Genomic DNA, 42,876 nt, shown 5'->3' with positions numbered 1-42,876 from the left:
AGAATTTGAAAAAAAGGTTCGTCTACAATCTGAGGCTATCTCAAAACGAGATAGCCCTTTTCTTATTCATACCAAATTTTTCAATAAAAAATCTAATCAAAAGATTAATTAGAAAAAAACTTTTAAAAATATTCAAAAAAACCTTGCTTTAAATTACCACCATGCTATAATAAGTCTTGTGTTCAGATAACTGGCCCCTTGGTCAAGCGGTTAAGACACCGCCCTTTCACGGCGGTAACACGGGTTCGAGTCCCGTAGGGGTCATTTTTATTTTGTTAATTTATCTGAATTGGTCCCGTGGTGTAGCGGTTAACATGCCTGCCTGTCACGCAGGAGATCGCGGGTTCGATTCCCGTCGGGACCGTAAGTATCCTCTAGTGAAATATCGCTAGAGGATTTTTTATAATATATTAATAAGATGAACATAAGAGTATCCCACAGTTTAATACTGTGGGATTTTTCGTGGTATAATTTATAGTTATAGTATAATAATATGTACATAAATATTTTAGAAATAGAGATATATTATTTTCTCTAGAACGGGGGAAAACAATGCCAGCTAAAATAGTTGTAGTTGATGATGAAAAGCCAATCGCAGAGATTTTAGAATTTAACTTACAAAAAGAAGGTTACGAAGTTTTAATTGCGCACGAAGGTAACGAAGCCCTTGAACTAATTATGGAAGAAGTACCAGATCTTATTTTGCTCGATATTATGTTACCGGGTAAAGATGGTATGGATATTTGTAAAGAAGTACGTAAATATCATGATATGCCGATTATTATGTTAACAGCAAAAGATGACGAAATCGACAAAGTACTCGGTTTAGAACTTGGTGCGGATGATTACGTTACGAAGCCATTTTCAGCACGTGAATTAATTGCACGTGTTAAGGCAAACTTACGCCGTAAAACACCGTCAACTGAAGAGGCTAAAAAAGATGAAAACATCATCACAAATCGTGAGATTACGATTGATCTAGATGCATATCTTGTTAAAAAGAATGATGTTGAAGTCGAACTTACACAACGTGAATTTGAGTTATTAAAATATTTAGCACAGTATCCAGGGCAAGTGATGACACGTGAACATTTACTTGAAACAGTTTGGGGTTATGACTACTTCGGAGATGTACGTACTGTAGACGTAACAATCCGTCGTTTAAGAGAGAAAATTGAAACAGATTCTAGTCATCCAGAGTACATTTTAACACGCCGTGGTGTCGGATACTTTTTAAAAGGTGACGACTAAATGCTGAACTATTGGCGTCGAAACATTCAATCTCTTCAAGTTAAACTCGTCGTTATATACGTTTTATTAATCATTATCGGTATGCAAATTATCGGATTATATTTTACAAACGTATTAGAAAGAGATTTAACAGAAAACTTTAAAAGTAACATCGAGTCACAAATTGACTTAATCGAAACGCGTATCGTCGAGCTCGATAGCGAACATGAAAACAATCGTAATAAATTTCAGCAAGAAGTACAAAAAGTGATCGATGATTATGGTAATCGTTCAGATATTAATGAAATTCGATACGTAAACTCCGATCAAATACTTCTTGCAACGAGCAAGATTTCTAACGAATCGACGTTAAACTCTCGAGTGAACATAAAAGAGTTAAACGAAGCGTTAGAAACCGGCACTCAAAATGATGATATATTCGTAAGTAAAGCGGATGATAACAAACGTATGTGGATTGTGAACTCTCCTGTTATTGCACACGATAAAGTAATTGGAAGTCTATACGTTGCATCAAACATCGAGAACGTATATTCGCAACTCGAAAAAATTAACAATACATTTATTATCGCAACTGCGATATCACTCATTATTACGACAGTGCTCGGTATATTTGTTGCACGTACGATTACAAAACCGATTATTAGTATGAGAAACCAAGCACTTCTCATGTCTGAGGGTAACTATACGTCTCGCGTACAAATATATAGTGATGATGAAATTGGTCAACTTGCTGAATCGTTCAATATCTTGTCTAAACGCGTTCAAGAAGCACAAGCGAATACTGAAAGTGAGAAGAACCGACTAGACTCTGTTATCACACATATGTCAGACGGTATTATTTCATCTGACAGACGCGGTGGAATACGTCTCGCAAACGACACAGCGTTATATATGTTAGATGTTAAGTACGAGGATATTTTAAATAAAAATATGATTACAGAACTCGGACTTGAAGATGAACTCGAGTTATCCGATATACTAGATGATCGTGATACGTCTCATTTAATATTTTTAGAATCTAAAGAAGGTAACCGCATCGTCCGTGTGAACTTTAGTGCTATCGTTAAAGATACTGGATTTGTCAGTGGATTTATCGCTGTAATGCATGACGTTACAGAACAAGAAGAATTCGAAAGAGAGCGTCGAGAATTCGTTGCGAACGTATCTCACGAGCTTCGTACCCCACTCACTTCGATGCATAGTTATATCGAAGCTTTAGAAGACGGTGCATGGCAAGATGACGAAATCGCACCACGATTTTTAAAAGTTACACGTGAAGAAACAGAGCGTATGTCCCGACTCGTTGAAGACTTACTTCAACTTTCACGTATGGACAGTGAAGTCGAAGAAATCAATAAAGAAGTTGTGAACTTTAATATGTTCTTAGAAAATATTATCGAGCGATTCACAGTAACATTTAAAGATGAGGTTGTATTTACTAAAAATATACCGAACAAACCAATCTATTCTGAAATCGCAATAGATAAGATGATGCAAGTGCTTGATAACGTTATAACTAACGCTATAAAATATCAAACACGTACACCTAAAAAGGTTGAATTCCACTTACAAGAGAACACGTTATACAAACGCATGACGTTACGAATTAAAGACCACGGTCTCGGAATACCGGGTAAAAATGTCAATCAAATCTTCGATCGATTTTATAGAATCGATAAATCACGTACACGTCAAATGGGTGGTACCGGACTTGGACTCGCAATTTCTAAGGAGATTGTCGAAGCGCACGACGGTAAAATTTGGGCGACGAGTATTGAAGGTGAAGGCACGACAATTTTCATTAACTTACCTTGTTTAGATATTGAAGAGGATGAGTGGGATGAATAAAGAACACGTCAAAACAGTAGTGCTAACGTTACTCGTCATTATAAGTTGTATACTCACATATAAAAGCTGGAGTTATACTGCAGAATTCGAAACTATTGATACAACACTTTCACCGTCACCGATGGCCTCTCAAGGTGAGGATGTGACGTTTGGAGATGTGATACGAGCGTATCAAGTTGTCTATGCAACAGAACAAGAAGAAATTGGAACAGTCGATAAAGACGTAATTGCTGAAATTGGGAAGTTATTTAACGAAAAAGAGGTTCAATTTTTAAATCATCCAGAAAGCATTAATCAGTTAAAAGCAGATGCACTTATTGAAGGTAGCGAGATGCTTTTAATTGATTATTACTCAGAGATACCTGCACGTACATTTTTTACGATGTTAAAAAGTGAAATCGATGAGAATTTTGTAGATTTTCAGTTTGATCGTGTGTTTTTAGAGTTGCACGACAATTACGTCGTTTTTAACTTTTTTAACAGTGAACGTACGATGTTTATACCGTATAGAATTGATGTTAGTAAAGATGAAGTTATACAGATTATCAATCGAAATAGCGACAAATTTACAGATTATTCGATGGTGATTACAAACGAAGCGACATCAAACAGACTGACAGCGATATACGGTCCAAAGTCGCCAGGTAAAAAGACTGTACACCAATTTATACCATCGACAATCAGTGTTTCTGCAATGAACGAAACACTGTTTACTCAATCAAATATAGAACAAAAGCAAACAAAAGATATTACAGTGTACGAAGCAGATACTGAAATCGCGACGTATACATCGAGTAATTATCAATATACGTTTATGAATTTAAAAGGATCAGACGTTAATGAACTGTCCCCCTATCGTTCGATTGAAAAGTCATTCATCTTTTTAAATGGACATATGGGCTTAACGTCAAGATATACTCTACTTGAGTATGATAGCGACGATAATCTCGTAGTGTATCGACCACTTATAAATAACTATATTGTTTTTAGCGATGAAATTATGAGTGAAATTTACGTGAAAATCGGTAAGACGACAATCACAGAATATAGTCGACCGATGATTCAGTTAAATGCAAACATTCCTTCTGATTTAAGTGTGACGTTAGAAGATATTGAAAAAGTACGTTACCAAATTGTATTACATGAAGATTATGAGCTATCAAAAGTTAGTAAAATAATCATCGCATATGATTTAAAGCACAATACGGATCAAAGTGAATTAAACGTCGTTGAGTATACGCCAAATTGGTATATTTTATATGATGGAGAATGGATAAAATACGATATTGGAGAGGAAGCGTAATGGATTGGAAACTGAGTAAATCTATATATATTACAGTGTTTTTAATCATCAATATCGTATTGTTGATCGTGCTATACAATCAATATAATATACAAGAACGACACGAATCGAGTAGAAGTCAGTCTATTAGTAAAAGTGCAGATTATAAAACAAACGTCGATGCTCTAAAAAATATAAAACTATCTGTATTAAACGGTATGCAACATGAGTTTCAATCTGAAACTGGGGCTGATCAAAGTGGAACAATTAGAAATATTGTTGAAGTAAAAGATTTAGAATTAGATGCGACTATAGTTAAAGCACATATTGATAAAGAAATATATAGAGGCAGTGAGTATACATTTGATTCAGAAAGTAGTACTTCCGACACGATTTACTATAATCAAATGTACGACTCCCTTCCGATATTCAATATTAGCGCAGCGCGTATCAAAGTAGTTAGAGCGAGTGATAACACATTGCGTTTTGAACAGGGGTACATTTCTAATATCGCTGTAAACGAATATTCAAAACAAGTTCAAGTGAATGATCCGATTAAACTTGCTGAAGAACTTGCTCAAGAAAAGGTAATTTCAAATGAAGCGATTATAAAATCGAGTACACTCGGTCATTACGTCGTACTTTTAAACGATGAAGATCAACAAGTATTATTACGACCAAAATGGAAACTGGTCATTGAAGAAGATGATAGAACGCGTATTATATACGTAGATGCAATCAATGCATCTGAAGAAATAATTGAAGGTGAGTGACATCCACAATGAAAATGAGCGTACTTGCGAGCGGCTCGACAGGGAATTGTATATATGTTGAGTCCGAATCAGGTAGTCTTTTAATCGATGTGGGTCTTACATGTAAACGAACAGAACTTGCGTTAAATAAAATCGAGCGATCACTAAACGATATTGACGCGATTTTAATCACACATGAGCATAGCGATCATATAAAAGGATTAAAAGTCATCGCAAAGCGTTATAACATACCGATATTTGCGAACAAAAAGACATGGCAAGCCATTGAATCTAAAAACATTCACGTCAATAGAGAGCAAAAATTTGAATTTAACGCATTAAACTATAAAGAAATTATCGGTTTAGATGTCGAATCATTCAACGTATCACATGATGCGGTAGATCCACAGTTTTACACCCTATCACAAAATGACAAAAAACTATCCGTTATTACAGATACTGGATATGTCTCAGATGAGATGAAGGGCATTATAAAAGACAGTGATGTCTTCGTATTTGAATCTAACCACGACGTCGATATGCTCCGTGCGGGTAGATACCCATGGATGACAAAGCAGCGCATATTAAGTGATGTTGGGCACGTATCAAACGAAGACGCTGCACATGCTATGAAGGACGTTATTACAGATCGTACGAAGCGAATTTATTTATCGCATTTAAGTCAAGACAACAACATCAAAGAACTCGCACGTATGAGTGTAGAACAAGTGTTAAATCATCATGATGTCGATACAGTGTCACATGTGGAATTACACGATACAGATAAAGACGAACCAACGAGAATATACACATTATAAAAGTTATCCACAGAGATATGTGTATAACTACTGAATAATGTGGATAACTTGGGGACCAAGTGTGGAATACTTGGTCCTTTTCTGTGAATAAGTTTAAAAGAAGGTGAAAATATGAAAATAACGATTATCACTGTTGGAAAATTAAAAGAGAAATATTGGCGTGAAGCGGTTAAAGAATATGAAAAGAGACTCAGTAAATATGCGAACGTCTCACTCATTGAAGTAAAAGACGAGCCGGAACCAAATAACGCGAGTGAAAAAGATATAGAAAACATTAAACATAAAGAAGCGGAACGTATTTTATCAAAAATAAAACCAAATCAACACGTCGTCACGTTAGAAATAAACGGAGAAGCACACTCGTCAGAAAGTTTTGCAAAACAATATAATAACTGGAAAACACAAGGCAAAAGTAATGTCGTATTCGTCATTGGAGGAAGTAACGGAATTGGAGAAGACGTGTTAAAACGATCAAACGAAGCAATCAGCTTCGGAAAAATGACCTACCCTCATCAAATGATGAAAGTTATACTACTCGAGCAGTTATTTAGGGTGAATAAGATTTTGAATAATGAGAGTTATCATAAGTGATGCGGTTACTTAATATAAATTATTCATTACTTGGAAGATTCTTTATCATACAATTAGTTTGTTGAATTCAAATAAAGCTTATGAGGAGGATGTAAATGACTCAATATTGGTTAATATCTGCAAATCATAATAAATATGATTATGAATCGGCATTTCAAAAATGGGATTCTATTGACTGGAAACAAGGTAACTATTCTTATCAAGTGAACGATATTGTATATATTTATGCTAGTGCTCCTTTTCAAACTATTAAGTATAAAACACAAGTCGTAGAAATAGATAAGACAATGAATGACATTGTAGATGACTCTCAATTTTGGAAAGACAGAAATAAGTATGAAGAAGCATTACAAGGTCGATTTATGGAATTAAAACTGATTGAAGAGTTTGCTTCTGACGAAAGACATTTGAAAAACTTATTGAATAATGGTTTGAAAAAGGCTCCTCAAGGACCACAACGATTATCAGAATCACTTAGAACTTATCTACTAGAATTAGAAAACTTTTCTGAGCTTTACCCTGAGGTTATACAAAATGACACATTGTATGAGGGAGTCAAAGAAAAAGTCACTATAAACAGATATGAGAGAAATTCTAGAGCACGTCAAGAATGCATAAGTTATTATGGATACAATTGTATGGTGTGCGATTTAAATTTTGAAAAGGAATATGGTGAGATTGGAAAAGATTTTATTCATGTACATCATATTGTTCCCTTATCAGCGATAGGTAAAGAATATAAAATAGATCCAGTTAAAGATTTAAGACCGGTTTGTCCAAATTGTCATGCGATGATACATAGAGGCTTAGAAGTGGACTTTTAAGTGGTAGATTAAAATGTATGAAGTATCTGTGCCAAAATTTACTAAAAAACTGTGCAATAATAATGGAATTACATATAGTATATAAAGCGTTATTTAAAACGATTATCATATCTTTCACAAAAAAGTGAGTGTTTCAATACACTCACTTTTTTAATAAAAATGCTAGTTTAAAATTTTTCACTTTTAAAGAACTAGCTTCAACTTATTACGTAAATCAATAATCCTTTTTTAAGCGTTCATCAATACTTTCTAGTCTTTCGTAGATTTTGAAGAGAAGCAGTATCAATTCCATGTAAATTCTAATAACTATAATCGATATAGGAACGATAATTAAAGCTAAAAATAACACACCAAAGAACATAGCCGTTTCACCGCTAAACAAAGCACCCAACAAACTAAAAAGTGTAATCAGCAGTGTAACTCCTGCTATAATCCAAAAAACTATCTGAACAATAGAAGGCGTAATAAACTTATCAAACATGATAAACTTCTTTAAATAATCCATAAATATTCTCCTTTCTTGCTTAAAAATATAAGTAATAAACTAAAATTACTACTTAAACTTTAAACTTACAATATATAATCTATTATATATATATATATATATAAAAACACATGAATAGGTCAATAAAATTTGTAATATATCAATAAAGTTTAAGTGAAAGATAAAAATTATTTTTGTTTCATTCTCGTTACAAATACACTTGAACAATTTGATGATAAATGAGTATGTTATGAAACTGTGAAGTGTGCAAGAAACAGGTATATGAACACTTGAATAATAAAAATTTGCTGACTCCTGTTCAATCTAATTGTGGTAGTGTATACACACTAAGATTTGATGAATCAGTTTTTAATAAGAAGCCACCCGGTAAAATGAGCTGCACCCCTAAAGTTGGACATGAAAATCCAACTTTAGGGGTGTTTTTGTATGAAGAATAAAAAGCATAGCTTTGAATTTAAGGTAAAAATAGAATGTTACATTGTACCAACCATATTGTTTTGCGATTTCTATAATGAGTGATTTTTGAGTAGCTAAGCTTTGTTGTTTTAATGTACTTTGACGTACATAACCAATGGCTTTGACCATAGTATTCACCTCCACGAAGATAATATATATTTATGAATAAGTTCAAATAAAGGTCCAACGTGTCATCAACACGTTGGACCGCAATAATTAATGATCATGATGTAATTTTTCAATAAAATAATTAGTTAATGATGCAATAAATTTATATTTCAAATATAAAGTATCTAATAAATGTTGTAAAATATCATTAAGTTATTTACGATAAATATAAATTAAAATATTATTTTTATCTTATAGTGGAGAGGTTAATGACAATGAAACACATGCATTTATCCGTTTTAGCTTATAGTACAGGTCTACATCCTGCCTCTTGGAGACTACCACATTCATATGTTGAAGAAGTTGGAGATATTGATTTTCAAATTAAGTTAGCAAAATTAGCTGAAAAAGGTAAACTGGATGCATTCTTCTTAGGTGATGGTCAATATATTTCTGGAGAAGAAACGGGACATATCTCTTATTATTTTGAACCACTAACGGCGCTTGCCACAATTTCACGTGAAACACATTCAATTGGTCTGATAGGTACCATTTCTTCTTCTTTTTATGAACCTTATCTTGCAGCACGTATGCTTTCAAGTTTACATCAAATATCTCATGGACGTATTGGGGCAAATATTGTAACATCTCAATTTGATTTAGAAGCACAAAACTATTCGATGCAAGCTTTACCACATCTTGAAAAACGATATGAACGAGCAGACGAATTTATTAATGTAATGAAAAAATTATGGGAGTCATTTACTGTAGAGGCTATCGTTAATCACAAAGAGTCAGGGATTGGCTTAAATCATCAGTATATTCATCCACTTCATTATCAAGGAAAGTATTTTCAAGTTGCCGGAGCTATTAACATTCCAACACCAAAATATGGTCGACCACGTTTATTTCAAGCAGGAACTTCCATTCCAGGTCGTGATTTAGCAGTACGACACGTGGATGCTATTTTTTCAATTGCATGGAATATACAAGATGGCCAACAGTTCAGACAAGACATTCATCAACGGGCTATGGAAGCAAATCGTCAACCCCCTCTTGTATTACCAGGTCTCACCGTTTATGTTGATGAGAATGAAGAGGATGCTTATAAACTTAAGCAACAATTAGATGATATGATTCCACTTGAAAAACGCAAGAAACAATTATCTAAAGCCATTGGTCTAGATATAAGTGAGTGGACACTAGATGAAGTCGTGCCATCATTACCACCTTATGAGGCATTAGAGAAAAAAGTTGTAAAATCTATGTATAAAGCCATACAACGTGCCGTTAAGACTGAGCAACTTACATTAAGAGATTTATTAGATCGTTTTGGTACTTGGGTAGGGCATAAGACAATAGTAGGAACTCCTGAACAAGTGGCGGATGAAATGATCGAATGGTTTGAAAAAGAAGCGTGCGATGGTTTTATGTTGATGGCCCCGACGTATCCAGAATCATTTGAAAAATTTATTCATTTAGTGATACCAATTCTTCAAGAACGTGGAGTGTTTAGAAGAGATTATGAGAGTCATCTGTTAAAAAATCATTTGGGTATAAAAAACTAAAAATCAATATTTAATTTATTCAATTTTACATATGTAATATAAGAAAAGATATAGAATTATGGTATTATATGGTAAATATTAAGAACTAATTGGTTACTGAATATAAAATGTATTTATGTATTGGTAAAAGAGGATTTAAATAAAGGCGAAGTGCTCCTCAGCACTTCGCCTAAAATTTATTCAAAAGAATCATTTATATTTTAAGTGATTTATCATTTATAGTGCTGTAATACCACCATCTATAACAAATTCTGATCCTGTAGAATAAGAAGCATCGTCAGACGCTAAGAAACATACAAGGTTAGATACTTCTTCTGGCTGCGCCACTCTACGCAGTGGAATTGTTTTTTCGAATTCTTTAACGGCTTCTTTAACATCTTCTTGCTCTAACATTGCTGTTTTTATAACACCTGGGTGTACTGAGTTAACTCTAATATTGTATGGAGACAATTCTTTAGCTGCAGCTTTTGTCATACCTCTGACCGCAAATTTTGTATCTGTATAGCCAATTGCACCACCAACAAGACCATTTATTGAAGAAATATTGATAATTGACCCTTGTTTTTGACTTTTCATAATTTCAGATACAGTTTTGATGCCTAAAAATACAGATACTTGATTAATATTTACAATCTTCATATAATCTTCTAATGATATTTGGTCAATTGTTTTATTGTATGTGATTCCAGCATTATTAACCAATACATCAATTCGATTCCATTTGTTCATTACTTCTTGAATGACATGATTCCAATCTGCTTCTTTAGATACATCATGCTTGATAAATAAAACATCGTCTCCAAGAGAATTAGCTGTTTTTTGGCCTAATTCATCATTAATATCAGTTATCACGACTTTTGCGCCTTCAGCTATCGCTTTTTTGGCATGAAGTTCTCCCATACCTTGTGCGCCACCAGTAATAACGACGACTTTATCTTGTAATTTTCCCATTGTAAAACATCCTTCCTCTAAATTAATATTGTTCATAATATTATTGTATATTTAACTCACTTCAGAAGCTAAAAAAGTCACTTATATTTATATAGGTTTTATAACTTAAACATATGATTCTGTCAGTTCTAAGAATTCTTCAATATCTTTATGCACTGATTCTAATGCTTCTTGCCAGAAGTCTGGTTTACGTAAATCAACGTTTAAATGTTTTTCAGCTAGATCTTCTGTTGTCATACTCGCAGTATCACGTAGAAGTGCGATGTAATCATCTTCAGTTACGTTTTCATCTTCTAAGAAGCGGTTGTATATACCTAAGCTGAAGAAGTATCCAAATGTGTACGGGAAGTTATAGAACGGTACACCCGTAATATGGAAATGTAATTTTGTTGCCCAGAACATCGGATGATAAGATTTCAGCGCATCTTCGTATGCTTCTTCTTGTGCGTCTTTCATCAGTTCTTTTAGTCTATTGCTGTCTAACGTTCCTTTTTGACGTTCATCATATAAATTACGTTCAAAGATATAGCGTGCGTGGATATTCATCATAAATGCCACACTTCTAGAAATTTTTTCATCGATTAAATTGATTTTCTCTGCTTCTGACGCCGCGTTTTCAATCGTTGCGTTTGAAACAACGAGCTCAGCGAATGTAGATGCTGTTTCAGCAACGTTCATAGCATAGCGCTGGTTAAGTAACGGTAAATCACGCATGACATAACTATGAAACGCATGTCCGAGTTCGTGTGCGAGTGTTGAGACGTTACCTGTGCTACCTGCAAACGTCATAAAAATACGTGACTGTTTTGATTCCGGAAGGTTTGAACAGTATCCACCTGGACGTTTTCCTGGACGATCTTCCGCTTCAATCCACTGCTCTTCAAATGCACGACGAGACATCTCTGCCATCTTTGGACTAAATGATTTAAAGTTATCGATAATAAACTCTGCCGCTTCATCGTACGTATATTTTTTGTTCTTATAGTCTCCGACATCTACACTTGCGTGCACGTCGAGCCACCCTAATTGCTCGACACCAAGAAGCTGTGCTTTTCTTTCGAAGTATTTCTTTAAAGGTGATTTATTTTTAGCAATCGTATTCCACATTGTATCGAGTGTTTCTTCTTCCATACGGTTGTAGTCTAACGGTACTTTCATATAATCTTTATAGTCATGAAGTTCATAGTTATTTAAACGGAAGCCTGATAGATGGTTTAACGTTGTAGCAAATAAATCTGCTTTTTTATTCCACTCTTCTTCCCAAATTTTTAACAGTTCTTCACGTTTTTCTGGATTCTCTTCTGATCCCATTTTGTTTTCAAATTGCCCTGCTGAGTAATACTTAGTCTCACCGTCTTCAGTGACTGGGATTTGAATTGATGCAACGAGTTGATTGTACATATTGCCCCAACCGTGTAAGCCATCGAGTGATAAGCTATTGATAATTGTTTCTTCTTCTGTCGATAGTAAATCCGCTTCGTTTTTACGAATTTCTTTTAAAGGAAAACGCATTGCGTTAAAGAAGTCATCTTCTAATAACGTGTTAAATTGATCTTCAGTAAGTGCACTGATTTTTTTATTTAAAATAATAATCTCAGATGAGAAATCTTTACGTAAATTAGCTACAGCATTTGTATTTTTTAATGCTTTTTGATCCGTAATATTTGCAGATGCTAATCCGTTAGAGAAACTTCCCATCTCGCCAAGCGCGTTTGAAATTTTTTCGTATTGCTCTAATAAACTCTTTAGCGGTGTAAAATCATTAGAACTTTCGTCAGAATTCCACTCTCCTAGTTTTTCAGAGAACTCTCTAATACTGTCACTCACTTCTACTAAACGATTTTGGAAAGCAGAAGATTCACTTCCACCAGGAAACACACTTTCCATATCCCAATTATCTTTGTAATTCATCAAATTCCTTCCTTTCAAAGTAAAATGTAGTTACATTTATCATACAGGAAATAGATGAGAAGTGATATAAATCGCTTCCATAATTTGAATATAAATTTGTTAGAAATGATAGAATAATATTATTGGAACGTCTATTTTAAAAATTATTATTTGAGGAATACGTAGCAAATTATTATAAACGATCAAAAAATAGGAGTTTTATAGTATGTACCGAGTTAATCCATTCCATCCAAACTCTATATATTTAATAAGCGAAAATAAAAAATTTAATATCTATTTTGAAGAACTTAAAAGAAAATTTCCTTATCATGACTACATTTTAAATATAGGAGATTATGAAGTTAATAACTACTCCGATTATGGATTTATCGAGTTTCGTCGAACTTATGATTTAAATATTGAACTCAATAGATTGTTAAATTGTTTCTTTGAAAACAAAGAGAACATCGTTCAACGGGCTTCTACTCCATTTACGTTGTCGAACCAATTGATAAAAAAATGGTACGAGATATATAAAAAAACTCATAAAGTTAATCCTGTGAAGAATTTTAATTTAGAAGAGTTTAAAGAGAAATTAGCTGAGGGTTTAGATTTTGAGAATTCTATAGTTATTTTTAATACTCAGTGTGAAATAATTGCATATGCTCTGATTTATGATGATTCTAAAGATACAAAAGAAGTTGGATACGTCTATTTTAAAGATACTAAATCTAAGCAACAATTGTTAGAAATACTTTTCAATCGTTTAATATTTTTAAACAATAAAGGAATACACAGTATAGTTACCGAAGTTGATACTACCGACAAATATGCATATGAAATTTTTGGTGCTTTTATTGATGATTCTACAGCGTATATGAAAACTTTAATTTATAAATCTAAAATGACCAAACTCTCCAGTAGAAATATAGAACACGATGATATTAATTACGTTCTAAATTGGTCTAAAGATATTCATTTTTGTTTATCTAATGGTTGGCCGTTAAATCGTACAAACGAAGCAATTTTTGAATGGTGGAATTATGTAATTGAATCACAATCAGATAGTTTTCAAAGAAAAATGCTGATCTCAAATAAAACGACCATTGGCTATTATGATATATATATACATAACGAAAATATAATAGAACTAGGTATTGCAATTGGTGATAAGAACTTTAGAAATAAAGGGTATGGTTCATTATTATTCTCTAAAATAACTGCTGAAGTGAGTCGAAAATACCCTTCAAAAGATATCATTGCAATTACTGATAAAACGAATATTGTAGCACAAAGGATGATAATAAAGTCAGGATATCGAGTAGAAAATAGCGATAAATACAAACCTTATATAACAAACAATGAGTTAGTGTATCGCTATATTTAGGATGCTTTTTTTATGGTAATTAGGAAATTAAATTTAGAGGTGATTCTTTGAATTTAGGGCTTAAAAATAATGAAATTAGATTAGTAGAGTATTCACCAAAATGGAAAGATGAGTTTGAAACTACTAAAAATTTAATATTAAATTATACTCATATTCCTGAAAACAGAATCGAACATATTGGTAGTACATCAATAATCGGTATGTCAGCTAAGCCTATAGTAGATATTGTTATAGGCATAGGTGATTTAGATAATGTTGAGAAAGATTTGTTTCAAGGATTAGAAAAAGCAGGATTTCTGAGATTAAAAGTGGACCGTCCTAATGAAATTGTCCTTGCAAAATTTTTAGATGATTCTTACAAAGTAAAAACACATTTTATCCATTTAGTTGAGTATAAAGGAGATTTATGGCATGATTTAATATTCTTTAGGGATTATTTAAATAGTAATAGAGAAGCTAGAGAAGAATATTTAGATGTTAAAAATAAATATCTAAGCAACGCCTCGAAAGATATTATCGAATATACTAACTATAAGGAAGAATTTGTGAAAGAAATTTATAAAAAGAGAAAGGATTTTTAATTATGACTGAGGCAGACAATCAGCATAAAGATATTATTGTGATTGGTGCGGGTATTATAGGTACTTCGGTAGCGACGATGCTTTCAAAAGTGAGCCCGGACTGGAATATCGATATGTATGAAAGATTAGATGAAGCGGGAATCGAGAGTTCGAACGAAAAGAACAATGCAGGTACAGGTCACGCTGCACTCTGTGAGCTAAACTATACTGTGGAACAAAAGGACGGCTCTATCGATGCTTCTAAAGCAGAAGTGATCAATGAGCAATTTGAACTGTCTAAGCAGTTCTGGGGCAGTTTAGTGAAAAATGGGGATATTTCTAACCCTGAAGAGTTTATTCAGCCACTACCGCATATTAGTTTTGTAATGGGCCCAACGAATGTTGAGTTTTTACGTAAACGTTATGAAAAACTTAAAACGATTCCTATGTTTGATAATATCGAGTACACAGAAGATATTGAAACGATGAGAGAATGGATGCCATTGATGATGCGAAATCGTAAACCAGGTCAGTTAATGGCAGCGAGTAAGATCGATGAAGGAACTGACGTAAACTATGGTGCTTTAACACGTAAATTAGCGGCATATTTAGAAAAGCAATCAAATGTCTCTTTAAAATATAACCATGAAGTAATCGACTTAACTCAAAGAGAAGACGGCAAATGGGAAGTTCTCGTAAGAAATAGAGCGACGAAAGAGAAGTTCGTAAAAGTAGCTGATAAAGTGTTTATCGGTGCTGGGGGTTACTCTATTCCACTACTTCAAAAGAGTGGCATTGCTCAAAGGCAAAATGTCGGAGGTTTCCCTATTACTGGTCAATTCTTAGCGTGTAAAAATAAAGATATTATTAAACAACATCACGCGAAAGTTTACAGTAAAGAGCCTCTAGGTAAGCCACCAATGACTGTACCGCACCTCGATACACGTTATATCAATGGTGAAAGTACGTTACTATTCGGCCCATATGCAAATATCGATCCTAAATTCTTAAAATACGGTTCGTTCTTTGACTTATTTGGCTCAGTAAAACCGTATAATATTACAACGCTATTATCATCTGCAGTTAAAAATATACCGCTCATTAAATACTCGATTGACCAGATGGTGATGACTAAAAAAGGTTATATGAACTACTTAAGAACATTCATACCCGATGCAAAAGATGAAGATTGGGAATTATATACTGCTGGTAAACGTGTTCAAGTGATTAAAGACGATGATGAATACGGGAAAGGCTACGTCGCATTCGGAACAGAAGTTGTGAATTCTGATGATCATTCTGTCATTGCAGTATTAGGAGAATCACCAGGTGCTTCAATATCATTCTCTGTTGTTCTGGAAGCATTAGAGAAAAATTTTAAAGAAGATCGTGAACTCTGGGAACCTGCCGTTAAAAAATTAGTACCGTCTTACGGTAAATCACTCATTAATGACGAAAAACTTATGAGAGAAACTCGTAGAGAAACATCTAAAAACTTAAATTTAAATTATTATAATTAATTTTAAAAGAGGTTTTATTAATGAAAAAAACAATCGTTATTTTAGGCGTTATTTCGGCGTTACTCGTAGCGTTTAAGTTATATCAAGACAAGGTCAATGAAACACCAAATATAGAATATTAATATATAAGAGGCCGTGATAATTTTTATCACGGCCTCTTTGCATTCAGTATAAACTGTTGGAATGGCACATCGCTAAAAGCTGTTACCGGAGTTTCACAGGGCCAAATCCCTCCACTCACTCTTAATAAGAGAACTATTCTATTGATTAAAAATATATAGCATATTATATGTGTTTTAGAAGTAAAACTAAAAATGTGATGCTTACCGTTACGTAAAATAATGTTGAAGCATTAGGATATTATCTAAAGGATGAAAAAAATAAGAAGTAACGTATGGCGTTACTTCTTATTTTATCTTTTTAAGTTTTTTGTTTTCTATCTTATATACTTCGTCTGCGACATTTTCTAAAAATTCTTCATCATGTGATGTTAGAAGTACTGTGCCTGGATATGTGTTTAAATATGTTTCTAGAACATTTATTGTATCAATATCTAGATAATTTGTTGGTTCATCTAGTATTAGCACGTTATCTCCAGATATTAATGTTAGAAATAACGATATGCGTACCGCTTCTCCTCCACTTAATGTTGAAATACTTCTTTCAAAATCGTTGTCTGTGAATTTTAAATCATTGAGCATTTCTTTTAGTAGGTACTTTGAAACAGACGTATGTTTTGATACGTATTCTAATAATGGCTCTGTGCGGTGCTTAAATTCTAGATAACTTAATTGATTATAGAAGCCAAGCTCTGCATTTTTAGAAAATGTGATGATATCAAGTTTATTATTAAAAGCTCCTTTTACATATTCAATAATAGTCGTTTTACCGGTACCATTGTTCCCTTTTAATGCCGTAATTTTTCCACGACTGATTTGTAAGTTTAGAGATTCTATAAGTAATTTGTTTCCTGCTGTAATATCAATATAGTTAAATATAATTGGAAAACGGTTATGATCTGTCTTGATGTCAGCTTCTTCAAATATCGGTAGTACTTTTTCTTCAGGTAATTTTATTTCTTCCATACTATCGATACGGTTCTGCATGTTTTTCGCAGATTGCATAATTCCTTTTTGTACCGTCCCTTTTTCTTTTGTCATTCGTGAGGATAGAGAACGATGATTTGCTCCCTTTCTACCGATTAATATTTTTTCAGCATGTATTTTTGCGTCACTTATTGATGCTTCCAATCTTTTGATTTCTTTATCTTGTATTTCTTTTTGATGATAGAGTGATTCACGCTCTTTTTCGATTTCTCTTTTATAATCATCATAATTTCCGCTAAATACATGTATTGACTGTTCTTCAATTGACCATACTTCATTTACACATTCATTTAATAGACGTCTATCGTGTGAAATTATTAAAGTTGCACCGTCATAATTTTTAATTGTACGTATTAAAAATTCGATACCCTCTTTGTCTAAATGAGATGTCGGTTCATCAAGTATAAGTAAATCATAGTGCGAAGAGAATACTTCTAATATACGTAGTTTTGATAGTTCTCCGCCGCTAAACTCTGATGTACCATAAGGTATGTTTAATTCACTAAGTAATCTTCCATCAAAATTGAAGTCATATGGAATATTATCAGATACTTGTTCTAAGTAGCCTATGTTATTGGTGTTTAACTGGATATGACCTTGTGTCGGTTTAATTTCCTCTAAAATTAATCGTGCTAAAGATGATTTACCTGCACCGTTTTCACCAATTAAACCAATTCGACTACTCTCTTTAATTTCTAACTCATCAGTGTCGAATAATAAGTAACTGCCAAAGTCGAGTGCGATTTTGTTTAATTTAACGAGAACTTTAGTCATATCCATACCTTCTTTCTAACTTAAGACCAGAAAGGTTGATCCCATACTTTTAATGATTGTCCTAAGTTTTTCTCTTGTGCTGATTTATAGAGTTCATATCCCCATGATATGTCTTCTACAGCCATTCCTCCTGCGAGGAAGACGATTTTTTCTTTGTCGTCTTTACGCCCTTCTTTTTTACCACTGACAACGTCACCAAGATCTGTGATGCTTTTTTCGTCGAGTTTTTCTTCTTTTACGAGTCTAAATACCTGTCCGCCGATACCGTAGTTTAAGTCTTTAGAAACTCCTTTTGTACCGCTTTGTAGGTATTCCCACTCTTCCCATTCTTCACCTGTTTCTTTGTGCATTTCCCAGTTATCCATAACGACTGTGTTATTTAGTATGAAGTCATCACTGAGGTTTGCTTCTCCGGAAAGTAAAAGAAGAGATCCGTCTTTTAAGTACTCTTCTTTAATTTCTGGACGAACAGCACCTGATGCTGCGACGTTTATGACGTCTGCTTCTTTGACTGCATCTTCTATGGAGCTTGATATCACTGTTTCTACGTCGTGTTCTTTTTTTAAGGTTATTTGAGAATTTTTCTGCTTGTTGTTCGTTAATGTCGAAGATGTTGACTTGTTTGATATTTTTATTTGCTTCTAAAATTGCAAGTGTACTTGACCAACTGATGACCCCTGCTCCGATAATTGCGAGAGTATGTGCTTCTTTTGAAGCAAGATACTTTGTAGCAACTGCTGGGACTGCACCTGTACGTGTCGCACTGATTAAATTTGCACTCATATATGCAAAAGGTGCACCAGTGTCTGCATCGTTTAACGTGATCATTAAAACGGAACGTGGTAATCCTTTTTCTTTGTTTGCTACGTTTGATCCGTACCATTTTTGTCCCGTAATATTATATTTCCCACCTAAATATGCGTTCATTGACATAAATCGACGGTCTGGCCCTGCGACTGGCATATTCTCAGTACGCTTTTCTTTTGGAAACCATAGTTGACTGCCGTGACTGTTTTCTCTCGGTCCTCCCATAATGTAATCTTTTTCACCAAGTAAACGGAACACTTCTTCGATTGTGTCGACGCATTTTTTTGCATCTAACACACCTGCTTCAACTAAATCTTCTTCGGATAAAAATAAAAACTCCACTTTTGACATTTACTTACCTCCTTAAAACGCTTTCATTTATGTATGAGTTATTTTATCATATTTTTAAATTTTCTAAAAACTAAAGCATTATGATAGGAGATATTTATTTTATGATACACTTAATATGAAGATATATATGATATTTGTAGGTGAAAAAATGGACAACTATTTTAAGCAAGGAAACTTTGAATCGTTTGTGTACAAGCGATTGAATGAGGTTATTGATACTTACAAAAATGACACTGATAGTTACGTTGTTTTCGACTATGATAATACAAGTATTATTATGGATATTGAAGACAATTTAAATGTTTATTTGATGGAACATTTAGCATATCGGCTCACGCCTGAAGTGTTATATGAAACGTTAACGAATCCAGATTATCGTGAGGAGTTATCTCAAACGTTTGATAGTCGGTTTAAAAATGCGACAGGTTTTAATTTAGCTGAAGATATTTATAAGGAATATCAGTGGTTATACGATAATTACATTAGTCTAGAAAATCGTTCAGAGGATCTTTTAAAGAAGATTAAAGAGACAGACCACTACAAAACGTTTAGAGCCAAGTTAAGGCTGTTCCATACACATGTTAACGGCAAATTATCAAGGCGACCGTCTAATAGATGGATGACGTATTTATTTGCAGATCATACGATCGATTCATTTAAAGAGTTATGCCGAAATTGTATTAAAGAATCACTAGAAAAACCGTTTGAAAAAGTGACGTACGAAAGCTCAGAAAATATACCTGGAAAATCAGGTGTTGTCACTTCTAATTTTAAATCGGGATTATCAGTGCCTGAAGAATTATTAAACTTATATCACGCATTTACGAATAACGGAATTACGACTTATATCGTAAGTGCAAGTCCGAGAGTATATGTTGAAGTCGCAGCTGAAATGCTTGGGCATTCAGTAGAGTTAGATAATATTGTTGCCATGGAATTTGAAGAAGATAACGGCGTTATAACGCCCGTTATGAAAGCTGACTCACCAATCACAAAAGGCCCTGGTAAAACAGAGGCAATACAAAAGCTGATTATGCCGAAGCATAATGGTAAACAACCAGTTGCGATGTTTGGTGACAGTATCGGTGATTACGATATGATGCAAACGTTTACCGAAACACCACTATGCGTTATTTTTAACCGTCATATGACAGATGACTTTAAACAGTTAATCGATCTCGCAATTGAACAATATAATCAAAAAGATGCACGCTTTGTATTACAAGGACGCGATGAAAATACAGGTGTTCTTATACCGAGTCAATCATCGATTTCATTTGGAGAAACTGAACCAAAATTATAAATAAAAGGAGTGTTTCACGTGAAACGCACATTTAACTTATCAGCAGGCCCAGCAATGTTACCGACATCTGTTTTAGAACGCGCACAAAAAGAGATGTTAGATTATGACGGGACAGGCATGTCTGTAATGGAGATGAGTCATAGAAGTAGTTACTTTGATGACATTATCCAAGATGCTGAAAAAAACTTAAGAGAATTACTTAATATTAACGATAATTATAAAATTCTCTTTTTACAAGGCGGAGCGAGCCAAGCATTCTATACGTTAGTTATGAACTTAAAACAATCTGGTAAAGTTGCATACATCGATAGCGGTAACTTTGCTAAAAAAGCATTAGAAGCTGCTGAAGAATTAAAAGACGACTATGGACTTGAAATCGACGTCGTTGCATCATCCAAAGAAGATGGTTATAAGTCATTACCAAACTATCCAGATACGTTAGAAGGTTATGATTACTTGCATATTTGCTCAAATAACACGATCGAAGGAACACAGTTTAAAGAGTTCCCGATTTATAAGGGCATTCCTTTAGTCTGTGATATGAGTTCGGATATACTTTCACGTCCATTTAATATCAACGATTTTGGAATGATTTATGCAGGTGCTCAAAAGAACCTCGGTATTGCAGGACTAGCGCTCGTTATTATTCGAGAAGACTTACTCGGACTAAATGATATCCCTAAAATGTTTGACTACAAAGTCTTTAACGATAAAAACTCGATGTATAATACACCATCGACTTACCCTATTTATATTCATAAACTCGTGACAGATTGGTTGTTAGAAATTGGTGGTCTAGAAGAGATTTATAAGAGAAATAAAGAAAAAGCACGTATTTTATATGATTACTTAGACGAATCAACATTATTCGTACCTACTGCAAATAAAGACGCGCGTTCACTGATGAACGTCACGTTTTCTACAGGAAACGACGAGTTAGATAAAGAATTTGTAGCATATACGAAAGAAAATGGTTTTGAAAATATTAAAGGACATCGTTCAGTCGGTGGTATGCGTGCATCTATTTATAACGCATTCCCTATTGAAGGTGTAGAAGCACTCGTACAACTAATGAAGAAATTCGAAGAGGAGAATTAAGCAATGTCACAATTTGACATAAAAACATTTAACAGTATCGCAATTGAAGGTTTACAACGTTTTACAAAAGACAAGTACACAATCAACGAAACAGACGATCCAGAAGCAATTATTTTACGTAGTTATAATTTACATGATGAACCAATTAACGATAGTTTACTAGCAGTAGGTCGCGCAGGAGCAGGGTTTAACAATATTCCAGTAGATAAATTATCTGAAGCGGGCGTTATTGCATTTAACGCACCAGGTGCAAATGCCAACTCCGTTAAAGAACTCGTATTAACATCACTGATCTCACATGCAAGAAATACACTTGAAGCATCGCAATGGGCAACTGAGCTTACGGGTGATGATATTGCTACACAAGTCGAAGATGGTAAAAAGAAATTTAAAGGTCATGAAATTAAAGGTAAAACGCTAGGTGTTATTGGTCTTGGTCAAGTAGGTTTACTCGTTGCGAACGATGCAGAAAACCTTGGCATGGACGTTATCGGATACGACCCTTACATTAGTGTCGATGCTGCATGGAACATTAACCGCTCAGTTACAAAAGCATCATCAATCGATGAAGTGTTACAAAAAGCGGACTACATTACGATTCACGTACCGTTTTTAGAGAGTACAAAGCATATGATCGACTCAACAGCGATTCGTCAAATGAAAGCAACAGCAGTATTATTAAACTTCTCACGTGCTGAAATTGTAGACGAAGATGCACTTGTAAAAGCATTAAACCACAACAGACTCGGTCACTACATTAGCGATTTCCCTAATGAAACAGTACTCGGGCAAGATAAAGTAACACTACTCCCTCATCTCGGTGCTTCAACAGGAGAATCTGAGAAAAACTCAGCAGTAATGGTAGCAAATGAGTTAAAAGACTATTTAGAAAATGGAAATATCGTAAACTCAGTAAACTATCCAAGAGTCTCAATGACACTATCGTCACCGTTACGAATTGCGGTATGTAATAGGAACATCAAAAACATCATTGCATCACTTACAAAACTATTGTCTGAAGAAGGACTCAATATTGATCGTATCATAAACAAATCACGTGGAGATTACGCATATACGTTAGTGGATATCACTGAAGCGGATGAAGAAAAAGTAAAAGACCTCATCCAAGAAATCGAATCAAAGGACGGAATACTAAAGGTTCGACTCATTAAGAATTTAGAGCATGATGCATGGTATAACTAATAAGTAACGCTAGGCATTACTTATTATTAAAAGGAGAATTAATATGAAAGTTAAGTCTAAAGGTATTAATGATTTTACTAAGGCTGAGTTGGAAGAACTAGCTACGAATGGTCAAGTTATTGATGTGCGTTCTACTTTAGAACGTTTTTTCGGGAAAGTTAAGGGTGCAACGCATGTACCGCTTATGAAGGTTTCTAACTTTGATGGACCTAAAGATAAGACGTATTACGTATATTGTGCAAGTGGTATGAGAAGTCAAAGAGCATGTGAAGAATTAGCTGCTAAAGGTTATAAGACAGTGAACTTAAAGGGTGGCTACGGCTCATTTACAAACAAGTAAAATAACGCCCATCGTTTTTAATAATAACGGTGGGCGTTATTTTTATGCTTTTATAATACAACCAAAATAACGCTTATTTCAATATAGATTATGCTTTATGGATGGTTATTCAGTTTGACTGAATAACATTTAAGGGTATGTTCAAATAAATGGGGGTAATTCTTATGAGAAGAGTACTGATTTCTGGTGGCACAGGCCTTGTTGGAAATAAAATTATAGATAACTTTAGCAATGCTGAATTTTACGTTTTAACACGTTCTGATAGAGATAATACGGATAACGTCACTTATATAAACTGGTCTGAAGATGATTATTTAAAAGAAGTGCCTGAAGTTGATGTTGTCATTAACTTAGCGGGTGCGAGTATTAGTCAATTTTGGACAGAAGAAAATAAAGAAAAAATTGTTAAGTCGCGAGTAGAATCTACACGTAAATTAAAGAACATTATCGATAGACAAGATGAAAAACCATTTTTAATCTCAGCGAGTGCAGTTGGATATTATCCAACTTCTCAGACTAACCGCTATGTGGAAGATGATAAATATGAGCCGTTTGATTTTTTATCTGAAACAGTACATGTATGGGAGAATGAAGCAAAGAAAATTGAAGATACAGGTGTAAAGACTGCGTACACGCGATTTGGTATTATCTTTTCAAAAGAAGGCGGCGCATTGCCATTAATTGCTTTACCGTACAAATTGTTTGTCGGGGGTAATATTGGTGATGGTCATCAGCCATATGCATTTGTGCACATTGAAGATCTCGTCCGTGCTTTAGAATTTATAGCAGATAAAGAATTGACAGGTGTGTTTAATATTACTGCACCATATCCAGCGACCCAAGAAATTGTAGGTAAAAGTATCGCGAAGACGATTAAACGTCCACACTTAATACCAGCACCAAAGCTGTTATTTGAAATGACACTTGGAGAGCAATCTAAACTTATTACTGAAGGACAACGTGCGTTACCTAAACGTTTAATTGAAGAAGGCTTTAAATTTAAATTTGAAACGGTTGAAGAAGCAATCAGTGATTTATATGGCAAGTGATCGAACAGGAGAAAAATTATGTTTCTAGCATGGAATGAAATTAAAAGAAATAAACTAAAATTTAGTTTAATAATAGGCGTACTCGTTTTAATTAGTTATTTACTATTCTTGCTTTCAGGACTCGCAAAAGGGCTTATCAATATGAATACTGAAGGAATAGATGACTGGCAGGCGGACGCTATCGTATTAAATAAAAACGCGAACGAGACGATTCAACAATCAAAATTTAATGTCTCGCTTGTTGATGATAAGTTTAAAGAAAGTGCACGACTCAAACAAACAGGTGTCATTGTTTCGAATAACGATAAAGAAGAAAATGCTATTTTCTTTGGTACAGAAGAGAACTCATTTTTAGTACCGAAGATAATTGAGGGAGAAACTCCACAGCATGAAAACGAAGTATTAATTGATAAATCCCTAAAAGAAAAAGGGTTTAAAGTTGGAGATAATCTAGAACTGACACAAGTTGATGAGGTATTAAAAGTCGTTGGAGTAACTGAAAGTGCAAAATTTAATGCCTCCCCTGTAATTTTTGGAGATTTTGATACTTTTTTAAAAATTAACCCAATGTTAAGTGAAGGTGAAACCAATGCAGTTGTCGTTAAAGATAAAGATTTTAATGATGTGAAATTAGATAATGATTTAGAAGTTTTAGCAATTGAAGATTTTATTGAAGAGCTCCCAGGCTATAAAGAACAAAATTTAACATTAAACTTTATGATAGGTTTTCTATTTGTCATATCGATGACAGTTATCGGTGTATTTCTATATGTTATTACATTACAAAAAATTAATTTATTTGGAGTGTTAAAAGCACAAGGGTTTACTAACGGTGACCTCGCAAAAGTGATGATATCACAAACGTTTATTCTATCAGCAATTGGTACAATTATCGGATTAATATTTACACTCATCACAGCGCTAGTACTTCCTGACATTGTTCCAATTAAATTTGAATATTCAACGCTTGCGTTATACGGAGCAATTTTAATCGTCGTTTCTTTACTCGGTAGTCTATTTTCAATATTTACAATAAGAAATATCGACCCCTTAGAAGCGATCGGATAGGAGAATATTATGTTAAAATTTGAAGAAGTCTCAAAAGAATTTAAAGATGGTAAAGAAATTATTGAAGCGGTTCAACCAGTTTCCTTAACTTTAAATAAAGGAGAATTAGTCGCAATTATTGGACCCTCTGGTTCAGGAAAAAGTACATTTTTAACGATGGCAGGCGCACTACAAAAGCCATCAAAAGGTATAATTTCAATTGATGATGAAAAAATCACTAATTTAAATGATAAAGAACTCGCAAAGTTGCGATTACAGAAAATAGGGTTTATACTTCAGACGTCAAACTTAGTGGATTTTCTAACAGTGTCACAGCAATTCGAGTTGTTAAAGAAATATAAAAAAGATGTTATATCTGACGAAAAGTTAGACCAGTTACTTAAACGACTCGATTTAGACAAAACAAAAAATCAATTACCATCAGAAATATCCGGTGGACAGCGACAAAGAGTTGCGATTGCTAAAGCTTTATATACAGATCCTGCGATTATATTAGCAGATGAACCAACCGCATCGCTGGATACAAATAATGCTTTAGAAGTAATGGAGATTTTACGTGAACTTACAAAAGAATACGATAAAATAACGATTATTGTGACGCATGATAATCGTCTCATTCAATATTCAGACCGTGTATTAGAAATGATTGATGGTAAGCTAACAGAGACAAAACAGTAGTATATGGAGGATATAGAATGTTTAGTGTTGATGAATCTTTGACCTTGAAAATAGTAATCGCTATATACTTTCTATTGTTATTAGTGATGACGATATTTCTTGGTCGTAAGGTGAAGACTTACGAAGATTATAATATCGCAAGTAGAAATGTATCGATGTTTCCACTTATACTGACCTTTGTTGGAACAGGAGTTGGCGGTGCGACGCTTCTAGGGTATACAGAAAATGGACGTGTACTCGGAATGGGACAAATGTGGATACATATAACAATGTTATTTGCGGTTATTGTACTTGCTTCATTCTTTTTAAAGAGAATCCGTTTAATCGGAGAAGAGTACAATATGGTCACAATTGGAGATTTCACTGCTTTGAAATACGGTGAAACGGCAAGAATCCCAACAGCAATTAGTTTCTTGTTTGCATATTGTTCAATGACAGGAATGCAGTTTGTTGCGATTGCATCTATTTTAAACTTAACCATCGGTTTAAATATGACTTTAGGGATTATTATAGGTTGGTTATTCTTAAGTTTTAAAACATATATTGGTGGATTAAAAGTAGTCGTATGGCAAGATGTTATACAAGGGTTACTACTTACAGTCGGTATTTTTATATTGCTTATAGGGGTACTACAACAATCAGGCAGTTATAGTCAAATGATTATAAATGCAGATTCAATGGGTGAAAAAGCAATGCTTAGCGTTATGAATATAACGCCGAAAGAAATACTCATTTACTTATTAACACTTGCATGCTATCAATTTATTAGACAAGACGTATGGCAAAGGATATGGGCAGCTAAAAGTTTAAATACAGCGAAAAATGCGTATTGGATCTCAATGGTTATTGCGATTCTTTTAGGTGCTATTACGATATTAATCGGTATTTATAGTAAATATGGTTTACACTTAGAAGTAGAAGAAACGTCGCTGACATTCTATTATGTCGTACAATCGGTATTTCCGTTCTCTCTTGTTATATTTATGATTGTAATATTACTTGCCGCTGTGATTTCAAGTGCGGATTCGTTCTTTATTGCAGGATCTTCATCTGTTGCGAACGATATAATTAAACCGAACGTCAAAACAAAAGATGATAAAAAGATGCTGAAATATAGTAGATTCTCAGTTGTTATCGTTTCTGTGATATCTCTTATCATGGCTTTAACGATACCTGGGCTTGTCAACTTAATGGTCACAGGGACAGCAATGTCAGTATCAGGATTACTTGTACCAGTTACAGCAGGGTTATTTATGAAACGTGTATCAAAAGAAGCTGGACTATATTCAATGTGGGTTGGACTCATTACAGCAGTCATTTGGCAGATTCTCAGTCATCCATTTGGACTCCACCCAATTATGATTGGACTACCAGTTTCACTAATTGTATTTATATTAGTTTCAAAAATGAATAAAAAAACAACGCCTACCGTTATAAATTAATAATGGTGGGCGTTATTATATTTCTCTAGGACTGTTGGAAAGCATTATTTATCAATATTTATTTGACCTCGTCATTTATTTGACCTCGTCAATTAATATAACGCATAGCGTTATAAATTCTCTGCCTCTTCTAAAATATACAGTCTGAGTCGATCGATCGTTTCTTTAATATCATCTTCTGTCGTTTCCGGATGAATCGTACACAGACGGAACACTTTTTTATTGTTTAGAGTCGTTGTATATGCAACACCGTATCCTGAGTCGGCAAGTTTTTTAGCTGCAAGGTTATTTAGATGATCATTTTCTTCATCAGTAAATGAGTCGTTATAATATCTGAAACTTAAAATAGATAGACTCGGCTGTGAGATAATTTCAAAGTTTTCGAGTGATTCTACGTAATCTTTTGTGTATTCTGCAAGTTCTTGACCATAGTCAATACGTCTTCTAAACTCATCTTCACCAACAACTTGTAACGTTAGCCATAATTTTACAGCGCGTGCTGGGCGTGTCAGTTCGATACCGAGCATCTCTGGATCGATAACGTCATCGTCTGATGTGATGTCGTCAAGATACTCTGCTTTTTCACCATAACTGTTAATGAGGTTGTCTTTATCTTTTACGATAATCATTGCACAACTATACGTTTGGAAGAGAAGTTTATGTGCATCCCACGTAACGCTATCAGAACGCTCGATCCCTTTAAATAACGCCTTACCTTTTGTAGATAATAAATGTGATGCACCGTATGCCCCATCGACGTGTTGCCAAATATTATATTCTTCACAAATATTTGCAATCGCATCGAAATCATCTACTGCACCGGTATTCGTTGTACCTGCAGTTGAAATAACGAGTGCTGGTATAAATCCGTTTTTCACGTCTTCTTCGATTGTCCTTTTTAGATGAGTAACGTTCATTGTAAAGTCTTCGTTATGATTAATGATACGTATATTATCCGCCGGGAATCCAGCTACATGTAAAGCCTTACGACCTGAGTGATGCGTTTGAGACGTTAAGTAAACGGTAGTTTGAGTGAGTTTGTCTAGCGTTACTTTTGCATCACGTGCTGTAACGACAGCCGTTAGATTCGCCATTGACCCACCCGATACAAAGACACCTCCGCTTGGCTTCACTTCATATCCAACTTTTTCTGCAAGATAGTTAATTAAATTACGCTCGATACTTATTGGTAACGTCGCGTTTTTAAAGTTCGAAGCATGGATATTATTTGCAGTTGTTAAAATATCACCTAACCATGATAATCGTGATGCTGGACCAGGGATAAACGAAAACGCACGTTTATGATTTGGACGATATAAATAAGTCAATACTTCGTTGTTTAACTCCGAAAGTACTTCATAAATATCCCTTCCAACTTTTGGAACCTCCATCTTTTCATACTTTTGAGTTAATTCTTTTGGTGCTTGTACAGTCGCTGGTAACTGACTGACATCTCGATTTAAGTATTTGTTGACCTCATCTCGAATTATCGTTTCTAGATCAAGGTTCGTTTCATTAAATGTCATTACATTCACCCTTTCGTAGTCATAAGTTGATTATAACTGACTATGATTTGTTAAATCTATTAATAATAAGATGTATAATAGTTGTAATCATTCTGTTTTTACTAAAAACTATAGGAAGATACGCTAAAAAATGCTAGAATAGAAATAAGACTGTATGTTTTATAATTAATATATTGTAAAGGAGTAATGAAATTGTTCGTTTTAGGTGCAGTAACAGATTGGCTTGTTATGGGATTCTTTATTGCAATTCCGGTATTCATGCTCTTTTTCCTAGTCGCACTCGTGCTTGAGGAAAATAGTTACAATAAGAAGAAAAATAAATAATCTGTCTAACTAAAGTTAGAAGATACTCCCCATAAAACATGCAGTATGCTGTATTGCTTTACGGGGAGTATTTTTATATTAAAAATTCGGGAGAAAACGATGAGAAAAATTCTATTATCAATGTGCTTAATACTCATCGCTGGTTGTTCAGCACAACCGGACGAGAAACCAAAAGAAACACCTGAAGAAAAAAATGAATCAATTGTTGAAGAAATTATTGATCTTGAAGAAGATTTTTATCAATTAGAGAAAAACAAAGATACGCTTAAATCTATAAAAGAGATCGACAAAGAAATTAACGAATCATATTATAGCAATAATTATACGTACAATAACCCTTTTATACGAGTTGATCCGTACGGTAATAGTCCGTTATCCGCATATGTAATGTTTAATACAGATGAACCGACGAAAGTAACGTATACCGTTACAGGGAAAACAAAAAACACGTCTTTTACTTATGAGTCATCAAACTACGAAGTACGTCATCAAATACCGATTGTTGGTTTGTATGCAGGAACGGTGAATGATGTTTTAATTACTGTAACAAATGAAAATGGCGAAGAACTTGAGCACCAAATAGAAATTGAAACAGATGAGTTAGATGAGGATTTCTACACTGTTGATACTGTTAAAGAAAAACAAATAAAAAGAACAGATGAACTGACGTTTGTAAAAGCAACAACTGGAGAATTGTTCGGAGTAGATCATGCAGGGGATATTCGTTTCGTACTTTCAAATATTTCGACAGAACTATTTGAATTCATTGAAGAAACGGGGCACTTTATATTAAATGTAACGCATGACGATACAAATACGATATTCAACGAGCTGATTGAGATTGATCCGATTGGAAAAATATATCGTGCGTATACGTACTCGCAGTCAAATTATGATGGAGGTCGACCGCTTCATGACGACGTTATAACGCTTGAAAATGGCAATGTACTGCTACTTACTCATAATAATGTTGATGAGCATAATTATGATGCTATGATAGAAGTTGACTGGGACAACGGTGAGATTGTGAATAATGTTAATTTTAAAGAAGTATTCCCTGAAGCGTTATATAAGTATCACGTCGGTGATGATTGGTTACACGTAAATAACGTCGACGTATCGGACGATTCATTAATCATTTCTTTCTTAAATCAAAATATCATTGCAAAAATGAGTTATCCAGAAAATAAAATAGAATGGATAATCACACGAGACGATAATTGGCCGAAAGAAGACGATGGGTTAGGTGAAAAGATTTTAAGTGCTGAAGGTGTCGACTTACCAATGTATCCATATAGTGTCGAAGTTTTACCGGATCAAGATAATAATGTTTCTACAATAGATGTATTAGTATTTGATAATTACGAGAGCGATATAGATCAATATAGTAGAGTAGTTCAATATCGTATATACCAATTAGAAGATAGAATTGAGGAAATTGACTCGTATCGTGAGCCGTTTTATAACAACGGAGGTAACGTATACTTTGAAGATGAAAATAATCGTGTATTCGTAACGTCTTCAATGTCGAGTGAAGAGAACCATATCACTTCTAACATTGTCGAACTTAGTCAAGAAAATAATGATGTTACATCTGAAATGCGTATTGAACGAGAGAAAGACGATAACCATGATTCTATCTATCGTGTGTATCGCATGCCGTTACTATCAGAAAACTATATAGTTGATGTATTAGTTGAGCCTGAAGAGTGATTTATAAGCAAATTTAATAATTGGAATGACAAAATTTAGTATATTGGTACATAGGAGTGATTATATGAATAATGAACTATACGAATTTATTAAAAATAAGGATTATCATTTAATTAGAGAAAGTATTTATAGTATCGCGATACTAGATAAAAGACCTGCGACAAAAGGCCATATTTTAGTCATGCCGAAGATGCCGATTGAAACATTTGGCGATATCGATAATAAAGTCGTACGCGGAGATCTAATGGCACTCATGCATAAAGTCGCGACGAAAGATATGGATAAAGATTATACGATCGTGTGCCATAACGGTGAATCTGCTGGCCAAACGGATTCACAAGTACACTTTCACTTTATCCCAAGAGATGACAAAGATAATTTAAACTTTGATCTACCTCATAACACTTCAATTAATGTAGATGAGGTTTTAGAAGATATAAAAGTGAAAAGAGCAGAAAAATTAAAATAACGAGAAGGAAACCCTTCTCGTTTTATTTTTGTTGAAAAACAGAACATACGTTCTTATAATAAAATCAAGGAGATGGTAAAGATGATCCTCGATTATAGAAATATTCCATACGAACAACTCGATTCAAACATCCCTATTGGCCGAGGGATGATTAAGTGGATGCCGTTTGCAACGATGCCTGAACAATACGAAAATGTAAATCAAATGATTCAAAATCAATTAAAAAAAGAGTATCCAAAGTTAACGGATGACGCACTTCAACATAATGAGCGCATGCTGCAATCATTGCTCGGTAAAAGAGCCATTATTCGGTATTGGGCGAATGGGTATGAGATGATGATTGAATGTACGGTAGAAAGTATTATCAAAGAAACGAATATGATTATGGTGAATAAAGATAATTCTCTACTCCCGATTTATTTTTATCACATTTATGAGGTTGAACAAGGTAGTAATTTATGGGCATAAAAAAGTGGCGCCTGAAAGGTGCCACTTAATTGGTTCTATGACTCTAATCGACTGAGTCGACTTGTAAGAGCTTTGTATTTTGGTGATTTTTCTTTTATCCAGAATAGTAATAAGATAAATAACATCGCACTCACAAGCATTGCGAGTAATACGTATATGACTGTACTAAATTCGTGATCGAATGCCTGGTTGAATATTGCTGTTCTGTAACCGATGACTGTATAAGACATTGGTAAGAATTCATATAGTTTTTGGTAAATCGCGTTTGTCGTTTCGATTGGGAATGTTCCCCCACTCGCTGATAATTGAACGATGAGTAAGATGATACTTAAGAATTTACCGAAGTTACCGAATAATGTAACTAACGCACCAATCATCGTAATAGATAATAACGCCCATACATAGTTGAGTAGGAAGAATCTCCAGTTACTACCGATATCGACTTGCATAATGAAGTCAACGACAATCGTAATGAGTGATGAGATGATTAATGCATGTACCATATATAGGAGCATACGGCTGACCCATGCTTTAAATACACCAGTATGTTCATCAAATATTTTGTTGTTTGGATAGACGACGTTAAACGTAATTGATCCAATGAATAAGCTAATTGCAACGATTAACGGTGCAAAGCTTTGTCCGTAGTTTTGAGTCTTAACTACGTTATTCGTTTCTAAATGAACGGGTTGTGCGATATCTTTTGCACCCGCTTCAGTAAACGCTAGGTTTTCTTCCTCGATTTTATCGAGTACTTTTTTAAATTGCGTATTAATTTCGTTTAATGAGTCTGAAAGCTGTTGTGAACCTTGTTGTAACTCACCTAAACCGTTATTTAATTGTCCCATTCCATTAGCTAATTCGTTCGCGCCATTTGCTGCTTCGCTTGCTCCTTGAGCAAGTCGATTTGCTCCACCACTTATTTCGCTAGCACCTTGCTCTAATTGACCTTGTGCCTGGACGAGCTGTTGTCCTGCAGGACCTAAGTTTGGTGCAATTTGCTCTAGTTGTGCAGTCATTTGTTGCTCACCTTGGTAGAGCTGACCAGCTCCTCCACTTAACTGATTTGCACCATCATTGAGTTGTCCGATACCATTGTTTAATTCATTTGCTCCTTGAGATAGTTGTCCTGAAGCGTTATGTGCTTCAATAAGACCAGCATTTAATTCATCTGCTCCATCTGTCAGTTGCTGAATTGCATCTTGCGCGTCTTTACTGTCTGACTCTACAGAGTTTAGTTGATCGACAATCGCTGTAATATAATTATCAGTAATTTCTTTACGTACTTCTTCGATAATGAAATGTCCTACTTGCTCTGACATGAGAGAACCGATGAAGTTATGTCCAGGGTTTAAGTTCAGAGACATTTCAACTTGCTCAGGATTATCCGTTAAGAAGGACGTCGCTTTTTTAGACGTGTCTTCAGGAATCACGATATATCCGTACGTATCTCCTTTTTGTAACGCTTTTTTCGCAGTATCTAAATCAGTAAACTGCCAATCTAAACGATCTTCCTCTTTTAATTCTTCTATTAAAGAATCACCGACATGGATTTCCTCGTGACCTTTGTCTTCGTTTACGATGTGAAATTTCATCTCTTCAGTATTTTCATATGGATTCCACATTGCACCTAAAAAGATAACAGCATATATAAATGGAAGTGTTGAAACGACTAGAAGAGAAATTAATAACACAGGCGTTTTCCGTATAAACTTAAAATCTCTTAACATTTAATCACCTTTACTTTTTAATTTCCGTCAAAATGATGAGTACAATAAAACATTATAATACGCAGTGAGTCGAATTACAAGAATTTTAATCAACATAGTGTATAATATTATACAAAGAATAAAACAGGAGCGATAGAAATGAAAAAAATGGATTTGCGAGTGATCAAGACGTTAAAACGTATCGATGAATCAATCGTCGAGCTACTTCGTGAGAAAAGTTTTGAAGATATCACGGTAAAAGACATTTGCGAACATGCGATGATTAACCGTGGAACATTTTATAGCCATTATAAAGATAAATACGATCTCATTGACTCATATCAAAAAGAGTTAATGATTGGTGTGGAGGATGTGCTATATAGAAGTAAGGAAGTAACTCAAAAAGAAGAAGAAATGAAAAAGATACTTGAAGGGTTATTTGTATATATCGAAGACCATAAAGATAAAATATTCGCAACGGCAATTGCAGTCGGTCGATTACAATTTATAGAGGAGTTCTCAAAATATACGTATAAATTTTATGAGGCGAAACAAAAAGAGTATGGTATTACAATCGCTCAAGATAATTTTAGAAATTATCTTATTACGTATATGTCCAATGCACATATCGGTATTATACATCGTTGGTTAGAAGGTGGTTGTAAAGAATCGCCAAAAGAGATGGCTAATACCGTAGAGAAAATTACAGTGAACGGAATTTTTAAATCACTTTTAGTAAATGAAGAAGTAGTTATATAAAGGAGTGCCTAGAAGGTGCTCTTTTTTATATACATTTTAATTATTCAAAAAAATTAAAATCTTTTAACTATTTCATGAAAAGGTATTGTAAACGGAGAGAAAAAGGTATACGATACTTAAATGACTCATATCAATTTTATAAAAATGAATGTCAAAAATAAGAAAAGGAGGAGTCAATATGTCCAACAATGAAATGGACCGTGGTCTAAAAGCACGTCACGTCTCTATGATTGCGATTGGTGGTGCGATTGGAACAGGGTTATTTGTCGCGACAGGTGGTGTAATATCTCAAGCTGGACCCGGAGGGGCTTTACTTGCATATTTAATTATCGGTGTCATGCTTTACTTTTTAATGAGTACTATCGGGGAGCTTGCGACGTTTTATCCAGTGTCAGGTGCATTTAGTGCGTTCTCGACGCGTTTTATCGATCCATCGGTTGGGTTTGCAATCGGTTGGTTATATTTAATTATCGGCGTATTAGTATCTGCGGTTGACATAATCGTTGCTGCAAACGTAATTACGTTTTGGGAAGCGATGCAGTTTCTTTCACCATTTGGCTGGGGTATCGTATTTTTCATTATCATCGTATTACTAAATATATTTACAGTAAAACTTTATGGTGAAGCGGAATATTGGCTTTCTCTTATAAAAGTTACTACGATTTTTGTATTTATCGTATTCGGTGTGTTAATGATTTTTGGAATCCTTGGTGGTGAAACGTACGGCTTTAAAAACTACACAATTGGAGAAGCTCCGTTCGTTGGTGGCTTTGCTGGATTCTTTAGTGTACTACTTATAGCTGGTTTCTCTGTCGGAGGTACTGAAGTTGTTGCAGTCACTGCTGGAGAATCTGACGAACCAGAAAAATCGATGCCTAAAGCAGTAAAGCAAGTGTTTTGGAGAATACTTATATTCTATATCGGTTCAATTGCAGTCATTTCAGCGATTTTACCATACACAGATCCGATGTTATTAAACGAATCCGGATCAGTAAACCAAAGTCCGTTTACAATTGTTTTCGATAGAATTGGTATTGCATTTGCTGCGTCTGTCATAAACGCAGTTGTTTTAACAGCATTACTTTCAGCATCGAACTCGATGTTATACACAGCAAGTAGAATGTTATATTCACTCGCAAATAATAAGCAAGCACCAGCATTTTTAGGAAAAGTTAACGAACGTACACGTTCTCCGCTTTCAGCGGTCATTACAGTAATCGTTGCCGTGTTTTTAATTATTGTATTTTCTAACTTCAAAGAAAATGCGATTTTCTTCTTATTAGAACTCGTTGGATCGCTGATCATTGTGGTTTGGGGCTCTAACGTTTGGGCGCAAATTCGATTACGTAAAGCAATCAAAGTACAAGGAAAAAATGTAGAAGACGTCTTACCATTTGTCGGTAAAGGGTATGTGATTGGTAAAATAGTTGTGATTGGAGTGCTACTCTTACTATTCGCAGGTGGGGCTATTCCACACTTATTAAACTTAAACTTTAAAAATGTCTTTGGACATTTCTTACCGTTTATATTATTTGGAGCAGCAATTGTTATTCATAAGTTAATAACAGGTAGTAAAATGGTCAAGCTGTCTGAGATAGACTTAGAACGTAAACGCACAGAATAATCTTAAAGAGTACTGATCTTTCAGTACTCTTTTTTAGAGGTGAAACGATGATTATTACGACGCCATTAAAGTACGATGCAGCACTGCGCGATGAGACTATTGAGTTAGGAAAAAAGTACAATATAGAATTTGTTGAGCGTTATAAACAAAGCGTGAAACAACTAAGGTCTAGAAGTAACGATATACTCATTATCGGAAAAGAAAAAGTACAGTATATATCAGAAGAAGGTACATTCACGTATCATCCGAATTTTGCTCAAGTCCGATTACGACGCTTACTAAAAGGTGAAGACGATCCATTTTTAGAAGCCACAAATCTAAGAAAGAACGATAAAATATTGGACTGCACAATGGGACTCGCATCAGACAGCTTAATCGCAGCCCATGTAACGGATAGTGTTACATCTCTCGAGTCCGTTCGTAGCATATATTTGACTGTGTCTATAGGGTTAATAAAATATCGCTATACGTTACAACAATTAGAGAAGGCTTCAAAGCGTTTAACAACATATAATGTAGACGCATATTCATACTTAAAAGAACAACCAGAAAATAGTTATGACGTCGTCTATTTCGACCCGATGTACGATGAAGCGGTACAATCTGAAGGTATAGACTCATTAAAGCAACATGCAAACTATGCAAATTTAACAGAAGAAATAATTGAAGAGGCAAAACGTGTGGCAGCTAAAAGAGTTGTTTTAAAAGCGCATTATAATAGTCCCTTATTTAAACAATTTGGATTTATGCAATGCATTCGTAAAAACACCGTATCGCATTATGGAGTTTTACTCACATCATAAAGACTTTATTTTTCCTTCATACGTTTAATAATAGAATCGATTGATATTAATCTGTATAATGGAAATTGATATAATATTTCGTTTGCAATAGTTATTTTGAAGTGCATAAAAGAATTTAAATATAAGGAGATTATTATGAAGATAGCATACATTATCGATAGTACAGCGGATCTCGATCCAGCTTATGAAAATCACCCAGATATTTATCGAGTGAGTCTTCACGTGACATATGAAAATGGCGACGTGATTGAGGACTCTAAAGATGAAACTAAAATTCAAGAATTTTACAGAAGGTTAAAAAAAGAAAAGACGCCACCAAAGTCATCACAGCCATCGCCTCAAGCGTTTATGGACGTATTAGATAAAATCGTCGAAAAAGGCTATGACGCAGTGATTGGTATTACTTTATCTGCAAAACTTAGTGGAACGTTCCAAACGATGCAGATGATTATGGAAGAATATAAAGACAAGATTCAAGTGTATCCAATCAACTCTGAAAACACATCTTACGTCATCGGTAGTATGGTCGAACAAGCGATGGAACTTGATGAATCAGGTGTTGAAATTGACAAGATTATCGAGCACTTAAAGTGGGTGGCAAGTGAATCAGAGGTATATTTACTCGTTAAAGATTTACACAACCTCGTAAAAGGTGGTCGTCTCGGTTCTGCATCGGCAGTTCTCGGCTCGTTATTACGCATTCGTCCAATTATGAAGTTTGATAACGATGAAGGCGTTAAGTTATATGAAAAAGTACGAACAGATCGTCGTGTCATGGCAAAATGGGTGGAAATATTAGTTGAAAAGTATGAACACTTTAAGGGGAATTTAGATGTCGTAGTTGTTCACGGTGACGTGGAACAAGACGCATTAAAAATTGTGGAAAACTTTAAAGAAAAGTTTCCGGATATTAAATACCACGTTTATTACTTAGGATCAGTACTTGGAGTACATGGTGGTAATGGCGCAATTGGTATGGCATTTATTCCAAATCAATACGAAAAATAATATAAAAGGCACGTTTCCTAAACTTAGGGAACGTGCCTTTGTTATTATTTTCTTAATGATGCTAAGAAACTTAAAATTGAAAGTGATGCAAGTTTAAGTGATGATTTTGACTCATCAAAGCTATCTCCAGCTAAGTAGTGCTTTACAGCTGCCGCACTCATAACGATCGATGCCATTAACGCACCGAGGCGTCCGAATGTTTTACTAACTAGTGATAAGCTCATTAACACTGCGCCGACACTTTCTAAGTAGCCAGCAATTAACATTTCTCTGGAGTTTACATTGAATTTTTTCTCAAAGTCTTCTCCAAGTTCACCGTTCGCTCTTACTTTATTTACACCTGACTGGTAGATGTTTGATGCAACGTACCAGTTAATAATATGTCTAAACATAATTGTCCACTCCTTCTAATTGTCTATTATACAATGTATCCAATTCATACGTATGTTAAACGCTCTAAAACAAAATTAATACAAAATATGTAATAATCGATAGTAAACTCGATGTGACTAAGAGAGATACCATCGGTGCTTTTGCTTTGTTAAAGAGAGTTTTAAACGAAACGTTTAAACCGAGGCCAACCATTGCCATAATCATAAAGAACTTCGCTATTTCGTCAACGATACTCGACACATTGCTCGGAATATCTATAAACGTATTGACGACAGCAAGTAATAAAAAGCCGATTAAAAAATATGGGAAATTCACTTTTTGTCTATCATTCGTGCTGTTATTTCGCTTTGACCATATGTACATTAATGCAAAGCTCACCGGCACGAGTAAAAATACACGAGACAATTTTGCGAGTAACGCATACGCGAGACTATCGTCACTTACTCCACCTGCTAATACGACTTGTGCAATTTCATGTAAGCTGATTCCAGCCCACATGCCGTACACTGTGTCTGTCATTGAAACGACCGGGTATAAGAATGTGTAAATGAGTGCGAAAAACGTCCCGACGAGCGATATTAAACCGATGCTAATCGCTGTGTCTTCTTCATCACTTTTAATAATCGACGATACCGCACCGATCGCAGCGGCACCGCATATGCCTGTACCAAATCCAAGTAATAACGCGATGTCTTCATTACCTTTAAGTAGCTTATTGATGAACATTAATAGGAACACACTAAAAAGAATTACGAAAACACCACCGACGAGTAGCCATAGACCATCAGTTGCGATTGTATATAAGTTAAGTTTTAGTCCGTATAAAATAATCGCGACACGTAGTAACTTTTTAGATACGAACGTAATGCCGTCGGATAATAGTTCTGGGTAACCTAGAGTATTTCTGTAAATCATAGAGATAATAATCGCAATTGCAAGTGCACCAATACTCGATAGTAACGGTAGTTGAGCGAGTATATAACTGATTGAAGCAATTAGTATTGTAAATAAAATGCCATATGTAAATAACTTTTTATTTTTCATAGGTTCCCCCTCCTATACTTAATATTATAATCTAATAATATCTATACTTGGTCAACATGTTAAATGTGTTATAACGTAGCTTTAATATGATAAACTAGAACTGTTAACACTCATAAAGGAGACATCTATATGAAAGTCGCACTATTTGATTTTGACGGAACACTTTATCCATATGAAACGTTCCAAACACTTCGATACCATATGCGTGACAATCCAAAATATAAAAAGTACTATAAACACTTTGTTCGTCGCTTTGCACCGACGTATTTTGGGCACAAATTAAAACTCGTTCCAGAACTCCAATTTCAAAATAAAGCATTAGAATCCTATATTTATGCATTTAAAGGTGCTTCTAAAGATGAAGTGGAGACATTTTTCAGTGAAGTCGGAGAAGCGATGAGAGAACAGTTAAACCAAACGGTGGTCGAAAGGCTACAATGGTTACGTGATAACGACTACTATACGATTTTAATTTCAGGTGCATTTCAACCGATGTTAAAGGCGATGTTTAAAGATGAATTTAGCCACATTATCGGTTCAGAAGTGAATTACAATAAGAAGGGCATCCTATCGACTAAAATACCATTTGTACGAGTATTTGGTGCGAGGAAAATCGATTTAATTCGTAATCATTTAAAACATAATAATGTCGACTGGGATAAAAGCCATGCATATAGTGATAGTGCGACGGATTTAAGTATGTTAAAGCTCGTAGGGCATCCAGTCGTAGTGAAACCAGATGCGAACCTTAAAATTATCGCGAACAAAAATGGTTGGGAAATTTTAAATTAAAGGATGATATAACTATGTCATTAATCAACATCAGTGAATCAGAACTATATCCGACAGAGTCATTCGGACCTGCGGTCGAAGGTACGTTGATTTATAATGTACAAGGACAAGCAGAGTGGGAAGGTGCATTCATTACAACGAATGAACGTCTTATAATGAATGTCAATATGAACGGTGAAGCATACCGCAGAGTATTTGATTATAAAGATATAAAAGACGTATATCAGAATGAGCACGGGCTATTTATTGAATTCCCTGAAGGGATGGGGAAAATAGCACTCGTAGACACGAAAACAGGCAATGAAGAGACATTTGTTGAATATGTTAAAAAGAAGTTAGGTTAACTTAAAAAAGATAAGTTCTAGGCTTTTATAACGATATTGAGACATATATAATAATAATTGAATATGAAATAGGGAGATCGATTCAATATGGCAAATGAGGAGAAGAAAAATGTAGTCCTTATTGGGGGCGGCATTATGAGTGCAACGCTAGGTGCGCTCATTAAAGAGTTAGAACCAAGCTGGAATATTAAGATGTTTGAAACGCTAGAAGCTCCTGCTCTAGAAAGTTCAAGTCCATGGAACAACGCAGGTACAGGGCACTCAGCACTATGTGAGTTAAACTACACACCAGAAGACGCTAACGGCAACGTTGACATTACTAAAGCGGTAAACGTCAATGAAAAATGGCAAACGTCATTACAATATTGGGCACATTTAGTAAATTCAGGTCAGTTAAAAGCCCCAGAAAAATTTATTAAAAAAGTACCGCACTTAAGCTACGTCGAAGGTAAAGAAAACGTGGCATTTTTAAAGAAACGTCAAGAACTATTAAAAGACCATCCATTATTTGAAGGTATGGAATTTAGCAGTGATAAAGAAACGTTAGAACAGTGGATGCCGCTTATGATGGGAGGACGCGAGTCATTCGATGACATCGCTGCAACGTATATCGATAAAGGTACAGACGTTAACTTTGGAGAGTTAACGAAGCAATTATTCGATAATCTAGAAGAACAAGGCGCCTCATTACAATATAAACATGAAGTCGTAGATTTAAAGAGAATTGACGACAGTAAATGGGAAGTTCAAGTGAAAGATTTAACGACTGGGAGATCAGAATTCCATATTGCGGACTTCGTATTTATCGGTGCAGGTGGCGGAAGTTTACCACTGTTACAAAAGACAAAATTACCAGAGTCTAAAAACATCGGTGGTTTCCCAGTGAGTGGACTTTTCCTCGTCTGTCAAGATGAAGAGATCGTTAACCAACATGAAGGAAAAGTATACGGTAAAGCAAAAGTTGGTGCCCCACCAATGTCAGTACCACACTTAGACACACGTTATATCGATGGTAAGAAATCATTACTGTTCGGACCGTTCGCAGGATTTTCTCCGAAGTTCTTAAAAACAGGGTCATACTTCGATTTAATTGCTTCTGTAAAACCAAACAACGTGTTTACAATGCTTGCTTCAGGAGCGAAAGAAATTCCATTAACAAAATATTTAATTAGCCAATTATTACTATCAGACAACGATAGAATTGAAGAGTTAAGAGAGTTCGTTCCAACAGCGAAAAAAGAAGATTGGGATACAATCATAGCAGGACAACGTGTTCAAGTCATTAAAGATACAGACAAAGGAAAAGGAACATTAATGTTCGGAACAGAAACAATCGTTTCTGAAGACGGAACTGTCGCAGCGTTACTCGGAGCATCACCAGGTGCTTCAACATCAACTGATGCGATGATCAACGTATTAAAACACTCATTTAAAGATTCGTTTGAAAAGTGGGAAGTGGAACTTAAAAAGATGATTCCATCTTATGGTAAAAAACTTTCAGACGAAAGAGATTTATATAACGTCATTGACAAAGAAGTACGTGAAGTACTAAAGATTAACTAAAATAACGCCTAGCGATACTAAGTCGTTAGGCTTTTTGTTGGATTCTCTAGAAAGTTATAACGCTATCGGTTATAATATAATAACGATAGAAATAACGATAGGAGAGACGACAATGCAAACACCAGTGTATTATTCAACGGCACAAGTGACAGATATGGTCGAATTGTCTGATCAAAATGTACGTAAATACTTCCGTATGCTAGAAGAACGTGGATATGAAGTAACACGTGACGAATACCAACGACGTCTATTTTCTCAAAATGACGTACTTATATTACAAGAGATGATCAAAATCTCTAAAGAACCCGGATATACGCTAGAGCTCGCTGCAGATGAAGTATTAAAACAAGCAGACGATATTATAGAAAAAAATAAAGAAGAGAAAAATGACGTTGCGTCGAATGAAGAGGTACTAAAAGCACTACGACTCGTCGTCGATAAGTTAGAAGAAATGCGTCAGGAAAACGTAGAACTTCATCAAAATATTAAAACGCTCGTATCACGACTCGACCGTTATGACGAAAATCTACTCGATACGAAAGAGCAACAACAACTCCTCGTATCAGAAGTATCTTCTATTAAAGAAGACCTTCAACATTCTGCTGAGAAAGTAGAATCTGATAATAAAGACCTAGAAGAAATAGAAGCATCGATTCCAAAAGAAGAAACAAAAGAAGAGCCATCAGAAGTAGAAGAAACTGAAGAAGTTAAAGATGAGTCTGAAGAGATAAAAGAAGAAATTCAAGAAGAATCAAAAACTGAAAGCGAAGATAATCGAGATAGTTACGATATGAATGATTATCAACC

At 34.7% G+C, this 42,876-nt stretch carries 43 protein-coding genes, 2 tRNA genes and 1 riboswitch; of the genes, 34 read left to right on the top strand and 11 right to left on the bottom strand.

The features are described from left to right. Positions 1-192 precede the first annotated feature (192 nt). The 9 genes from HMPREF3029_RS01285 to HMPREF3029_RS01245 all read left to right on the top strand — a co-directional run bounded on the left by HMPREF3029_RS01285 (position 193) and on the right by HMPREF3029_RS01245 (position 7,366). A tRNA-Glu gene (locus HMPREF3029_RS01285) sits at positions 193-264 on the top strand. Between the two features lie 27 nt (positions 265-291). Continuing rightward, positions 292-364: transfer RNA gene (locus HMPREF3029_RS01280), tRNA-Asp, on the top strand. A 188-nt stretch (positions 365-552) separates the two neighbouring features. Beyond that, positions 553-1,251: a response regulator YycF gene (yycF, locus tag HMPREF3029_RS01275; protein WP_068129103.1), complete on the top strand. Its 699-nt coding sequence runs from the start codon at positions 553-555 to the stop codon at positions 1,249-1,251. Beyond that, positions 1,252-3,099 (top strand): cell wall metabolism sensor histidine kinase WalK, encoded by a 1,848-nt coding sequence (gene walK, locus HMPREF3029_RS01270; protein ID WP_070622638.1) that lies wholly within the window; start codon positions 1,252-1,254, stop codon positions 3,097-3,099. Then, on the top strand, positions 3,092-4,402 hold the full coding sequence (locus HMPREF3029_RS01265; RefSeq protein WP_070709320.1) for a YycH family regulatory protein: 1,311 nt from the start codon (positions 3,092-3,094) through the stop codon (positions 4,400-4,402). Before walK ends, HMPREF3029_RS01265 begins: the two co-directional genes overlap by 8 nt. After that, a complete protein-coding gene (gene yycI, locus HMPREF3029_RS01260; protein WP_070709318.1) occupies positions 4,402-5,154 on the top strand; it encodes a two-component system regulatory protein YycI in 753 nt (250 codons plus the stop codon). The genes HMPREF3029_RS01265 and yycI overlap by 1 nt, the downstream gene beginning before the upstream one ends. After that, complete coding sequence (locus HMPREF3029_RS01255; RefSeq protein ID WP_371327351.1) at positions 5,151-5,951, top strand: MBL fold metallo-hydrolase; 801 nt, start codon at positions 5,151-5,153, stop codon at positions 5,949-5,951. Before yycI ends, HMPREF3029_RS01255 begins: the two co-directional genes overlap by 4 nt. Before the next feature lie 111 nt (positions 5,952-6,062). Continuing rightward, on the top strand, positions 6,063-6,542 hold the full coding sequence (gene rlmH, locus HMPREF3029_RS01250; protein WP_068129110.1) for a 23S rRNA (pseudouridine(1915)-N(3))-methyltransferase RlmH: 480 nt from the start codon (positions 6,063-6,065) through the stop codon (positions 6,540-6,542). 95 nt (positions 6,543-6,637) lie between these two features. Then, positions 6,638-7,366, top strand: a complete 729-nt coding sequence (locus tag HMPREF3029_RS01245; protein WP_070709316.1) for an HNH endonuclease — start codon at positions 6,638-6,640, stop codon at positions 7,364-7,366. Positions 7,367-7,580: 214 nt separating this feature from the next. Here HMPREF3029_RS01245 and HMPREF3029_RS01240 read toward each other — a convergent pair whose 3' ends face one another. After that, positions 7,581-7,871 (bottom strand): DUF4282 domain-containing protein, encoded by a 291-nt coding sequence (locus HMPREF3029_RS01240; RefSeq protein ID WP_070709314.1) that lies wholly within the window; start codon positions 7,869-7,871, stop codon positions 7,581-7,583. 384 nt (positions 7,872-8,255) lie between these two features. After that, on the bottom strand, positions 8,256-8,456 hold the full coding sequence (locus tag HMPREF3029_RS09610) for a recombinase family protein (RefSeq protein WP_070709312.1): 201 nt from the start codon (positions 8,454-8,456) through the stop codon (positions 8,256-8,258). Positions 8,457-8,704: 248 nt separating this feature from the next. On the opposite strand from HMPREF3029_RS09610, the gene HMPREF3029_RS01230 reads away from it, so the two are divergent. Next, complete coding sequence (locus tag HMPREF3029_RS01230; RefSeq protein WP_246830688.1) at positions 8,705-10,003, top strand: NtaA/DmoA family FMN-dependent monooxygenase; 1,299 nt, start codon at positions 8,705-8,707, stop codon at positions 10,001-10,003. A gap of 216 nt (positions 10,004-10,219) precedes the next feature. Here the strand turns inward: HMPREF3029_RS01230 and HMPREF3029_RS01225 are convergent, their stop codons facing one another. Together HMPREF3029_RS01225 and HMPREF3029_RS01220 are read right to left on the bottom strand one after the other, a co-directional pair. Further along, a complete protein-coding gene (locus HMPREF3029_RS01225; RefSeq protein ID WP_070622634.1) occupies positions 10,220-10,954 on the bottom strand; it encodes a glucose 1-dehydrogenase in 735 nt (244 codons plus the stop codon). A gap of 105 nt (positions 10,955-11,059) precedes the next feature. Next, entirely contained in the window at positions 11,060-12,865 is a 1,806-nt protein-coding gene (locus HMPREF3029_RS01220; protein WP_070709310.1) for a M3 family oligoendopeptidase, read from the bottom strand. A 205-nt stretch (positions 12,866-13,070) separates the two neighbouring features. Between HMPREF3029_RS01220 and HMPREF3029_RS01215 the strand changes: the two genes are divergently transcribed. The 4 genes from HMPREF3029_RS01215 to HMPREF3029_RS01200 are packed head-to-tail and all read left to right on the top strand — an operon-like array spanning position 13,071 to position 16,433. After that, positions 13,071-14,231, top strand: coding sequence for a GNAT family N-acetyltransferase (locus tag HMPREF3029_RS01215; RefSeq protein WP_070709308.1), 1,161 nt, complete (start codon positions 13,071-13,073; stop codon positions 14,229-14,231). 47 nt (positions 14,232-14,278) lie between these two features. Beyond that, the gene (locus HMPREF3029_RS01210; protein ID WP_070709306.1) at positions 14,279-14,812 is read left to right on the top strand and encodes a GrpB family protein; all 534 of its coding nucleotides are present in this window, start codon (positions 14,279-14,281) and stop codon (positions 14,810-14,812) included. A 2-nt stretch (positions 14,813-14,814) separates the two neighbouring features. Further along, the gene (gene lqo, locus HMPREF3029_RS01205; protein WP_070709304.1) at positions 14,815-16,311 is read left to right on the top strand and encodes an L-lactate dehydrogenase (quinone); all 1,497 of its coding nucleotides are present in this window, start codon (positions 14,815-14,817) and stop codon (positions 16,309-16,311) included. Between the two features lie 20 nt (positions 16,312-16,331). Beyond that, positions 16,332-16,433, top strand: coding sequence for an SE2200 family small protein (locus tag HMPREF3029_RS01200; protein ID WP_068129121.1), 102 nt, complete (start codon positions 16,332-16,334; stop codon positions 16,431-16,433). A 33-nt stretch (positions 16,434-16,466) separates the two neighbouring features. After that, positions 16,467-16,564, bottom strand: a riboswitch (SAM riboswitch). A 154-nt stretch (positions 16,565-16,718) separates the two neighbouring features. Here HMPREF3029_RS01200 and abc-f read toward each other — a convergent pair. From abc-f to HMPREF3029_RS09650, 3 genes are read right to left on the bottom strand one after another with little or no spacing between them, the layout of a single operon-like run. Beyond that, positions 16,719-18,191, bottom strand: a complete 1,473-nt coding sequence (gene abc-f, locus HMPREF3029_RS01195) for a ribosomal protection-like ABC-F family protein (protein ID WP_070709302.1) — start codon at positions 18,189-18,191, stop codon at positions 16,719-16,721. 20 nt (positions 18,192-18,211) lie between these two features. Beyond that, positions 18,212-18,730 (bottom strand): Rossmann-fold NAD(P)-binding domain-containing protein, encoded by a 519-nt coding sequence (locus tag HMPREF3029_RS09655; RefSeq protein WP_083314936.1) that lies wholly within the window; start codon positions 18,728-18,730, stop codon positions 18,212-18,214. Continuing rightward, the gene (locus tag HMPREF3029_RS09650) at positions 18,645-19,349 is read right to left on the bottom strand and encodes a Rossmann-fold NAD(P)-binding domain-containing protein (RefSeq protein WP_083314935.1); all 705 of its coding nucleotides are present in this window, start codon (positions 19,347-19,349) and stop codon (positions 18,645-18,647) included. Before HMPREF3029_RS09650 ends, HMPREF3029_RS09655 begins: the two co-directional genes overlap by 86 nt. A 148-nt stretch (positions 19,350-19,497) precedes the next feature. On the opposite strand from HMPREF3029_RS09650, the gene HMPREF3029_RS01185 reads away from it, so the two are divergent. The 8 genes from HMPREF3029_RS01185 (at position 19,498) to HMPREF3029_RS01150 (ending at position 27,530) form a co-directional block, all read left to right on the top strand. After that, a complete protein-coding gene (locus HMPREF3029_RS01185) occupies positions 19,498-20,652 on the top strand; it encodes an HAD family hydrolase (protein ID WP_168165487.1) in 1,155 nt (384 codons plus the stop codon). Positions 20,653-20,670: 18 nt separating this feature from the next. After that, positions 20,671-21,750: a 3-phosphoserine/phosphohydroxythreonine transaminase gene (gene serC, locus HMPREF3029_RS01180; RefSeq protein ID WP_070709298.1), complete on the top strand. Its 1,080-nt coding sequence runs from the start codon at positions 20,671-20,673 to the stop codon at positions 21,748-21,750. Positions 21,751-21,753: 3 nt separating this feature from the next. Beyond that, complete coding sequence (locus tag HMPREF3029_RS01175; RefSeq protein ID WP_068129130.1) at positions 21,754-22,953, top strand: 3-phosphoglycerate dehydrogenase family protein; 1,200 nt, start codon at positions 21,754-21,756, stop codon at positions 22,951-22,953. A 43-nt stretch (positions 22,954-22,996) separates the two neighbouring features. Further along, on the top strand, positions 22,997-23,293 hold the full coding sequence (locus HMPREF3029_RS01170; RefSeq protein ID WP_068129133.1) for a rhodanese-like domain-containing protein: 297 nt from the start codon (positions 22,997-22,999) through the stop codon (positions 23,291-23,293). A gap of 164 nt (positions 23,294-23,457) precedes the next feature. After that, the gene (locus HMPREF3029_RS01165; protein ID WP_070709296.1) at positions 23,458-24,342 is read left to right on the top strand and encodes a TIGR01777 family oxidoreductase; all 885 of its coding nucleotides are present in this window, start codon (positions 23,458-23,460) and stop codon (positions 24,340-24,342) included. Between the two features lie 18 nt (positions 24,343-24,360). Then, positions 24,361-25,410: an ABC transporter permease gene (locus tag HMPREF3029_RS01160; protein WP_070622624.1), complete on the top strand. Its 1,050-nt coding sequence runs from the start codon at positions 24,361-24,363 to the stop codon at positions 25,408-25,410. Between the two features lie 9 nt (positions 25,411-25,419). Then, positions 25,420-26,088 carry an ABC transporter ATP-binding protein gene (locus HMPREF3029_RS01155; protein ID WP_070709294.1) on the top strand — a complete coding sequence of 223 codons (669 nt, stop codon included), beginning with the start codon at positions 25,420-25,422 and terminating at the stop codon, positions 26,086-26,088. Positions 26,089-26,105: 17 nt separating this feature from the next. Further along, entirely contained in the window at positions 26,106-27,530 is a 1,425-nt protein-coding gene (locus HMPREF3029_RS01150) for a sodium:solute symporter family protein (protein ID WP_070709292.1), read from the top strand. 110 nt (positions 27,531-27,640) lie between these two features. Here HMPREF3029_RS01150 and HMPREF3029_RS01145 read toward each other — a convergent pair whose 3' ends face one another. Beyond that, positions 27,641-29,056 (bottom strand): pyridoxal phosphate-dependent decarboxylase family protein, encoded by a 1,416-nt coding sequence (locus HMPREF3029_RS01145; RefSeq protein WP_070709290.1) that lies wholly within the window; start codon positions 29,054-29,056, stop codon positions 27,641-27,643. 186 nt (positions 29,057-29,242) lie between these two features. Between HMPREF3029_RS01145 and HMPREF3029_RS09330 the strand changes: the two genes are divergently transcribed. The 4 genes from HMPREF3029_RS09330 to HMPREF3029_RS01130 all read left to right on the top strand — a co-directional run bounded on the left by HMPREF3029_RS09330 (position 29,243) and on the right by HMPREF3029_RS01130 (position 32,030). Continuing rightward, entirely contained in the window at positions 29,243-29,380 is a 138-nt protein-coding gene (locus HMPREF3029_RS09330; protein WP_155974679.1) for a hypothetical protein, read from the top strand. Positions 29,381-29,479: 99 nt separating this feature from the next. Next, positions 29,480-31,093, top strand: coding sequence for an aryl-sulfate sulfotransferase (locus HMPREF3029_RS01140; RefSeq protein ID WP_070709288.1), 1,614 nt, complete (start codon positions 29,480-29,482; stop codon positions 31,091-31,093). Positions 31,094-31,157: 64 nt separating this feature from the next. Next, on the top strand, positions 31,158-31,562 hold the full coding sequence (locus HMPREF3029_RS01135) for an HIT family protein (RefSeq protein ID WP_070622619.1): 405 nt from the start codon (positions 31,158-31,160) through the stop codon (positions 31,560-31,562). An 81-nt stretch (positions 31,563-31,643) separates the two neighbouring features. After that, positions 31,644-32,030 (top strand): YolD-like family protein, encoded by a 387-nt coding sequence (locus HMPREF3029_RS01130; RefSeq protein ID WP_068129141.1) that lies wholly within the window; start codon positions 31,644-31,646, stop codon positions 32,028-32,030. A 35-nt stretch (positions 32,031-32,065) separates the two neighbouring features. Here HMPREF3029_RS01130 and HMPREF3029_RS01125 read toward each other — a convergent pair whose 3' ends face one another. Then, positions 32,066-33,760, bottom strand: coding sequence for a YhgE/Pip domain-containing protein (locus tag HMPREF3029_RS01125; protein WP_070709286.1), 1,695 nt, complete (start codon positions 33,758-33,760; stop codon positions 32,066-32,068). Positions 33,761-33,898: 138 nt separating this feature from the next. On the opposite strand from HMPREF3029_RS01125, the gene HMPREF3029_RS01120 reads away from it, so the two are divergent. The 4 genes from HMPREF3029_RS01120 to HMPREF3029_RS01105 all read left to right on the top strand — a co-directional run bounded on the left by HMPREF3029_RS01120 (position 33,899) and on the right by HMPREF3029_RS01105 (position 37,933). Then, positions 33,899-34,498, top strand: a complete 600-nt coding sequence (locus HMPREF3029_RS01120) for a TetR/AcrR family transcriptional regulator (protein ID WP_070709284.1) — start codon at positions 33,899-33,901, stop codon at positions 34,496-34,498. A gap of 178 nt (positions 34,499-34,676) precedes the next feature. Then, a complete protein-coding gene (locus HMPREF3029_RS01115; RefSeq protein ID WP_070709282.1) occupies positions 34,677-36,122 on the top strand; it encodes an amino acid permease in 1,446 nt (481 codons plus the stop codon). A gap of 47 nt (positions 36,123-36,169) precedes the next feature. Beyond that, a complete protein-coding gene (locus HMPREF3029_RS01110) occupies positions 36,170-36,925 on the top strand; it encodes a class I SAM-dependent methyltransferase (protein WP_070709280.1) in 756 nt (251 codons plus the stop codon). A 135-nt stretch (positions 36,926-37,060) separates the two neighbouring features. Next, entirely contained in the window at positions 37,061-37,933 is an 873-nt protein-coding gene (locus HMPREF3029_RS01105) for a DegV family protein (RefSeq protein ID WP_070457142.1), read from the top strand. Between the two features lie 44 nt (positions 37,934-37,977). Here the strand turns inward: HMPREF3029_RS01105 and HMPREF3029_RS01100 are convergent, their stop codons facing one another. Then, a complete protein-coding gene (locus HMPREF3029_RS01100; protein WP_070457141.1) occupies positions 37,978-38,325 on the bottom strand; it encodes a DoxX family protein in 348 nt (115 codons plus the stop codon). 64 nt (positions 38,326-38,389) lie between these two features. Further along, complete coding sequence (locus HMPREF3029_RS01095) at positions 38,390-39,370, bottom strand: YeiH family protein (RefSeq protein WP_070457140.1); 981 nt, start codon at positions 39,368-39,370, stop codon at positions 38,390-38,392. A gap of 129 nt (positions 39,371-39,499) precedes the next feature. Between HMPREF3029_RS01095 and HMPREF3029_RS01090 the strand changes: the two genes are divergently transcribed. The 4 genes from HMPREF3029_RS01090 to HMPREF3029_RS01075 all read left to right on the top strand — a co-directional run. Further along, positions 39,500-40,162 carry an HAD family hydrolase gene (locus HMPREF3029_RS01090; protein WP_070709278.1) on the top strand — a complete coding sequence of 221 codons (663 nt, stop codon included), beginning with the start codon at positions 39,500-39,502 and terminating at the stop codon, positions 40,160-40,162. A gap of 14 nt (positions 40,163-40,176) precedes the next feature. Continuing rightward, positions 40,177-40,506, top strand: a complete 330-nt coding sequence (locus HMPREF3029_RS01085) for a hypothetical protein (protein WP_070709276.1) — start codon at positions 40,177-40,179, stop codon at positions 40,504-40,506. An 87-nt stretch (positions 40,507-40,593) separates the two neighbouring features. After that, positions 40,594-42,069 (top strand): malate dehydrogenase (quinone), encoded by a 1,476-nt coding sequence (gene mqo / locus HMPREF3029_RS01080; RefSeq protein ID WP_070709274.1) that lies wholly within the window; start codon positions 40,594-40,596, stop codon positions 42,067-42,069. Positions 42,070-42,181: 112 nt separating this feature from the next. Next, a partial coding sequence (locus HMPREF3029_RS01075; RefSeq protein ID WP_070709272.1) for a hypothetical protein occupies positions 42,182-42,876 on the top strand: 695 nt, incomplete at its 3' end.

Source organism: Nosocomiicoccus sp. HMSC059G07 (genome assembly GCF_001815515.1).
In the GTDB taxonomy this organism is placed as follows: Bacteria; Bacillota; Bacilli; order Staphylococcales; family Salinicoccaceae; genus Nosocomiicoccus; species Nosocomiicoccus ampullae_A.
The sequence above is the reverse complement of the archived record's forward strand: the minus strand, read 5'-3'. Positions and strand labels throughout refer to the sequence as shown.

Coding starts and splice junctions, on each gene's coding strand:
- yycF (WP_068129103.1), top strand. CDS start 553: ATGCCAGCTAAAATAGTTGTAGTTGATGATGAAAAGCCAATCGCAGAG.
- walK (WP_070622638.1), top strand. CDS start 1,252: ATGCTGAACTATTGGCGTCGAAACATTCAATCTCTTCAAGTTAAACTC.
- HMPREF3029_RS01265 (WP_070709320.1), top strand. CDS start 3,092: ATGAATAAAGAACACGTCAAAACAGTAGTGCTAACGTTACTCGTCATT.
- yycI (WP_070709318.1), top strand. CDS start 4,402: ATGGATTGGAAACTGAGTAAATCTATATATATTACAGTGTTTTTAATC.
- rlmH (WP_068129110.1), top strand. CDS start 6,063: ATGAAAATAACGATTATCACTGTTGGAAAATTAAAAGAGAAATATTGG.
- HMPREF3029_RS01245 (WP_070709316.1), top strand. CDS start 6,638: ATGACTCAATATTGGTTAATATCTGCAAATCATAATAAATATGATTAT.
- HMPREF3029_RS01240 (WP_070709314.1), bottom strand. CDS start 7,871: ATGGATTATTTAAAGAAGTTTATCATGTTTGATAAGTTTATTACGCCT.
- HMPREF3029_RS09610 (WP_070709312.1), bottom strand. CDS start 8,456: ATGGTCAAAGCCATTGGTTATGTACGTCAAAGTACATTAAAACAACAA.
- HMPREF3029_RS01230 (WP_246830688.1), top strand. CDS start 8,705: ATGACAATGAAACACATGCATTTATCCGTTTTAGCTTATAGTACAGGT.
- HMPREF3029_RS01225 (WP_070622634.1), bottom strand. CDS start 10,954: ATGGGAAAATTACAAGATAAAGTCGTCGTTATTACTGGTGGCGCACAA.
- HMPREF3029_RS01220 (WP_070709310.1), bottom strand. CDS start 12,865: ATGAATTACAAAGATAATTGGGATATGGAAAGTGTGTTTCCTGGTGGA.
- HMPREF3029_RS01215 (WP_070709308.1), top strand. CDS start 13,071: ATGTACCGAGTTAATCCATTCCATCCAAACTCTATATATTTAATAAGC.
- lqo (WP_070709304.1), top strand. CDS start 14,815: ATGACTGAGGCAGACAATCAGCATAAAGATATTATTGTGATTGGTGCG.
- HMPREF3029_RS01200 (WP_068129121.1), top strand. CDS start 16,332: ATGAAAAAAACAATCGTTATTTTAGGCGTTATTTCGGCGTTACTCGTA.
- abc-f (WP_070709302.1), bottom strand. CDS start 18,191: ATGACTAAAGTTCTCGTTAAATTAAACAAAATCGCACTCGACTTTGGC.
- HMPREF3029_RS09650 (WP_083314935.1), bottom strand. CDS start 19,349: ATGTCAAAAGTGGAGTTTTTATTTTTATCCGAAGAAGATTTAGTTGAA.
- HMPREF3029_RS01185 (WP_168165487.1), top strand. CDS start 19,498: ATGGACAACTATTTTAAGCAAGGAAACTTTGAATCGTTTGTGTACAAG.
- HMPREF3029_RS01175 (WP_068129130.1), top strand. CDS start 21,754: ATGTCACAATTTGACATAAAAACATTTAACAGTATCGCAATTGAAGGT.
- HMPREF3029_RS01170 (WP_068129133.1), top strand. CDS start 22,997: ATGAAAGTTAAGTCTAAAGGTATTAATGATTTTACTAAGGCTGAGTTG.
- HMPREF3029_RS01165 (WP_070709296.1), top strand. CDS start 23,458: ATGAGAAGAGTACTGATTTCTGGTGGCACAGGCCTTGTTGGAAATAAA.
- HMPREF3029_RS01160 (WP_070622624.1), top strand. CDS start 24,361: ATGTTTCTAGCATGGAATGAAATTAAAAGAAATAAACTAAAATTTAGT.
- HMPREF3029_RS01155 (WP_070709294.1), top strand. CDS start 25,420: ATGTTAAAATTTGAAGAAGTCTCAAAAGAATTTAAAGATGGTAAAGAA.
- HMPREF3029_RS01150 (WP_070709292.1), top strand. CDS start 26,106: ATGTTTAGTGTTGATGAATCTTTGACCTTGAAAATAGTAATCGCTATA.
- HMPREF3029_RS01145 (WP_070709290.1), bottom strand. CDS start 29,056: ATGACATTTAATGAAACGAACCTTGATCTAGAAACGATAATTCGAGAT.
- HMPREF3029_RS09330 (WP_155974679.1), top strand. CDS start 29,243: ATGAAATTGTTCGTTTTAGGTGCAGTAACAGATTGGCTTGTTATGGGA.
- HMPREF3029_RS01140 (WP_070709288.1), top strand. CDS start 29,480: ATGAGAAAAATTCTATTATCAATGTGCTTAATACTCATCGCTGGTTGT.
- HMPREF3029_RS01135 (WP_070622619.1), top strand. CDS start 31,158: ATGAATAATGAACTATACGAATTTATTAAAAATAAGGATTATCATTTA.
- HMPREF3029_RS01130 (WP_068129141.1), top strand. CDS start 31,644: ATGATCCTCGATTATAGAAATATTCCATACGAACAACTCGATTCAAAC.
- HMPREF3029_RS01125 (WP_070709286.1), bottom strand. CDS start 33,760: ATGTTAAGAGATTTTAAGTTTATACGGAAAACGCCTGTGTTATTAATT.
- HMPREF3029_RS01120 (WP_070709284.1), top strand. CDS start 33,899: ATGAAAAAAATGGATTTGCGAGTGATCAAGACGTTAAAACGTATCGAT.
- HMPREF3029_RS01115 (WP_070709282.1), top strand. CDS start 34,677: ATGTCCAACAATGAAATGGACCGTGGTCTAAAAGCACGTCACGTCTCT.
- HMPREF3029_RS01110 (WP_070709280.1), top strand. CDS start 36,170: ATGATTATTACGACGCCATTAAAGTACGATGCAGCACTGCGCGATGAG.
- HMPREF3029_RS01105 (WP_070457142.1), top strand. CDS start 37,061: ATGAAGATAGCATACATTATCGATAGTACAGCGGATCTCGATCCAGCT.
- HMPREF3029_RS01100 (WP_070457141.1), bottom strand. CDS start 38,325: ATGTTTAGACATATTATTAACTGGTACGTTGCATCAAACATCTACCAG.
- HMPREF3029_RS01095 (WP_070457140.1), bottom strand. CDS start 39,370: ATGAAAAATAAAAAGTTATTTACATATGGCATTTTATTTACAATACTA.
- HMPREF3029_RS01090 (WP_070709278.1), top strand. CDS start 39,500: ATGAAAGTCGCACTATTTGATTTTGACGGAACACTTTATCCATATGAA.
- HMPREF3029_RS01085 (WP_070709276.1), top strand. CDS start 40,177: ATGTCATTAATCAACATCAGTGAATCAGAACTATATCCGACAGAGTCA.
- mqo (WP_070709274.1), top strand. CDS start 40,594: ATGGCAAATGAGGAGAAGAAAAATGTAGTCCTTATTGGGGGCGGCATT.